Below are 48,258 nucleotides of genomic sequence, written 5' to 3' on the forward strand. Positions count from 1 at the left end.
CCGGTTAATGTCGGCGAAACCTTTTCCGAAGACAAGCAAGCCGCGGCCATCAGAGCCTTATTCAACACCGGATTTTTCAAGGATATATCGCTGGAACGCGATGGCGGCACGCTGGTGGTGAATGTGGTCGAGCGGCCTTCGGTCGCGAAAGTGGTTATCGAAGGCAACAAGGACATCAAAAAAGAAGATTTGACAGAAGCCTTGAAGAAAATCGGCTTGGCGGAAGGCAAGGTTTATAACAAGCAAATCCTGGACAAGGTCGAACAAGAACTGCGCCGGCAATATTTCAGCCACGGTAAATACGGCCTGAAAATTAAAACCGAAGTCTCGGAATTGACGCGTAATCGGGTCGGCATTCATATCGATATTTCCGAGGGCCGGGTTGCCAAAATCAAGCAAATCAATATCGTCGGCAGCAAATCCTTTGCCAACGATCTGTTGCGGAAAGAATTCGAATTAAGCACTACCAACTTCCTGTCTTTTTATTCCAAAGACGACCAATATTCCAAACAAAAGCTGTCCGCGGATTTGGAAAAACTGCGTTCGTATTATCTGGACCGCGGTTATATCAATTTCTCCATCGAATCCACTCAGGTCGATATCACGGCTGATAAAAAGGAAATTTACATCACTATCAACGTCAAGGAAGGCGATGTGTACACCTTGGAAAAGGTCAAACTGTCCGGTGAGTTGATTGTGCCGCCGGAAGAGTTGATCAAATTGGTTAAAGTCGGGCCCGGCGAGATTTTCTCCCGGAAAAACGCCACCGAAACGTCTAAGTCTATTTCTGACCGATTGGGCGACGAAGGCTACACCTTTGCCAACGTGAATATGGTGCCGGAAATTAACGAGCAGCAAAAAACCGTGGCGATGACCTTCTTTGTCGATCCGGGCAAACGTGTGTATGTGCGACGAATTAACGTCAAGGGCAACACCAAGACCCGTGACGAAGTGATTCGCCGGGAAGCTCGGCAGATGGAGTCCAGTTGGGCGGCCAGCAGCAAGATCGAGCGGACCAAGACCCGTTTGGATAGATTGGGTTATTTTGAGGAAGTGGGGGTGGAAACCCCGCCTGTAGTGGGTTCGGCCGATCAGATCGATGTCAATTACACCATCAAGGAAAAAGCCTCCGGTAACTTGCAGGCCGGTGTCGGTTACTCGCAAGTGCAAGGGATTATTTTTAACGCCAACGTGTCGCAAGACAATATCTTCGGTACCGGTAAGCGGCTGGATTTTGCGTTCAACAACAGTAGTATTCTGACGCGTTATAATCTGGGTTTTTCAGATCCTTATTACACGCTGGATGGCGTGGCGATGGGCTACAACCTGGGTTACACTTCTAGAAATGCCTACGCGGCTAACTTGGCGGCTTACAACACAACGATCACGAATGCCGGTGTCAACTTTGGTATTCCGCTGAATGAGTTCGACCGCATTGGTTTCGATATTGATTTAAAGCGCACCGAGATTGAAAATACTAACTTATCGTCGGACACGATTCTAAAATTCTTAGGGTTTCAGAAGGGTGACAACATTTCGGCTATCCGGTCGAAAAGCTTTGATACGCTGTCCACTTCTGTGGGTTGGACTCACGATACTTTAGACAGAGCCACCTTCGCTCATAGCGGTGGTCAGCAAAGGCTGTCCGGATTGATTACCGTACCCGGTAGTGATTTGGAATATTTCAAAGTCGGCTATAAACATCAGCATTATTTTCCCTTGTCCAACGACTTTACCTTCCGCTTGTTGGGTGAGGTAGCGCATGGCGGAAGCTATGGTGGTAGTTCGGGTTTGCCTTTTTTTGAAAACTATTTTGCTGGTGGTACGGGTGACGTACGGGGTTTTATGCAAAATACCCTCGGTGTCATTGACACCAACGACATCAACACCGCCAATACTTACAACCGTCCTATCGGTGGTTCCACAAAAATGATTGGCAAGGCTGAGCTGTTTTTCCCTGTGCCGTTCTTAAGCGATCTGAAATCGGTGCGGATTGGCTCGTTTGTTGACGCTGGTACGCTGGCACCCGGACTTAGTACCGGCGATTTGCGCAAGTATTTCCGGTATTCGGTTGGTTTGTCCGGCGAATGGTTGTCGCCGTTTGGGGCCTTGGCAGTGAGCGTCGCCCAACCACTGAATTCCGAGAGTACCGATAGAACTCAAGCCTTCCAGTTCACCTTCGGCTCGGGATTTTAGTTTAGTTTGAGCCTGTTTTGCCCTATAATCGCCTTTGCGTTCTGTCTTAAACTCAAAAAAAAATTAACCGGAGATGGTTTTGACCATGAAAAATAGAATTTCTTTGTTTCTAATGCTGATGATTTTTGCTGGCGTGAGTCACGCAGAGCTGAAAATCGGTTTTGTCAATGTGGCCAAGGTTTTGGAAAAAGCGCCACAAGCGGCCAAAGCAAAAACTCGCTTGGAAACTGAATTTTCACCAAGAGACAAAGCGCTGGTTTCTCAGCAAAAAGAGATCAAATCGCTGGAAGAAAAGTTGGGCCGCGACACTGCGGTCATGGGCGAAGAAGAGCGTCATAGAATCGAAAAAGACATTCTGGATAAAAAACGCGACGCGGCTCGTGCACAACAAGAGTTCAGCGAAGATTTCAACATGCGTAGAAACGAAGAGTTGGGCAACCTACAAAAACGCATCGTAGAAGCAGTAAGAGCGTTAGCCAAAGAAGAGTCTTTTGATTTGTTGCTGACCGACGGTGTTATTTACGCCAACGATCAAATTGACGTTACCAGTCGCGTTCAGCAAAAACTGGAAAACTTGTCGCAGTAAGATTTTCCCCGATGCTTCCCTGATTGCGGAAGCATGCAGCACCTTAAGTGGGGGAGTTCCTGGTCTAAGCGAACTTCCCGCTTCTCTTCATTTCGCACAGATAACTCATGGCCGGCACACTCGATATTTTACAAATTCAGGAACTCTTGCCACATCGCTATCCTTTCTTGCTGGTAGACAGGGTGCTTGAGTGCGAGCCGGGCGTGCGTTTGCTGGCTGTGAAAAACGTGACATTTAACGAGCCGTTTTTTCAAGGCCACTTTCCAAGTCAGCCCATCATGCCTGGTGTGTTGATCATGGAAGCCCTGGCGCAAGCCACCGCGCTACTGACCTCGCAAAGTAACGACCAATTGGGCAAAGGCACGATTTATTACTTGGCGGGCATCGACAATGCCCGTTTCAAAAAACAAGTCGTTCCCGGCGACCAATTGCGCCTGGAAGTCACTTACATCAAACACAAGCGTCACCTATGGTCGTTCGATTGCCGTGCGGAAGTAGATGGCGAACTGGCCGCCAGTACGCAAATCATGTGTGCGGCTGTGGCCGCAGAGGCTTAAATGATAGATCCCAGAGCGGTTGTGCATATCAATGCCGAATTGGCCGACGATGTTAAAGTGGGGCCATTCTCGGTTATTGGCCCGGATGTGCAGATAGATTCAGGTACCGAGATCGGGCCGCATGTGGTGATTAAAGGCCCTACCGCCATTGGTAAAGATAATACGATCTACCAATTCACCTCGATAGGCGAAGACCCGCAAGATAAAAAGTACGCCGATGAAATCACCCGTCTGGAAATCGGCGACCGCAACGTGATACGCGAATTTTGCACGATGCACCGTGGGACGCAGCAAGATCGAGGGTTGACTTTGATCGGCAGCGATAATTTGTTCATGGCTTATACCCACGTGGCGCACGATTGCGAGATCGGCGATCATGTCATCATGGCGAATGGCGCCTCGATCGCTGGTCATGTGCATCTCGGCGATCACGCTATTTTGGGCGGTTTTACGTTGGTGCATCAGTTTACCCAAATCGGCGAATACAGTTTTTCGGCAATGGGTAGTGCGATCACTCAGGATATTCCGCCGTATGTAATGGTGGGTGGCAGACCGACCCGGCCGCACGGCATCAATTCGGTCGGTATGGAACGTAACGGCGTGCCGCCGGAAGTGATTCGGCAGATTCGTAAAGCCTATAAAATCCTCTATAAAAACAATCTGCGTCTGGAAGACGCCATCGAAGAAATGGAAGATATGGCCGGCGAAAGCAACGAACTTTCCAATATGGTCAGCTTTCTACGTAATGTCACGCGCGGTATCCTCCGATAACACCCCACGCATAGCCGGTATCGACGAAGTTGGCCGCGGCTGCATAGTCGGCCCGGTGGTTGCCGCTGCCGTGATTCTCGATTCTGCCAAACCGATTCCCGGATTGACCGACTCTAAAAAGCTCACCGAAAAGAAACGCAAGCTGCTGGCCGAACAGATCAAGGCCAACGCTTTGTGCTGGGCCGTTGCCCGCGCCGAAGCCAGTGAAATCGACGATATCAACATTCTGCAAGCTACAATGGTGGCGATGCAAAGAGCTGTGTCGCAATTGAACTATCGCCCGGATTGGGTCAAGGTGGACGGCAATCGTTTGCCAAACTTGGATATACCTGGCGAAGCTATCGTGCAAGGCGATTTATTGGTCGAGGAAATTTCCGCCGCTTCGATATTAGCCAAAGTCGCCCGCGATGAGGAAATGCAGACGCTGGATAGGCTGTATCCCGGCTATTCTTTTGCTATCCACAAAGGCTATCCTACCCAGCAGCATTTAGCGGCATTAGCGCAGCTTGGGTTCACCCCGCAGCATCGAAAATCGTTTGCCCCTGTTAAAAAGTATCTTGTTTAAACAGCCATGACGCCGAGTTTCGTTCATCTTCGTATTCATACCGAGTTCTCCCTGGTTGACGGTATCGTCAGGATCAAGCCGTTGGTGAAGAAACTGGCTGAGTATCAAATGCCGGCTGCTGCGATTACCGAACAGAGCAATTTGTTCTCGCTGGTTAAATTCTATAAAGCAGCGCAAGGTGCCGGCATCAAACCCTTGATCGGCGCCGATGTGCTGATTTTCAACCCCGACGAGCCGGCCTCGCCGTTTCGTTTGACCATGTTGGCGCGTAATAAAAAAGGCTACGTCAGGCTGACCGAGCTAATTTCCCGAGGCTACCAGGAAGGGCAGCATCAAGGGATTCCGATGTTGCAGAAAGACTGGATTGCCGAGAATCATGAGGGTTTGATCGTGTTATCGGGAGCGATGGACGGCGATGTCGGTCAGGCTTTGTTGGCGGAAAATGCCGAGCAAGCCAAACGTTGTGCCGAATATTGGCGGGATTTGTTCGAAGACAGTTTTTACCTGGAATTGCAGCGGCTCGGTAAAGTGGACGAGGAGCGTTACATCAAACTAGCAGCGGATTTGGCTGCCGAACTGGATTTGCCGGTGGTTGCCACCAACGACGTGCGTTTTATCAGTAAAAACGATTTCGACGCGCATGAAGTGCGCGTCTGTATTCATCAGGGCCGGGTGCTGGACGATAGTCGCCGGCCAAAAAACTATACCGCTCAGCAATATTTGCGCACTGCCGAGGAAATGGCGGAATTGTTCGCCGACATTCCGGAGGCCTTGGCCAATAGCGTGGAAATCGCCAAACGCTGCAATGTCGAGCTGACGCTGGGCGAAAACTATTTGCCCGATTTTCCTGTCCCCGAAGGCATGACTCTGGACGAGTATTTTAAACAGGCCTCTCGGCAAGGCCTGGAAGAACGCTTGATCCAGTATCCGCCGATAGGCAAGGGCAGCTTCTCGGAAAACCGAAAAGTCTATGACGAACGCTTGGAAGTCGAGCTGAACGTGATCACCCAAATGGGTTTTCCCGGCTATTTCATGATTGTTGCCGACTTTATTCAGTGGGCGAAGAACAATGCGATACCGGTGGGGCCGGGGCGGGGCTCCGGTGCCGGTTCCTTGGTGGCGTACGCATTGAAGATTACCGATCTGGATCCGATCGAATTCGATTTGCTGTTTGAGCGGTTTTTGAACCCGGAGCGGGTGTCGATGCCCGATTTTGATATCGACTTTTGCATGGAACGCCGCGACGAGGTCATTGATTACGTGGCCCGTCACTATGGCCGCGATCACGTGTCACAGATTATCACCTACGGCTCGATGGCGGCCAAGGCGGTGATTCGCGACGTGGGGCGGGTGATGGGTCACGCCTACGGTTTTGTGGACAGGCTGGCAAAATTGATTCCCTTTGAAATTGGCATGACGCTGGATAAGGCCCTGCAAGACAGTGCCGAATTGAAGGCTTTGTACGATACCGAGGAAGAGGTTAAATCCCTGATCGATATGGCGCGTTCGCTGGAAGGTATTTCCCGTAACGCCGGCAAACACGCGGGCGGCGTGGTGATTTCGCCGACCAAGCTTACCGATTTCAGTCCATTGTATTGCGAGCAGGGCGGCGGCAATCTGGTGACGCAGTTCGATAAGGACGATGTCGAAGCGGTTGGCTTGGTCAAATTCGACTTCCTGGGTTTACGGACGTTGACGATTATCGATTGGGCGCTGCAAACCATCAATCGCCAGCGCGCGCAGCGTGGCGAAGAGCCGGTCGATATTTCCCAGATTCCGCGCGACGACCTGCCAAGCTATGAATTGTTAAAAAACGCCCAGACTACGGCCGTGTTTCAGCTGGAGTCGCGCGGCATGAAGGAGTTGATCAAAAAACTGAAACCGGATTGCTTCGACGATATCATCGCCTTGGTGGCCTTATTCCGTCCCGGACCGTTGGAGTCGGGCATGGTCGACGACTACATCAACGTCAAACACGGTGCCAAGGCCGAATATGCCCATCCATTGTTGGAACCCATCCTTAAGCCCACCAATGGCGTTATTCTGTATCAGGAGCAGGTGATGCAGATTGCTCGGGAATTGGCCAGTTACACCTTGGGCGGTGCTGACATGTTGCGGCGGGCGATGGGTAAGAAAAAGCCGGAGGAAATGGCCAAGGAGCGGGAAAAATTCATGTCGGGTGCGGTGGCAAATCAGATTGACGCGGCGATTGCCACTTATGTGTTTGACCTGATGGAGAAGTTTGCCGGCTACGGTTTCAACAAGTCGCATTCGGCGGCTTACGCTTTGGTTGCTTATCAAACCGCCTGGTTGAAGGCACATTTTCCGGCCGCGTTCATGGCGGCGGTGATGTCGTCGGATATGGATAACACCGATAAAGTGGTGGTGTTGATCGATGAATGCCGGGAAATGAAGCTGGAGATCTGCCCGCCGGACATTAATGTTTCAGACTTTCGTTTTACTGTAAACGACCAGGGTCAGATTGTTTACGGTATCGGTGCGATCAAGGGTGTCGGCGAAAATGCAATTGAAGATCTGTTAAAAGAGCGGGCCGCCAACGGAGCGTTTGCGGGTTTGTACGATCTGTGCAAGCGCGTCGATTTACGCAAGGTCAATCGCCGGGTTCTGGAAGCATTGATCAGAGCCGGGGCGCTGGATACTATCGATCCAAATCGCGCGGCGCATCTCGCCGAATTAACCACAGCGCTGCGAGTTGCCGAACAACACGGAAAAATGGCGCTGGCCGGTCAAAACGATCTATTCGGTTTGGCGGTACAAGTCGAAGTGAGCGACGGTGAAGCGGAAGCTTATTCCACCGTGGTCGAGCCTTGGACCGAAAAAGAAAAGCTGGAAGCGGAAAAGCAAACTTTGGGTCTGTTTCTAACAGGTCATCCTATCGCCGAATATCTGCCGGAATTAAAACATATCACCCACGGCTCGCTAGCCAGTCTGGAGGTCGATGCCGGCCGCTCCAGAGGTAAAATGGAAGCGCGTGTTGCCGGCTTGATCGTGGAAATGCGTACCCGGCAAACCAAGCAGGGCAAGATGATGGGTTTTGCAACGCTGGACGACCGTACCGGCCGGCTGGAAGTGGCGGCCTTCAGCAATATTTACGACAAATATCGCAACCTGCTCAGCAAAGACACGATCCTGATTGCCGAAGGCTCATTGGCAATGGACGACTTTACCAACAGTCTGAGGATGACTGCCGAGAAGCTCTACAGCATGGAAGAAGCGCGCGAGTTATATGCCCGCGGAATTACATTAACGATAGACCTGGCCAATGGCGGCCTGCCGCCGGGTTGGCTGGCAAGCCTACAGACCACGCTAACGCCATTCTGCGGCGGCCAATGTCCGATCCAAATCGAGTATCGCACTGCCACCGACAAAGCCATCCTGCAATTGGGTGACGACTGGCGCGTATGTCCGAGCGATGAACTCTTGATCCGCCTGCGGCGCTTGCTGTCTAACGAAACGGTGCTGGTTAGGTACTGACCTGGCGTTTGAGGGCGCTGCATTTCTGTTTGCTGAGGGGATAGGCTGAGTTCGGGAGGGTGTAAGAATTTTTGTGTAAACGGCCATTAGGCAGGAAACTGTCGTTCCTTAGAGGAGAAAAAATGACCGTATCAAAATCCATCCCGACCGAGCTGCTCGATACCTTGCTATCGGATTATCAAAAACCCGAAGACCTGATTGGCGAAAACGGCCTGTTGAAGCAGTTAACCAAGGCGCTGGTCGAGCGCGCGTTGGAAGCCGAAATGACCGAACATCTAGGCCACGCCAAGCATGACCCCATCACCAATTCCAGTGGCAATGCCCGTAATGGCAAGAGCCGAAAAAACCTCAAAGGCGACTTCGGCGAATTACCGATTGAGATTCCGCGTGACCGTCACGGCAGCTTCGAGCCGCAAATCGTCGCCAAACATCAAACGCGCTGGACAGGTTTCGACGACAAGATCATTTCACTGTACGCCCGCGGCCTGACGGTGCGAGAAATCCAGAGTCATCTGGAAGAGCTGTATGGGACTGAGGTTTCGCCTTCGTTGATTTCCTCGGTCACCGACGCGGTAGCCGATGAAGTTAAAGCCTGGCAATCGCGGCCACTGGAACCGGTTTATCCCATTGTTTATCTTGACTGCATTCACGTCAAAGTGCGCGATACCGGTGCCGTGCGGGTCAAAGCCGTCTATCTGGCGATTGGTATCAATCTGAATGGCGAGAAGGAAGTCCTGGGGCTATGGATCGCCCAAACCGAAGGGGCTAAGTTCTACCCAAAGGGCATAAATGGTTACAGGTGGTGACCGAACTGAAAAATCGCGGCGTGCAGGACATTTTCATCGCCTGTGTCGATGGCCTGAAAGGTTTTCCCGAAGCCATTGAAACCGTTTATCCGCAAACCGCCGTTCAGCTTTGCATCGTCCATCTAGTGCGCAACAGCCTGAACTATGTCGGTTGGAAAATGCGCAAACGGATTGCCGATGACCTCAAGCGGATTTATCAATCGGCTACCGTAGCAGAGGCCGAGCAGCAACTGGTTGAGTTCGAGGCACAATGGAACGGCGATTACCCTTCGATTGCCCAGATATGGCGGCGTAATTGGAGCCGGATCATCCCGTTTTTCGACTATCCACCGGAAATACGCCGAATCATCTACACCATTTATGCCCTGTGGGTACCAATGCCATCGAGTCGGTCAATATGAGCCTTAGGAAAATCACTAAAAATCGTGGCTCTTTCCCCAATGACGAGGCATTATCGAAACTGTTTTATCTGGCGCTGATGAATATCAGTAAAAAATGGACCATGCCCTTGCATGACTGGAAAGCCGCTTTAAATCGGTTTAGCATTCAGTTTGACGACCGGATGCCAAACCATTAATAAACACCGTTTACACAAAATTCAGGACACCCTCGAGTTCGGCCAAAAATTGACGTTCAACTCCAACTCATTAGTGTCTGCTTACACATACATTGCGTAAGTAGAACAACGGGCAGTTAGAGAGTTTGTGAGCCGAACCGATCGCAAATATGCGGTGTACTTTGTTTATCGTGTCCTATTGGGTGACTGTGGACGAGATTTTATGCCAGACAGTTCTCCATTAGGCTTGGACTATTTAATCACTGGGTTTTCCAGGACCCGAGTTAATAGTCGTCATGCGCCGCATCGCGCCTGCGCCAATTCTTCCGTTAAGGATATCCGCCCCACAAGGACTACCCGCACTACATTCGAGCATCATGGAATTGAAATCGTAAATACTCGAATGGCCACAATTGCCCTTGGGGTACGGAACTCCTTTGGCGACATAGAAATTTGCCGAATTCCCGCCATACAGGCCGGCGGGACAGACAAACTCTTTCAAGACCATAAACGCGTTATCCAAATATGGAGGAATATCAGGTGGCTTTTTATTCATTTGCGCATATTCTTGTTTAAGCAATCTGGTCCATTCCGCGACATCGTCGAGTGTCGCTTTTCTTAATATATTTTCCTTCAAGGCCTGTTCCAAACCGGCATTCCCCGCTAACGGCGTATTTGGTATTCGAAACGATTCAAGTGGGGTTGCGTTCGAAGTCACCAAGCTCACACCATAAGTCAAAGGGTTGCCAATCGATACTTTGCCTCTCTTGACCCGACTGAAACTCGCTATCGGTCTATTAAAAAGTTGCTGCGCTTGTTTGTCTTCATTCGACCCCGTTTTATTGTTTGTCAAGTCCGTTAATTCGCAAGGGCCTTGTTCATCATAGCTGCTAGCCAATACCGGCGTTCCGGCAGGCAATCCCGAAACTCGTTGTTTGTGATAACCGAAAACGGAAACCGCTAGGATTTTGGTTCCCGCCGTCCAGCCTATATTCCAAATCGTGGCGTTATAAGTGCCCAACATCAATACAACTGGTTTATCGATTGAATTGACGACAACATCTATTTTCCTGGCGGCATTTCCACTTTTTTGTTCTATGACAAAATCAAGTTCTTTACCCTCTCCGCCGCCTGCGGCCGAGACAATAACATTGTCACTTAACTCCAGTTTTCCGAAACTGCAACTGAGCGGTTGCTCGACAGTAAATGGGATGAGAGTGTTACTGATCGAATTGTCTAAAGGCTTTTCTGTTGCACATGCTTGTATCAGCAGTAATGCAGTAGAACTCAGCAATTTACGCATGGTGATCTCCAGTCGCCTAAATAAAAGTTTATCTCACCAATCAGTAGCAATTATTACTCTCCGGACAAAACCTTGATAGCTTTATCGCAAGCAAGCAACCCGTATCCTGTTGAGCTGTCGTAACCCAAGTCTCCCAAATCCAAACTGCTACGCCGTAACACTTCGTAAAGTTCGAGAGGCTGCAAACTCAGACCTTTTTTCGACGCAGCCTCTAGCACCAAGGCGGCCACCGCCGCTGCATGGGGAGCAGCAGCAGAAGTGCCGGTGAAATTAGGTTTGCCGTCTTTTTCCAGATCCGGACGGGTTTTGGAAAAGAAACTGGTATTGATGTTGGTGGGCGCGACAGCATCGACGTGTTTTCGGACGATAGGCTCGGCTAAACGCTGGCCTTGGTTGTCGAACAAAACCGGCAAACCGCCGGGCGAAGAATAGTAACTCGGCACCAGCGGCTTTTTGCCTTGGCCGGCTTCGACGGCGCCGACGCTGAACACACTTGCCGCGTTAGCGTGGCCGAACGCCGACGCGATGGTTTTAGGAGTGTTGCGGTATTCGTCGATACTGGGGTGTTCGCTGGGTAGCGAGCTGCCGCTCAGGATGTATTTCAGCAAGCCGGGCGCGGGACCGGCGACTTTCAAAATGCTCAAGCCGACGGTTTTTCGATGGCAGTTGCCTTTGTTGTCGAATCCAACTACTTCGACGGGGTCTCCGCCCAAATTATCCGTCGAACCACCGATGGCCCAGGCTTGGCTGGCATGCTTGCAGGCCGGGTCGTCGTAAACCACAACGTCCAAATCACTGGTTGAACCCTTGCCTCCGCTAATGGACTTGGCCGGCTCGTCCCACTGCAAACTCAATATAGTAAACGCATCGGCACCGACCGTAATCGTTTGGCAGGTGTCGGTTTTGTTAGGATCAGGATTGAAGTCGTGAGCAACGCCATGCTTTTCACCCAAAGGGTAGCGACCGCTATCGGCAAAAACGGATTGATAGCTGTTAAGGCCGGCGTTGCCTGCCGACGAGAAAACAGCGACGCCGCGCTCAGCTACCAGCCGGTCTATCATTTGTGATTCCGGACCATCCTGAAACATGGGCTCGCTAAAATACACCGCGTCATCGACGATAATCTGCGCGCCGTGGTCGGCCACTCGATTCAAGGCTTGCGTCAAGTCGCCAGGGCTATCGCCCATAGCGTGAAACAACAAATTGGCGCCAGGTGCCAGATCGTGTATTACTTCCAGCATGGCCCGGCCTTCGTCGAGCGTCTTTTCGTCTTTGCAATCAGCTTCTTTTACTACCGTCACTGTTGGTGGTAATTCACCGTTGGCTTGCCCAATTTCCGCGCCGCCCAGACAATTGAAACTGTCGCTTATGACAGCGATGGCGATACCAGCTCCGCTCAAGAGGTCGCTGGTTCTTGCTTGATTGGCGCCCAAGATTGCGTCGCCTTGACTGACAACGAGTTCAGTGTCGACGTCTGCTCTTACATCGTTTGTTAACCAACAGGTTAAGCTGAGGCTAAGGAAAACCGAAACCATTTTATAAACCGAATGGTAAAAACTCATGAAATACGGAAAAAGTTGTTCTATTTTGATAATTGGTCGATTAATATTTTTGCTTCTTGATAGCAAGCCAAATTTCCGTCAGAGGGACGGCGCAAATTGGCTTCATCTGTTAAATTTGGGGGCAGGCCTTTTTGAAGAAAAAACCGTACAATATCGGGTTTACATAACCATCCAGCATAAAGTACCAAATTATTGCCGTTGTTTTCATAATCCAACGGTACGCCTTTCTGAATCGGGGAGTCGCTATTTTTGCCGAAAGATTTTTTCGAGCTTCCCAGCAGGAAAAAATCGGCAAAAACTACGCGACCGCTTATGCCTGCGGCGCCCCGATTCGTCCGCGTCACCTCGTTCCGACCCAACAAGGGGTCGAAACTTAGGCTCTCGCATGACTTAACGCCGTGTCGCGATGCCTTGCAGGTTTTCTCCGCTTCGCTGCGAAAACCCGCCCGGCGCTACGGCTATCGGGGACTAAAAATCTTCACTTCGCTAACGCTCCGTTTCCAAGATTTTCAGCGAAAGAAATTTAACTAACTCCAGTTGCTTAGAATCTGGATCTTGGTACTTCAAATTGTAATCTATGGCCCTAGCTATCAAATAGGGATCATCTAAATTGGCTCCTCTATTTACCAATAATTTGATTATATCCATGTTTATTGGCGCATCAATGCTAAACATCATCGCGGTAGTAGAACGCTCTGAAACTGATTCATTAACGTCAACTCCCGCATTGAGAACAAGTTTCACCAATTCCGGGTTTTTTTTGCGAATAGCAAGATAGAGTGCAGTGTTACCGTAAGAATCTTTAGCATGAACATTAGCTCCATGATCCAGTAAAAATTGAGCTAACTTTACTAGGTTTAAATCCATTGCTATCAGTAAAGGCGTCATCCCTTCAGATACTTCTTCAATATCAGCACCTTTTATTAATGCTTTCGCAGCCTGTTTTATATCGTTATCGAGCACAGCTTTATGTAGTGTTGGCTGCGATAAATAATGGCGAAACGATTCATGATTGTCTATCAAACCCTTATCGGACGGCTTCCAAGTTTTGCCTCCGTCCAGAGACCGTAAAAGTCCACCTCCGAGCCATCCTGCGAACAATACGCTAGGGTCGCGCGGGTCGACGGCCAAACTGGTGGCAAACCAACTCTTTGGTAAACCATCGCCCAATATTTCCCAAGTTTCGCCATAGTCGACGCTTTTCTTGAAATTACTATGCCCGCCTGAATTGGAGTCTTTATAACAAATTGCATAAATAATGTTAGGCGATGAAGGTGCCTCTACCCCATCAACACAAAGCTCGCCTATATTATTAGGCCTATCCGTATTTCTGGTTTTTAGGTCAAAAGATAGATTATTCCTTCGATTCTGATAAACCCACGACAAGCCTTTGTCGATGCTTTTGAATACATCTGAATTTCCGGAAATCGCGTAAATAACATTTTCATTTTCTACTGAAAATTGTATTTCATTTATTTCAGGGCCGACATGGCCTGGCTTGTTTGCTTCTGCGACACAAGTAAACAATAAAAATAGAAGAGAAATATTAGATTTTATAAAGTTTTTTATTTTCATGCGTTTGCTATGCATCTTTTGCGCCGCCAAATCCGAGATTGATTGAATTAAGAAAGTACAGGTGGTGGTATAACAAGCAACTATGTGATGTCGCTATACTTGCTAGACACTATTCAAAGATGAGGCGACTTCTTGGAAATATTCAAAACTCCAAGACGCGTTTATAATGCCTTCGAGTTACAGCGACGGGTAATGATAAAATTGCAGTCATTCAACCAAATATTGCCACAGACTGCAAAGGGTCGATTGTGTTGAAAAAGGCGGATTTTTGAAAGTCAGTGGGAACTGCGTTTTGATTGATTGCCGTGGTTTTGCAGAAGCTGGCAGGTGAGTTTTTTGCTTTCCGGTGCGTAAATACGCCTTATATTGCCGTTATGCGGGTATCAATTGGGTTACTGGTTCATTGATTGCCAACCTCTTCGCCATTCGCCTTAGATTTTGGGCCGTCGCCGCCAGTAGGAACTCATCTTTGGCATTACTGAAGCCTCGTAAACGTAGTTTATCCATCTTCAATATGCGCTTGAGATGGGCAAACAGCATTTCCACCTTCTTGCGTTCCTTGCGTGACTGCTTATAAGCATCGGTTTTGGTAATGGCTCGTGCGACATCACGAGCCGATTCGTGGGGGCTTCGATCGATTTGCCGATTTGCCATGTTAGGACAGCACTGCGCTTTGAGCGGACAGGCTTGGCAATCCAATTGGCTGGCGCGATAGCGATAAGGGTTTTTCTGTTTGCTGCGCCAAGCGGGTTTCAGACACTTACCCGCTGGACAGATATACTGATTATTCTCCGCGTCATAAGTAAAGTCAGAGCGGCCGAAGGTGCCATCGCTGCGTTCTGACTTATCAAATACGGGTACATGCGGTTCTATGTCTTTTTCATCGACTAACCATCCGAGCATGGCAGCTGATCCATAGTTGGTATCGCCCACCAAACGTTCGGGCTTCAGACCAAACGTCTCTTCTACCCGGTCAATCATGGTCCGAGTCGCCTCCACTTCGGCGGCTTTATTGACCGCTGAGGCTTCTACGTCAAGGATGATGCCGGCTTCCAAGTCGATCAAGTAATTGGTTGAATAAGCAAAGAATGCGGGGCCACCGGGTGCGGCCGTCCAGGTAGCCGCCGGATCAGTCAGTGAAAGCGTCCGGGTGGACTCTTTGGGATCATTCGTTTCTTCTAGTGCCGCGAGATATTCACGGACCGGACGTTCTGCTTGAGCGGGATCGCCCCAGTCAATGTCGTCACCATTTTCTACTCGACGTTGCCGTTGGGCATCGGCTTTGATGATGCTGGCGTCGGTGGCAAAACCCTCGCCACGCACCAGGCCTTCTGCCATACATCGTTTCAGGACCGTTTCAAACACTAGCCGAAAAGCCTGGCTTTCCCGAAAACGGCCCAGGCGATTCTTGGAAAAGGTGGAATGATCCGGTACGGGATCGTCTAAATCCAGTTTGCAAAACCAGCGATAAGCCAAGTTGACATGCACTTCTTCACACAGACGACGTTCGGAACGAATGCCGAAACAATAACCGAGGATTAGCATCCGGATCATCAGTTCGGGAGCAATCGATGGTCGGCCGATAGGACTGTAAAACTCCGCCAATTGCTGGCGAAAATCACCCAAGTCAAGAAAATGGTTAATGCCTCGCAGCAGATGCTCTTTGGGAATGTGGTTTTCGAGACTGAAACAGAAAAACAACTGCTCCTGAATCCCGGATTGTTGTCCCATCATGGCGTCACCTCATGATTGAGTGGCTGTTAGCTGTATTTTACTACTTTAGGAACCGTATATTAGGGGACTTTTTCAACAGAATCGGTCGAACTCGACCACTGAAAACAAAATATTCCAAAGCTTTAAGCCGAATAGCTTGTTCGCTTTTTCAGCCTCTGTAGATATGCTGCTCGCTTTGGTTTATACGCCAAAAATCCAAAATCATGCATATCAAAAACTTTCGAATTCACTGGCGAAATTTTGGAATACTCGATTTAAGGTATTTTATAGGCATGCCATGGTTTCGTGTGCATACCTTGCAGATAGGTGGGTGAGGGCGGAGGTATCGAAGGTAGGTTCCAGACATAACGCGTTGTGAACCCTGGCCTGGAATATGCCCAGCAGGGTGTTAAATGTACATCTATGTTTGCGAACGTGCCAACGGGGCAAGAATGTGTGGATCTTTAGCGGCTGAAACTACGCCAACGTGTTGTGTCGCCATTGCGCGTCCATACCGGCGGATGCTTCGATAAATTGACGATTACGCCACGCGGCACCAATATTAGGTGGCAGTCGATTCGACTGGTCTGGACATAAAAAAAGGGAGGCCTAGCTAGGCCTCCCTTGTGTCGTTAAGCTGGAAGCTTATCGTTTAGCGGTCGGTACGTTTGTATTCGACACGGCGGTTGTAGGCACGGCCTTCATCGGTTTCATTGGTATCGACCGGTTTGGACTCTCCGAAGCCAACCGCTGTCAGGCGCTTGCCTTCCACGCCTTGTTTGATCAGCTCGGCTTTGACCGCATTAGCTCTACGCTCCGACAGTTTTTGGTTGTAAGCATCCTTACCGTAACTATCGGTGTGGCCCTGAATCTCAATGGTCAAACCAGGGTTCATTTTCATCACTTCTACGGCGTTTTGGATCAGTGGGCCGTATTTGGCTTTGACGTCAGATTTGTCGAAATCGAATAACAAGCCGCGAAATGCCCAGCAACCGTCTTTATCGACGATGGCACCTTTAGGGGTGTCAGGGCATTTGTCCACACAGTTGCTTACGCCATCTTTGTCGTCGTCTTGTGTCGAACAATCTGCCGCTTTTGGTGTACCCGCTTTCAGGAACAAGTTTTTAACAAAATCGCTCATGCCTTTCGGATTGGAAATGGCATCTGCAGTGGTCGAGAATCCGCAACCGGATGCGTTAGCCAAGTCTTGCAGCACCGTTTGACCTGCGGCATCTTCGTCATTGCCGACCCAAACTGTATAAATGCACAGCTTGTCCCCGTATTGGGATTTAAGCGCTTCGGCAGTTGGTAGGGGCGAGACTTCCTCGATACCATCACTAAAAACGATTAAGGCAATATTGCCGGGAGCAGAGGCGATATCTTTGCCGGAATCGCTTAACGCAGTGGCCAGTGGTGTGCCGCCGCTAGAGCATTCGAGAGAAGTAATCGCACTTTCGAAACCGGCTGGTGTGTAATTCTGCACGGCTTGATTGAGATAAGTCGAGCCCCATGATAGGCATGGACCAAAACCGAAGCTGCGTAGACCGGATGTCAGCGGCATGACCGGAATGGATTTGTTAAACTTGTTGAGCAGATTTTTTTCGACATCCAGCTTGGTGCCACTGTAATCGGTAGAATTTACATAGGTACGGCTCATTGATGACGATGAATCATTAACCACGAAAAAGCTGTTGGTTTTTTGTACCAGTTTTCCGGATTTAACCAGTGCGTTAAGGTCTTCAGGCTGGAAGGCCTGGAAATTATTGCTCGACTGCGTCGCGCAACCGGAAAGCAGCGCTCCGGCCAGAGTGGCCGTGAATAAAAGGTTTCTTTTCATGTTTTAATTCTCCAGGTTGTTATTCTGCATCTACAAGGCCTAGCGTACCGCCTTGGTGTCTTAAGTCTAACATCAATCCCTTATTTTGAAATAGTGCGTTCATCTTATTCAGACGCCGTGAAATAATGCCGCTTTGTTTTTAATCCGTAGGTTTCCTTGGAGAATGTAATGGGAAAAATTTTAATTTTCTGTGCGATGTTTTTACTCGCTAGTGCGGTAAGGGCTGACAGCGTGAAAGAAATGGCTGATCAGGGTAACGCGCAGGCGCAAGCCAAATTGGCGTCGTTGTATTTACTTGGTCGAGAGGGTTTTGAGAAGGATGAGCATAAGGCCGCGGAGTGGATGGAAAAAGCGGCGAACCAAGGTTTGCTGGATGCTCAGGTAGTCATGGGGGCGATGTACGATAGAGGTATGGGTGTCATCAGCGATAGAGACAAGGCTACCGATTGGTATGAAAAAGCCGCTAAGCAAGGGCATGCCACTTCGCTGGCCATACTAGGCAGAAACGACGCAGCTAAGGGCAGCGTGCAATTTAACTATCAGGCGATGCGTTTAAGCGCATCGCGCTCCATTCCCGGCGAATACGCCAAGAAATTTTTAACCACTAAGTAATTAGAGATGAGTATTAGAACCCGCTTTGCCCCAAGTCCCACCGGTTATTTACATGTTGGCGGTGCCAGAACCGCTTTGTTTTCGTGGTTGTATGCGCGCAAACACGGCGGCAGATTTATTTTGCGAATCGAGGATACCGATCTTGAGCGTTCCAGTCAGGAGTCCGTGAATGCAATTCTGGAAGGCATGACTTGGTTAGGCTTGGAATATGACGAGGGCCCTTTCTATCAGACGCATCGTTTTGATCGTTACAAAGAAGTGATTCAGCAATTGCTGGCGCAGGGCGATGCCTATTATTGCTATTGCAGTCGCGAGGAGTTGGAGGTTTTACGCGAGCAGCAAATGGCCAACAAGGAAAAGCCGCGTTACAACGGTAAGTGTCGGCACGGTGTTGAAAATCCGCAAGGTGAGCGGGTGGTGCGATTTAAGAACCCGGAGCAGGGCGAGGTTATCATCGACGATCTGGTGAAAGGTCGTATCGTTGTCGCTAACAAGGAGCTGGATGATCTGATTATTGCCCGTTCCGACGGCACCCCGACCTATAACCTGACGGTGGTAGTCGATGACATGGATATGGGGGTTACTCATGTGATCCGTGGTGACGATCATGTCAATAATACGCCCAGACAGATTAATATTCTGAAAGCCTTGGGTGCGCAATTGCCGGTGTATGCGCACGTGCCGATGATTTTAGGTTCGGACGGTGCGCGCCTGTCCAAACGTCACGGTGCGGTCAGCGTGATGCAGTATCGCAATGACGGGTATTTACCCGAGGCTTTGTTGAACTATCTGGTGCGATTGGGTTGGTCGCATGGTGATCAGGAATTGTTTTCCTTGGAAGAGATGGTGGCGTTGTTCGAGTTGGAAAAAGTCAACGTTTCCGCGTCCACGTTTAACACCGAGAAGTTGTTGTGGTTGAATCACCAGTACATCATGAACAGCGATCCGGCGCATGTTGCCAGACATTTGGCGTGGCATATGGGGGAGCGTGGTATCGATCCGACCACCGGTCCGGGATTGATGGATGTGGTTAAAGCGCAACGCGAACGTTGCAAAACCCTGGTGGATATGGCAGCCGAAAGCGAATACTTTTACAAGGAATTCGACGCTTACGAAGAAAAAGCCGCCAAGAAGAATTTCAAAGCGGGCGTGGACGATGTATTGCAACATTTACTGGCGCAATTTAACGCTATCGGCGATTGGGAAGCGTCAGGTCTTCACCAAGTGGTATTGGATAGTGCCGAGCAATTGCAGCTTAATCTGGGTAAAGTCGCGCAACCCCTGCGCGTAGCGGTTTGTGGCAGTGGTGTATCGCCGGCTATTGATCTGACTTTGGCTCTATTAGGCAGAGAGAAAACCTTGCGCAGAATAGAGCGAGCCATCGGATACATAAAGAATGTAGAAAAGTCCTAGACAAAGTTCTGAATATCCGTATAATACGAGGACTCAACTACGGGGCCATAGCTCAGCTGGGAGAGCGCTTGCATGGCATGCAAGAGGTCAGGAGTTCGATCCTCCTTGGCTCCACCAAATAATAGTTGATTTAGTCCTGAGTCCCCATCGTCTAGTGGCCTAGGACACCGCCCTTTCACGGCGGTAACCGGGGTTCGAACCCCCGTGGGGACGCCAATTTGGCTAAAGTCGGTTAAGCCGGCAATTCGTATTAAAGAAGTAATTCTTAAAAAATAGTCTTAGTCCCCATCGTCTAGTGGCCTAGGACACCGCCCTTTCACGGCGGTAACCGGGGTTCGAACCCCCGTGGGGACGCCATCAATTCTTAAGGTTATAGCTCTGGCACAGCGGCAATAATGCGGTGCTAAGTTTGCTATGCCGTCTGTGTTAATTCAATATCTTAAGTCGAATCTCTATTTCTCTGATATGTAGCGATTAGTTTCTTCTGTGCTGATCGCTTTAGTAAGGCGGTTTGATCTCGCGAAGCGTAAGGGTAAACCTAAATTGCTGATTTAAGTTTGCCCATATGGCGAATTAGAAAGATCTAATTTCACAAATCGATTTGAACTATACGCATGGTTATCTGAAGCCTTAGGTGGACGGATGGCCGGCCTCAATCATTACTTTTAGCTTAGAGCCCGGTTTGATGTCCGCCTTGTTTTTGGGAACGTTATTCCATTTGCGGAGTTCGGTGACGTTGACATTAAATTTCTTCGAAATCTGTGCCAATGTGTCGCCGGCTTTGACCGTGTAGCTGATTTGCTTGATAGACGGCGCGGTTGATGCAACGGTTATACTGCTGCTGGTTTTCTTGATAGTCAGTTTTTGACCGGGTTTCAGAGCCGCTTTTTTGGGTAATTTATTCCAACTCACAATATCGTCTTTATCAACGGAAAAACGTTGCGAGACATCCCATAGGGTATCGCCTTTCTTAACCGTATATTGTTGTTTGCTTGATTGAGCAGGTGTTGGTGTGGATTGTTGCGATACTGCAGCAACAGCCGGTATGGTTGGTTCGCCCTTTTGTGAATGAAAAGAGACCGGGATTAACAGGATTGAGCCTTGGGCAACCGTATCGTCGTCAAGATGATTGACATTGATAATCTCTTCGACGCTGGTGCTGTGTTTGCTGGCTATGCTTTTTAGAGTCTCTTTCTTGCCCACCGTATGGTGTTCCCATTTGATTCTCTCTTGGTGTGGCAATTCAGCCAGTTTTTCTTTAAAAGAATCGGCTTTGCTTACCGGAATCAGCAGATGTTGCGCGCCGTTCGGATCGGTGCTCCAGCGGTTATAGCCAGGATTGAGCTTTAAGAAATCATCTAGCGGGGTTTGTGCCATTTCGGCGGCTTTACCCAAATCGAGCTGGGACTTTACATCGACCAATTCAAAATAAGGTTGGTTGGCGAATTGATGCAGATTGACGTTGTATTTTTCCGGGTTGGCAAAGATCTTGGCGATTGCCAGCAGCCTGGGTACGTAAGCTGAGGTCTCGTTGTTCAAGTCCAGAGACCAGAAGTCGGTAGGCTGTCCGCGCTCGAGGTTTCTATCCACTGCGTTTTTTATATTGCCTTTGCCGGCGTTGTATGAGGCGAGAGCAAGTAACCAGTCGTTATTGAAAGTCTCGCTCAGTTCTTTCAGGAAGGTAGTGGCTGCCTGAGTCGATTGCACCACATCGCGTCGTGCGTCATACCAGCTATTCTGTTTTAACCCGTAAAGACGCCCGGTGGGTGGAATGAACTGCCAAAGACCGGATGCTTGAGCTGGCGACATCGCGTCAGGTCTGAAAGCGCTCTCAACCGCAGGTAACAGGGCCAGTTCTCCGGGGATATTTTTCGCTTCAATTTCGTTGAGGATGAAATATAAATAGGGCTCGGCGCGCTGTTGTACTCTGGTCAGATATTCAGGGTTTTTAAGATACCAGTTTACTTCGCGGTCGATTCTGGCATTATCGATTTCCGGTAAGGCATAAAGAGACAGCATCCTATCCCAGATGGTGGCGTGCTCTTTTGCTTCTACCTGCTTGTTGTGGATTTTTCCGGCATTGCCATTACGGGTAAATACGGAAAACTTGCTAGTTGATGATTGGCTTAGATGGTCTTTTTGCGCATGTTGGCTACAACCGGTTGCTAGCAGAATAGGCAGTAGATAAGACAGATGACGGCCTGATTTTTTGGAAATTGAGCGGGGCATTGTCTGAACTCGCTAAAATAAAAAAATTAGATCCTAGCATGGCTTTCTAAAATAGCCAAAAAAACATACCCTTAGCGGCGGTTAAATGAAGAGACAATTTCTTTTTGCGTTGTACCAAACCCCACGGGGTAAGCTACTGCAAACCATGGAAGCCAACTATCTGCGAAGATCAATAACGGTGAGTTGTAAGCAACAACAACTCCAGATCGGTGGTTTAGGCTGGGAAAATGAGTTTGTCGATTTTTCCTTGTATAGGAATTATCTAATTCTGGACGGCAAGGCCTTGGGTGATGCTGGGGCGTTGAAGGTGACCGCTAAAGCTTTTAACTTGCCTATTCAAACTGAATCGATGGATTTAGTCATACTTCCACACATTTTAGAGTTTGACGCACGGCGATTTCAAACCCTGCGCGAAGTCAATCGCGTGTTAAAGCCGGGCGGCGAATTGGTCATGCTGAATTTCAATCCGTTCAGCATGTCGGTACGTTTCCAGTTTTTATGGGACCGGAAGCTTGCGGAATCTTGGCGGGCGCATTTCATTACCAAAGCGCGGGTTTTGGATTGGTTGAAATTGATGAACTTCGAATTGTTAACGACCGCCGAGTTTGGACTAGACAGCTATACCATCGCTCACGGTAAATTCGAATTTAGCTTTGCGTCTTTGTTTGCTATGGCTTACGGCATTAAAGCGGTGAAGAGGCAATATACATTGATTCCTTTGACCGCGACGCAGCAACGCCGAAGCAATTTGGCTGCGGTTGGATTAGGTTTGAAATCGAATTTACATAGATAGGTTGACTATGTCTGAAGTGATTGTTTACACAGATGGCGCATGCAAGGGCAATCCTGGGCCCGGAGGCTGGGGTGTGCGCTTGGAATATCGAGACAAAGAAAAGGAGCTATGCGGTGGTGAACCTGAAACGACGAACAACCGGATGGAGTTGGTAGCCGCAATACAAGCTTTAGAAACTTTAACTAAGCCTTGCAGCGTCAAATTGCACACTGACTCCAAATATGTTTTGCAAGGCATTACCGAATGGATGGCTAACTGGAAAAAGCGGGCATGGAAAACTGCTGCCAATAAACCGGTCAAAAACGAAGATTTATGGCGACGTTTGGATGCTGCGATCCAGCGGCACAACATCGATTGGATATGGGTGAAAGGGCATGCCGGGGATGTTGGAAACGAGCGTGCCGATCAGTTGGCCAACCTGGGAATCGAACGATTGTCTCGCCGCTAAACTACTTAAAATCAGGGAAACACATGTTAGGTTCGATAGCTGCCGCGTTTGTCGGCATTTGGTTTTACAGCACCGCGGCACGCTCGGGGCGTCCGGCTGTGTCATGGGCGGTGTCGGGTGTGGTGGTGTATTTTTTGGCGGCGCTGCTCTGGACTTTGGCAATTACGCCCGGTGTCAAAGATGCTGCAAGTCACAGCCAGAGCGCTGCGCTGATTTTTATCGTTCGATATGCCTATATCGGTAGCGGTTTTGCTGAATGGTTGGTTGAATAAATCCGTCGACTCTGAATAGCGCGCCAGTGTCAAATTGGTCGGTCTATATCATTCAGTGTGATGACGGCAGCTTATATACCGGTATTAGTACCGATGTTGAGCGACGTTTCCACCAGCATCTGATGCAAAAAGGGGCCAAATATTTCAGAAGCCGTCAACCTCGGCAACTGGTGTTTGTCGAAGCGGGGCATGACCGCGTCTCGGCTTCCAGAAAGGAAGCGTTGATCAAACAAATGAAACGTTCCGAAAAGCTGGAGCTTATCGCAACTTACAGTCGTTAAGTCATTAATTGCAGCTATTTTACGGGAGGGAAAGTTGTTTTGTTAATGCGGATAGATTTGAGAATGATTTGCATTAAATGTTGTAGGGGTTTTATACTCGAGTCTCAAATTCTTGGAGACCGATATGAAGCCATTCAACTCAAAACTTAGCGCCGCGATTTCGGCGATTGTTGTCAGTGCCGGGGTAAACGCTGCGGGAATTCCCGCCGAAAAGCCGCAGACCATGGATGAAATGTGGAAGATCATTCAGGCACAGCAGCAGCAGATTGACAGCATGACTAAAAAGCTGGAAGCGGTCGCGCAAAAAGCGCCCACCGGTGAAGTCAGCAATTTGGAGCGTAAAACCAATGTATTGACGGAGGAAGTGGAAAAGCTGCGTACCGAGTTGGTGGTGCCGGAAAAAGTCGAATACAAAAGCGCATACGGTTTGGGCCCGGCGGCGTCGAAAGTCTATCAATCTAGTAAAGGCTTATCTCTTGGTGGTTATGGTGAAGCCAATTATCAGGCTAGAGTGAACGATCAAGGCGGTCGGGATGACGCTGGTAACGTCAGAAATTCAAATAATGCTGACTTGGAGCGCTTGGTTATTTACGCTGGTTACAAATTTACCGACAGTATTCTCTTTAACAGTGAGATCGAGTTTGAGCATGGAACCACTGGTGAAGGCAGCGAAGAAAGGGGAGAGGTTTCAGTGGAATTCGCTTCGCTGGATTTCTTCATCGATAAGATGGCAAATGTTCGGGCTGGTATGTTGCTCATGCCGATGGGTTTCATCAACCAAATACATGAACCACCTTTTTTCTTCGGTAACAACCGTCCCGAAGTCGAACGCCGTATAATTCCGAGTACCTGGCATGAAAATGGGCTCGGTCTATTTGGTGAGTTGTTGCCAGGATTGACTTATACCACATACGTAGTCAATGGTATGAATGCTAGAGGATTTGCGTCCGATGGTATTAGAGAAGGCCGCCAAGGCGGCAGTCAGGCATTAGCGGAAGATTTGGCCTACGTGGGTCGAGTAGATTACGCGCCAGCGTTTATACCTGGATTAAGTGTCGGTGGATCGGCTTACCTCGGCAAGTCTGGTCAAAATCAGTTTTTCGCCGGCGAGAAAGCTGATGTGATGACAGAGCTGTATGAAGCGCACTTGCAGTGGAAATATCGCGGTCTCGAATTCCGTACGCTGGGTTCCTTTGGTCATGTTGGAAATGCGGCGATATTGTCTGCTGCAAATGGTAATGGAGTCATTGGCTCAGAAAATTACGGCTGGTACAGCGAGGTCGGTTACGACATTCTGCCGCACGTCTTACACGATACCACGCAATATTTGGCGCCATTTTTCCGCTATGAACGCTTGGATACACTCGCCAAAGTGCCAGTGGGGTATGCCGATGATTTCACCAAAGATATCGAAATCTTCCAGATCGGTATGAATTACAAACCAATACCTAATGTAGTTATCAAAGCGGACTACCGTAATTTCAATCAGAAAGCAGGTACATCGCCAGATGACTTCAACCTTGGCGTAGGCTTTATTTTCTGATAACTGTTCTTTGTTGTAGGTGGCTCCATTGGTTTGAAAAATGGGGCCATCCCTCGACTCAAAGGCAGAGTCAATCCCAACTATCGAGTGCTTCGGCTTGGCAAATCGATGACCTGTCTCTATCATAGCTCGCCTATTATTAGTTTATTGGATTTCTCCAAAGTATGCCGTTTTCAAAATATTCCCGGTTCTTCCTGATTCTACTGGCTTTTTGCCTGACGACTCTGAGTGCTTATGCCACTGTGTTCTACAGCAAAGAAGAAGCAATGAAGCTGGCCTTCGGCGACGACGCGACCGTGGAAATGCAATCGTTGTTTCCGACGCCGGAGGAAGTAGCGCAGATCGAACAGCTTGCGAAGGTCAAGCTGGAATCCAATCTGTTCAGCTTTTATGTGGGCAAGAAGCAAGGCGCCGTGATCGGCTATGCCGCCATTGAAGCGCACACGGTTAGAACCAAACCGGAGACCTTGCTGGTGGTATTAACGCCGGATGGCAAATTGCGTAACGTCCATACGCTGGCGTTTCATGAACCGCCGGAATATCAACCGCCGGAACGCTGGATGGCCTTGCTGGCGAATCATTCCATCGAAGAGTTGAGCCTGAATCAAGATATACAAGGGGTGGCCGGGGCGACGCTCAGCACCCGTGCCGCAATTAATAGCGCCCGCAAGGTACTGGCGATTTATCAAGTTCTCATCCAAAACAAGCCACACTGATGCGTTTTTTTGTTACCGGCGAACAGAATCGCCAGCTGCTGATCAATACTTTGATCTTGATGTTCTTGGCCTATGTCGCCTTGTTGTGGATCAGCAATGGTCTGATGTACTTCCATAAAATGAATCTCACACCGGAGTCGGTTGTTTCTTACTATTTGGGCAACGAGCAAGAGTTTAACGAACCGAAAAGCTATCAAAGTCTGCTGGAAGTCAGTCATTTTCATTTGTTTGCAATGGGGATGTTGGTATTGACACTGACGCATCTGATGCTGATGACCTCGTTGCCGACGCTGATGAAAGTCTGGATTAGCGCGATAGTTTATGGTGCGGCGATAGCAGATGAAGCGGCCGGGTGGTTGGTGCGTTATGTCGATCCGGCTTTTGCTTATTTCAAAATAGCCGCGTTTTTATTACTGGAAACATCCTTGTTCCTATTGATCGTCATAGTCAGTTTATCGTTGATTGAATCGCGTCGGCAATTGCGTTAAAACCGTTTTCCTCGTTGTCACTATTTAATTAATCGGCGCACTCTGCCTGTTCACTACTGTCCTATCAACGGGTAGGCCGGTAGCTGTATATATTGTCTAGCGCCGCGCCACTCTTCATCCGAACTCTTTGAATCCAACCCCGGAGCAGAATCATGAACAAACATTTACAACAAGTTAGAGATTTTCACCGGAAATTCGCTATCAAGCAGCCCGACGATGGCGAAATCGGGCATTTGTCCGACATGGATATTGTGATGCGCCAAGCCTTATTGCTGGATTGCGGTAGCGAGACATTTAAAGCCATTGCTAGCGGTGACCTGATCAAAATTTTGGCTGGGCTGGTGGATTTATCATTTAATGCGCTGGCCGCCATCGCGTGCAGGGGCGACGAGGTGGTAAGCGTGCCCGCCAACTGGAGGCAAGACGGTACGGTGTTGTCAGTGATGCGGGTGCTATCCGAGAAAATCAACCTGTGTACTTCCGGCGAGACCGTGCATTATTCGGGCTTATATGCAATCTGCGCGCATTTATCCCAGCGTTTTGTGAATGCCGATTTCGATGAAGCTTTTCAAATCGTGCATCAACAGTTGATGAGTGGGCGCGGCGGCGAGCGTTTGGATTTAAGTCCGGCACTATTCGAATAACTGCGAGTTTCACTATGGCAGAACAACGCTACACGCTGGGCTTCGTCGGCATAGGCCTGATGGGGCAACCGCTAAGCCTGCGGCTTCTGGAGGCGGGTTTTCAGCTCAATGTCTGGAATCGCACTGCTGCCAAATTGGATGTGGTGGCTGGTGCGGGTGCTAAGGTCTGCGGCAGCGTCGGCGAATTGGTAAAAGCCTCCGATGTGGTGATTTTGTGCCTGGCCGACACCATGGCCGTTGAAGCGGTAGTGACGGAACAAATTATCGCCAGCGGCGCTGCCGAGAAATTGTTAATTGATTTGTCCAGCATTCACCCGGAAGCTACCCGGCGCATGGCATCTCAATTACAAACTGCTTGCGGCATGCGCTGGGTGGACGCGCCGGTATCCGGCGGTACGGCCGGCGCAGAGCAGGGTAGTTTGGCGATTATGGCGGGTGGTGCTGAACCGGATATTGAAATTGCCAGAGAAGTATTGCGACCGCTGTATAGCCGTTTGACGCATATGGGGCCAATTGGCAGCGGTCAGACTACTAAAATTTGCAATCAGATGATCGTCAGTTGCAACGTGCTAGTCATCGCGGAAATGATGGCGCTGGCCAACTCTGCCGGCGTCGATGCTGCAAAAATTCCGGAAGCGCTGGCCGGTGGCTTTGCCGATTCCAAGCCACTGCAAATCGTCGGACCGGAAATGGCGGATCAGCGTTTCGAGCCGGTAAAGTGGCGCGTGAAAACTTTATTGAAAGATTTAAATATGGCCGTCGATTTAGCCGGCAAGCAGGGCAGTGCGATACCCATGTCGGGCTTGGCTGCGCAACTAATGCAATTGCACGGCAGTAGCGGCTTTTTGGACCAAGACCCCTCGACACTGATCAAACTGTACGCCCAAGAATAATGCTGCGCTTTACCGCCAATCTGAGTTTATTGTTTACAGAACTGCCTTTGCCGGAACGGTTTCAGGCTGCGAAACAGCAAGGTTTCGATGCGGTGGAAATTCAGTTTCCCTACTCGCTACCCGCCGAACAAATCCGCGATATATTGGATCAACTGGATTTGCAGTTGGTGTTGTTCAATGTCGATGCCGACACTTTGCTGCAGGGTGGCGAGGGGTTGGCGGCGGTTCCGGAAAAACGCGATCAATTTAAAGCCGCGGTAGAGCAGACGCTGACTTATGCCGAACGATTAAAGCCCTACGTTATTAACGTGTTACCAGGTCGTTGTTTGGACCCACAACGCTTGGGCGAATATCAAACTACCTTTTGTGAGAATCTGGCTTATTCCGCAGCCGTTTTCGCTGAGTTGGGTATCAAAACCGTATTCGAGGCGGTCAATAGCTATGACATGCCTGGCTTTATAGTCGACACCAGCGACAAAATGCTGGATGCGCTAAAACAAATCGATCATCCGAACTTATTCATGCAATACGATATTTATCACATGAGCCGGATGGGCGAAGATTGTGCCGGATTTTTGCGCCAACATCTGGACAAGATTGGGCATATTCAATTTGCCGACTGCCCAGGCCGCGCTCAGCCGGGCACCGGCGCCGTGGTTTTCAATACCTTGTTCGATATTATCGCGGCGTCGGACTATCAAGGCTGGGTTGGGGCCGAGTACCGGCCGACCGCTGGCACCGTTGCCAGTTTGCCTTGGTTGAAAACCTACTCGATAAAATAATCGGGCGGTATAATCGCTTGGCCTTACTCACCTGTTGATTGCCATGTCCAAACATAACTTCACGATACATCACGCCAGTTTGATCGTCTCCGATACCGAGCAATCGCTGCTTTTTTACCGCGATGTTTTGGGAATGGAGCAGACTGAACGGCCGAATCTGCCGTTTCCGGGTGCCTGGTTGCAAATCGGCGCGCAGCAAATACATTTGCTGGAATTGGATAATCCCGATCCTACCACCGGCAGGCCGGCGCATGGCGGCCGTGATCGGCATGTGGCGATGCATATCGATTCGGTTGACGCCTTGCGCGAAGATCTGGAGCGGACCGGTACGGCTTATACGGTGAGTATCTCAGGCCGCAAGGCGCTGTTTTGCCGCGACCGTGACGGCAATGCGCTGGAGTTTATCGAACGGCCCTGATTGACTATGTTCGGACGGCTCCTCTATGGCGGACTATTGCTTGGCAGTTTGGCGATGCTGCTGTTTGTGCTCGGTTTCGTCTGTTTGCAGTTTGGTTTGGCTTTGCTGATGGGTTTGTTTTATCTGTTAGCCAGTAAAGTCATGTTGCTGGCTTTGGCTCTATTGGCTTTGCTTGGTCTGATGATGTTATTTAAGGCGGTTTGCCGCGAACTGCGCGGGTATTTCAGCCGCGAATCGGCGGCGGTGCGGCAACTATTGTCTTTACAGGTTCGCCAGCAAGATCTGGCGCGGCGCAAGTCTGCCGAATGCCGACAATTAAGTTATTGGCACAGATTCAAGCGGCAACGCCTGCTGGTAGCCGATAACCGCAAACAGGCCTGGGCCTTATCTGTGGCAATTAGCCATGAATTGCAAGCGGTGCGGGCGCAACTGCCGGCCACTCGATATAAAAATCTGCGTAAATCCTTGCGCACGTATCGTAAACAAGCCGATTCCGCGGCGATGCTGGCTTTACGCCAACAGCTCCATGTCGCCGATTAGTCGCTGGCTGGGTGACGCACTGGCGTTTTTGCGGCGCAGTCGCGACGACAATCTGCAATGGCATTTATCCAGGCACGAAGATGTCGCCGAACTGCGGCAAACCAAGGCGCTGGCGGAACAGGCTTTGGTGGCGCAACTGAAAAAACAGTCGCAGCAATTGGCTCATGAGCTGGCCGTCAACAAAGCCCGCAACAGCAACGAGCTGGCGATGGTGAAAACCCAATGTCAGCAGGATTTAAAAGACTATCAGCAATATCTGCAATCACTGGATAAGCTGAAGGAGTCTTTACGCAGTAGTTACGCCCATCTACCGGAAGCAGTGGCGTTCACTATCCACCATCACGCCAAGCAGTTATTGAATCGAATGTGGGATGCCCAAGACCCGCAGGAAAAAATGAAAATTGAAATGCAATTGTTGCAGTTTATGACAGCGGTACATGAAGACAGCCAGAGGTCTTTGCAAGGCGAGAGCAAAGACGGTTTGCCGCAGCGGGCACTGGCTTTTATCGATGCCGATTTGGCGGACTAGATCGGCTGGAAATAGCCTTCGATGTCTCTGACCATTTTCTTGTTCAGCGCAAACATCACTACGTGATCACCTTCCGCGAATACGGTGTCGTGATGCACCGGAATCACTTCCTTTTCGCGAATTAGCGCGCCTAATATGACGCCGTCCGGTAAGTTGACCTGATCTACCCGCAAGCCAACCACTGAGCTGGAGTTCTTGCTGCGGTGAGCAATCGCTTCGATCGCTTCCGCACTGCCGCCGCACACCGAGCTGACGCCGACTACGTCGCCTTTACGCACGTGTTTGAGGATGCCGCCCAAGGTTTCCAGTTTTGGTTGAATCGCCAGATCGATTTCGGTGCCGTCCAATAATTTCAGGTAGGAATTATTGTTGATCAGGCAGATGGCTTTTTTGGCGCCGAGTTTTTTCGCCAGACCGGCGGCAATCAGGTTGATGCCGTCATTATTGGTAATCGCGCAGAACAAGTCGATGTCTTCGATCATTTCCTCTTGCAGCAGAGATTCGTCGGTGCAGTCGCCATGCAAAATTAAGGTATTACGCAAATCGTTGGAGATCTCTCGGGCGCGTTCGATGTCTTGCTCGATGACTTTGACGTGATAATTTTTTTCCAAGGCAATTGCCAGTCGCTTGCCGACATGGCCGCCGCCGGCCAGCATAATGGTTTTGATCGGCGATTCCAGCTTGTGCAAATCCACCAGGGTTTTACGGACTTTATCGCGCGGGCAGACAAAGAATACTTCGTCGCCGGTGGCAATCACCGCCTCGCCGTTTACCGCGATGGCTTTGCCGTCGCGGAAAATCGCGGCGACCCGGATCATACTGTCGGCCAGTTTTTCTTTCACGGCATGGATGCGTTTACCGGTCAGAAAGCCGGTCGGCACCACGCGAATCGAAAACAGCCTGACCAAGCCGTCGGCAAACTCCGACACATGCAGCGCGCCGGGGTATTTGATCAGATTATGAATGGATTCGGTGACGACCTGCTCAGGGCTGATGACAATATCAATACCGCCCGGCGCAAATAATTCCGGGTGGTTTAGAAAGTCGATGGCGCGCACCCGGGCGATGGTTTTGGGTTTGCTGTACAGGGTGTTAATCACCTGACAGGCCAGCATATTGGTCTCGTCGCGGTCGGTAACGGCAATCACCATGTCGGCGTCCTGAATACCGGCTTGTTCCAGCACGCTGGGATGGGCAGCGTTACCTTCAACAGTGGCTATATCCAGGCGGCCCTTCAATGCGGTGAGCAATTGGGCATTTTTATCGATAACGACAATATCGTTTTCTTCACTGGCCAATGCGCCGGCAACCGAAGAGCCGGTAACGCCGGCACCGAGAATCACTATTTTCATAAGTTTTTAAAGCCAGTAATGATGTCGAATGCTTGTCGCCACAAGGGCCGAAGCCGGCGAATTATACGCTGATCGATAGGCTTGTCCATGTTCCAGCGAGCGCAGACTTTGCTTTGATGGAAATCGCCCAATTGTGGAGTAAGGCTGAGGCTGCAAAGCAAAAATCGCGTTTTAAATGGCCGATAGCGGTATTTAAATAGCCGATTTACAAAAACCGGCTGGTCAATCGTCCTAGCTTGCCGGGCTTGTTTTCTGGTCACAGCTGCCCCATACCGTTTATAATCGCAAACTTTGGTTCACTCTCACTCTGGAAATATCATGCTGGGTAAGCTGGTTAAATTGGTAGTTGGCAGCCGCAACGACAGGCTGGTCAAGAAGAAACGCAAGCTAGTCAAGAAAGTCAACGCGCTGGCCGCCGAATACGAAAAATTATCCGATGCGGCGTTACAAGCCAAGACGCAGGAATTTCGCGACCGCCTGGCCCAAGGCGAAGACTTAGACAATTTACTCCCAGAAGCCTTTGCCGCCGTGCGCGAAGCCTCGACCCGCGTATTTGGCATGCGTCATTTCGACGTGCAGTTGATCGGCGGTATGGTCTTGCATAGCGGCAAGATAGCCGAGATGAAAACCGGTGAGGGTAAAACCCTGATGGCCACTCTGGCCGCCTATTTGAATGCCTTGCCGGGTAAAGGCGTACATGTCGTTACCGTCAATGATTACTTGGCCCGCCGCGACGCGGAATGGATGGGCAAACTATACGGTTTCCTGGGCTTGACCACCGGCGTCATCGTCAGCGATTTGACCCATGAGCAACGCCAGGTTGCCTATGCGGCGGATATTACTTACGGCACCAACAACGAATTTGGTTTCGATTATTTGCGTGACAACATGGCCTTCAGCCTGGAACAAAAAGTCCAGCGCGATCTGAATTTTGCCATCGTCGACGAGGTTGACTCTATTTTGATCGACGAAGCCAGAACGCCGTTGATCATCTCCGGCCAGGCGGAAGGCAGTACCGATATTTACCTGAAGACCAATCAAATCATTCCTTACCTGACCAAACAGGAAAAAGCCGACGATCCGGAGAAGCAGGATCAAATGCCCGGTGATTATGCGGTGGACGAAAAATCCCGGCAGATTCATCTGACCGAAGCCGGTTATGAGCACGTTGAGCGCTTGTTGGCGGAGCACGGCTTGATAGCCGATGGCTCGACCTTATACGAAGCCGCGAATATCCGCTTGATGCACTACCTGAATGCCTCTTTGCGGGCGCATGTGCTGTTCCAGAAGGATGTAGATTATGTGGTGAAGGACGGTCAGGTCATTATCGTCGACGAATTCACCGGCCGGATGATGAGCGGTCGGCGCTGGTCCGAGGGTTTGCATCAAGCGATGGAAGCCAAGGAAAACGTGACCATTCAAAACGAAAACCAAACACTGGCTTCGATTACCTTCCAGAATTATTTCCGGCTTTACAACAAGTTGTCGGGTATGACCGGTACCGCCGATACCGAAGCGTTCGAGTTGAACAAAATCTACGGTCTTGAAGTGGTGGTTATTCCTACCCACAGACCGATGATACGCAAAGACAAAGGCGATTTGGTTTATCTTTCGGCGCGGGAAAAATACAACGCCGTCATCGAAGATATCAAGGATTGCGTGCAGCGCGGCCAGCCGGTCTTGGTCGGTACGACGTCGATCGAAAACTCTGAATTGATTTCTCGGATGCTGCAACAACAAAACATCCGCCATGAAGTCTTGAATGCCAAACAGCACGAGCGCGAAGCGCACATTATCGAAAATGCCGGTATGCCGGGCGCTGTCACCATCGCTACCAATATGGCCGGTCGCGGTACCGACATCGTGCTGGGGGGTAATCTGAATGCCGAACTGGCAGCCTTGGGTCCGGATGCCAGCGAAGCCGATAAAGAGCGAGTACGCGCTGCGTGGCTGGAAAGACATGAAAAAGTGTTGGCGAGCGGTGGTCTGCATGTGATCGGTTCGGAGCGCCACGAATCGCGGCGGATCGACAACCAATTGCGTGGCCGTTCCGGTCGGCAGGGCGATCCGGGTTCGACCCGTTTTTATCTGTCGCTGGAAGACGATTTGATGCGGATTTTCGCGTCCGAGCGCGTCGCCAGTTTGATGCAAAAACTGGGTATGGAAGAAGGTGAAGCTATCGAGCATCCTTGGGTGACGCGTTCCATCGAAAGCGCGCAACGCAAGGTGGAGAATCGTAACTTCGATATTCGCAAAGAAATTCTGGCTTACGATGACGTCGCCAACGATCAACGTAAGGTTATTTACGCGCAGCGCAATGAATTGATGGCTGCCGAAGACATCAACGACATTATCAACGCAATTCGTGCCGACGTACTGAACGACGTCATCACCGAATACATTCCGCCGAAAACCATGGAAGAACAATGGGATGTGCGTGGTTTGGAAACGCATTTGCAGCAAGAGTTTAATCTGCAGATGCCGTTAATGGAAATGCTGGAGAGCGACCGTACACTGAACGAACCGAAATTGCGCCAGTTGATCATCGAAAAAGCCGAACAAGAAAGTCGTGCCCGTGAAGAGGCCGTCGGTGTGCAAGTGCTGCGGCATTTCGAGAAATCGGTCATGTTGCAAGTGCTGGATAATAGCTGGAAAGAACATTTGGCAGCGATGGACCAATTGCGCCAAGGTATTCATTTCAGAGGCTATGCGCAAAAAGATCCCAAGCAGGAGTACAAACGCGAGTCGTTCCAAATGTTTACCGGCCTGTTGACGCATATCAAACAGGAAGTGGTAGGCATACTCGCCAAAGTGCAGGTGGCGCGTGAAGAAGACGTGCAGGCGATCGACGAACAACGCCAAGCACCGCTGGAAATGCATTACGAACACGCGGAAGCTCACTCCATTTTTGAAGAAGAGCCGGCGGCACAAGCAGCTCAGTCTGACTCAGACTCGGAGAGCGCGGAGCAGCCTTTTGTCAGACTCGGCACCAAAGTGGGCCGTAACGACCCATGCCCGTGCGGTTCGGGTAAAAAGTACAAGCAATGCCACGGCAAATTGAACTAATGTTTAACCGCGACGCTTCAAACCGGGTGTCGCGGCTGCCCGACAATTCGATTTAGAGGGCCTTCTGCATCGCTTTCAGCCTTGCACAATCAAGCGGCCCACGGCTTTTAATTTTCACTGTCCTCAAGGGTAAGCACTATGCCGCATAGAGTCTTTAATAAGAGTAATCCCGCCGCCGATATTACCAAGCTCCCCAAGTTGGGCATGGAAAAAAAGCATTTCATCGCCGATTTCAAACACTATTACAGTCATCGTCTCGGGCGCGATCAAAACTGCCGTTCCCCGCATTACGCCTACGAGGCCTTGTCCTTGGCGATCAGCGACCGTCTGGTCGAACGCTGGAAAAAAACCTACAACGTCTATCGGGACTCCGACTGTAAAAAAGCCTTCTATCTGTCGATGGAGTTTTTGATGGGGCGCTCGCTGAGCAACGCTATGTTGAATCTCGGGGTTGACGATATCGTGACGCAAGCACTTTACGATTTGGGTTTGGAAGCCGAGGAACTCATCGAAAGCGAACCGGATGCCGGTTTAGGTAACGGTGGTCTGGGACGCTTGGCCGCGTGTTTCATCGACAGTTGCGCCACCTTGCAATTGCCGGTCACCGGCTACGGTTTGCGTTACGAATACGGTATGTTTTCGCAACAAATCGTCAATGGCGAGCAGGTCGAAAAACCGGATCATTGGTTGCGGATGGGCAATGTTTGGGAAATCGAGCGTCCTGAGTACATGCACCGCATCAAGTTTGGCGGCCACACGCAAACGCACATCGACGAAAAAGGCAACAAGCGCACCAGCTGGCTGGATACCCATGACGTGATTGCCATGCCTTACGACACGCCGGTGCCGGGGTATAAAAACGGCACGGTCAATACCCTGCGTTTGTGGAAAGCCATCGCCACGGAAGAGTTCAATTTACAAGAGTTCAATGCCGGCGATTATGCCGAAGCGGTGGCCGAGAAAAACACCGCCGAAAACATTACGATGGTGTTGTATCCCAACGACGCCAACGAAAACGGCAAAGCCTTGCGCCTGCAACAACAATATCTGTTGGCGTCCGCCAGTTTGCAGGACGTCATCGCTAACTGGGTGGGTCGCCATGGTAATAATTTCAGTAAATTTGCCGAGAAAAACTGCTTCCAGCTCAACGATACCCATCCCAGCATCGCGGTGGCCGAGCTAATGCGCTTACTGATGGATATTCACGGTCTGCCTTGGAAAGAAGCCTGGCACATCACTCGACACACGATGGCCTACACCAACCATACCTTGTTGCCCGAGGCCTTGGAAAAATGGTCGGTCAATCTGATGCAGCATTTGCTGCCGCGCTTGATGGAAATTATTTTTGAAATCAACGCGCACTTCATGGCGGAAGTGTCTGCGCGTTGGCCAGGCGACAATCCACGTATGGCGCGGATGTCCATCATCGAAGAAGGTCATCAAAAACAGGTGCGGATGGCATTTTTGGCCATCGTCGGTAGTTTTTCGGTCAACGGTGTCGCCGAATTGCATTCCAAGTTGTTGCAGGAAGGCTTGTTTAAAGACTTTTTCGAGCTGTGGCCGCAAAAATTTAATAACAAAACTAACGGTGTGACCCCCAGACGCTGGCTGGCCGGCTGTAATCCGGAATTGGCCGAGTTTATTACCGCAACTATCGGTGATGGTTGGATTACCGACCTTTCTCAGCTGTCCAAACTAGCGCCTTACGCCGAAGACGCTGCGTTCAGGCAAAAATGGTACGACTTAAATCGGGCCAGCAAACAGCGTCTTGTCGATTACAAAAAAGAAGAACACGATATTGAAATAAACGTTGATGCGTTATTCGATGTGCAGGTCAAACGCATTCATGAATACAAACGGCAGATTTTGAATGTGCTGCATGTGATCCATCTTTATGATCGAATAAAACGCGGCGATACGCAAAACTGGGTGGATCGTTGCGTCTTGATCGGCGGCAAGGCGGCGCCTGGCTATGTCATGGCGAAAAAAATCATCAAGCTGATTAACAATGTCGGCAATGTCATAAATGAAGATCCGGAAGTAGGTAACAAGCTGAGATTGGTGTTTATGCCCAATTACTGCGTGTCGGCGATGGAGAAAATCTGTCCGGGCGCGGATTTGTCGGAACAAATTTCGACTGCCGGTAAGGAAGCGTCCGGTACCGGTAACATGAAATTTATGATGAACGGCGCGCTGACCATCGGTACGTTGGACGGCGCCAACATCGAAATTCGTGAAGAGGTCGGTGCCGACAATTTCTTCCTGTTCGGCTTGACCGAAACCGAAGTGGAGGCGCTCCGTCCACATTACGATCCGCAATGGTTCATCAATCAGGACAGCGATTTGCAAGGCGTGATGCGCTTGCTGGAATGCGGACATTTCAATCAGTTCGAGCCGGGCATTTTCGACGACATCATTGCCTCGATTAAAAGTCCGCACGATCCGTGGATGACTATCGCTGATTTCCGCAGTTATCTGGAAGCGCAAAAGCGCGTTGAACAAACTTGGCGCGATCAAGAGCGCTGGACCAAAATGAGTATTCTGAATACAGCGGCCAGCGGTAAGTTTTCCACCGATAGAACGATTAGCGAATACAACCGCGAGATTTGGAAACTGTCGCCGGTGGACGTGGAAAAATACTAAAGCAATGCTGGATATTGTCTTGTTCGAGCCGGAAATACCGGCCAATACCGGCAATATCATCCGTTTATGCGCTAATACCGGTGCGCATCTGCATTTAATCCAGCCTCTGGGGTTTGACTTGGACGACAAACGTCTGCGTCGCGCCGGGCTGGATTATCATGAATGGGTGAACATCCGCCAGTACGGTTCCTTGCACGATTACGTCGAAAAAGCCAAGCCGCAGCGTTTATTTGCGTTAACCACCAAAGGCCACACCGGGTACAGCGAGGTGCGTTATAAAGCTGGAGATGCCTTGTTATTCGGTCCGGAAACCCGCGGCTTACCAACCGCATTTTTGAATCAACATCCGGCCGCGTTGCAACTGTATTTGCCGATGCGTAAGGAAAGCCGCAGTCTCAATCTGTCGAATACCGTTGCCATAGTGCTGTACGAAGCCTGGAAGCAATTGAATTTTGTGGATGCGGCTCGTTGACTTAGTGACGGTTCAGCGGGTCGGTTTTCAGCGCCCGCAGCAACGTTTAAATTTCTTGCCGCTGCCGCACGCACAAGGCGCATTCCGGCCGGTTTCCGTGCTTATCGCAACTTTGCCCGCGGCTTTGATGACGCCGTCCAGATAGAGCCAGCGCGAATCCGTCTTAACGAACCGACTGATTTCGTGCATGAAATAGTCTTCGCCGTCCTGTCGGTAAAAAGCCTTAAACTCGACCATGCCTTTGCTGTCGTGCGCACTGCCTTTCTTAGTGTCGACTATAACGAGTTTTTGCCACTGCGCGGTTTCCTTGGAAAAATCGATTGCTGCGGGGCGTTTGCTTGTTTCCCAAGTATTTAATAAATAGTCCACGTTGCGTTGGGCATAAGCGCTGAAACGCGAGCGCATCAAGGCTTCTGCCGTTGGCGGGAAGTGTTCGCCGCTGTGATAGCGGCCGCAGCACTCCGGATAATGCAGGCCGGAGCCGCATAAACAAGTTTCGGTGTTGTCGGTGATTGTCGTCATAGCAGCTGATTTTACCGAAGTAGATAAGCCAAAAGCCAATCTTCGCCGGTGTCATGATGAAATCCCCTGTCGTAGGGCCGGACTCAATGTATGTCGCTTTGGGGGTGTTAGTTTGCTTATTATAAATCTCAGTATTTTGGCATTTTACGATATTAGCATTTTCAGGAGGTCGGATTGAAAGTCGCATTAAATACACAGATTTTTCTCGGTGCCGTGTTTGGTGTCCTAATGGGATTAGGGTTCGCCAAGCTTGGGCCGGAAGCAGCCCTTACAAAACAGGGTATATACTTTTGCGGTCTCTTGAGTAACTTATTCATGGACTTGCTGAAAATGGTATTGGTGCCTTTGGTATTTACCTCTATAGCGGTCGGTGTCGCCAATTTGCGCATGCACAGCCAACTGCACCGGGTTTGGATGTCTACGCTGGGATTTTTCGCAGTGTCCATGGTCTTGGCCATTTTGTTGGGCTTGGGCGCGGCCAATTGGTTCGAGCCGGGTAAGGGCCTGAATCTGGACCTGTTTCAGAATGCCGGTCAGGGTTTTGCCGCCAAGCAGATGACGTTTGCCGAATTCATCGCCAGTTTTTTACACGGCTTGTTTGTCAATCCGTTCGCGGCGCTGGCGCAAGCCAACGTGCTGGCGATCGTGATGTTTGCGTTACTGCTGGGCATAGCTTTGGTAGTTGGCGGGGACCGGTATCGAAACATATTACTTTTAATGCAGGAATGCTTGGAATTGATGTTGCGCTTGGTCGGCTGGATCATGCGGCTGGCGCCGTTCGGCATCATGGCACTACTGGCACAGTTGCTAGCGACGCAGAACATGGCTTTGTTAAGCAGCCTAGCTGAGTTTGTAGCGGTTGTGGTGGGCTCGACATTGCTGCATGGCTTCGTCGTGTTGCCGCTATTGTTATTTCTAGTTACCAAAATCACGCCGTTAAAGTTTTTTCGCGGTTCTCGGGAAGCATTGATGACCGCGTTTGCCACCAGTTCCAGCTCGGCGACCTTGCCGGTCACCTTGCGCTGTGTCGAACAGCATCTGCATGTCAAACCCAGTATTGCCGGGTTTGTGGTGCCGTTGGGTGCAACCGTCAACATGGATGGCACCGCGCTTTACGAAGCGGCTGCCGCGCTATTTGTGGCTAATTTGGCGGGTATTGAGTTGGATTTGGCTCAGCAATTGATCGTGTTTTTTACTACGATGATCGCCGCCATCGGCGCGCCGGGTATTCCCAGCGCCGGCATGGTGACCATGATAATGGTGTTGCAGTCGGTAGGTTTGCCGGCCGAAGCCATTGCCATATTGTTACCCATAGATCGTGTACTCGATACCGTGCGGACCATGGTAAATGTCGAGGGCGATATGGTGGGCAGTTTGGTGGTACAACGCCTCAGCGAACCCTAATCGGCTGCGGCGGATATTCTGAAATGTTCATGAATGTATTACTTGATTGCGGCCGCTTTGCTTGGCTTTATACAGGGCGTTATCGGCGCGGACGATAAAGCTTTCCGGATTGTCGCCCGGTTGCAATCTGGCAACGCCGATCGACAAGGTGATTTTACCCAGTGACTGGTTATCGTTTTTGCGCTGCAAGCGGCTGGTTTCCATCGCGTTGCGAATATTTTCGGATATTTCTACCGCCTTTTCGTGGCTGGTATTGGGCATGATAATCGCCAGTTCCTCGCCGCCGTAACGCGCCACATGATGATGATCTTCAGCGTGTTTCTTCATTAAAGAGGCCACATATTTAATGACATTGTCGCCGATGGTGTGGCCGTAAGTGTCGTTAATGCGTTTGAAATGGTCTATATCCAGCATCGACAGGCAAGCGGTATTGGGTGCGGATTGTTCGATAATTTCCGCCAAGGTCATGTCGAATGCGCGCCGATTCAATAGGCCAGTTAGGCCGTCGGTAGTGGCGATTTGCCTTGCTTGTGTAAGCTCTGCACGTAGTTGTTCCATTTCACGGTTAGCATCGGTCAGCTTGGCCTGCATGGCCTGACTGGTGATTGCCAGGGCTTTTGTTTCCTGAATGATTTCCTGCAAGACGATTTTCAATCCGTCGGACGCGGAGAAATTCTCCAAAATGACAGATTTTTTCTGGAAGCTATCGTTGGTTTGTTCGGCCTTGTTATAAGTTTCGTTGATCGCGCTAGTGGCTTGTTCAATAACTTTGTGCAGTTGTCGGTTGATTTGCTCAAAAGATTCCAAAGACGCATTACAAATATGTGATTTGTAAAGCTCGACGCTGTTGTCATAATCGAAGGCCTGGTTTTCTGCGAGCAACAAGTCAACGGCTTTGTTTAAGGTCGGGTTATCACCGGCTACATAGTCGTACCAAATGGCGTAATTGATGGGATTGGCCGCCACATTATGCCGCACCAGCAGCGGCAGGATTTGTTTTAGATAACCGGCGTTAATGCTCGGTGAGAAATCGTAAATCGGTATGTAAGTGGTGCCTTTACTCATCAGATTTTTGTCGATAAACGTATAAGGGTTTAAGTATTGCTCGCGCCGGGATTATTAACCCTGTCACTGCTTTCGATTGTTCCGTTTCGTTGCGCTTGGTTTAGCGCTTAGTAGAACGTGTCTCCGGTGACTTAGATGTGCCTCGCCAAATTTGGCTTGAAACATAATTGACCATCCAGGCTTTCATCTTTCGTAGTCATAAGCCTACATAAAAGTAACTTAAAACCGGGATTTTTCAATATATCCGGAAAATAAGCTTACACGGACAGCGTTTGCGGTTTGCGTACAGGGGATGGTTTTTTGGGTGGTGAGCATAACTTTGTATAGAAATAGTTTGCTCGTACTGGCTTGCTGTCCGGAGAATGCAAACTTTTGGCAACTGCACGTGTGGCAAGAGTATTTGCATCGCAAAGTTAACAAAACATTTTGCAGCAGCTCGAGTTTTGGATAAAATGCGCGGCCTTTAGTCGGGTGCTTAGCTCAGCTGGGAGAGCATCGCCCTTACAACCCGAAGGTCGTAGGTTCAAATCCTGCCCCCGCTACCAGATAACTGATTGATTTTTAAGGATAAGAATCATAAAGCCATCGGTTTAACACGTTGAAAAAAACCCCACAGGGCACCGTTTAGGGCTCATGTGGATTTTTTCAAAAAGGTTCCAGAGAACCTGTGTTACATCGAGGGCTTTTTTTATGTCCGCAATAAATTCAAAACAAACCCCATCAACATCACGACCAGAACCTGGTGCTGATGTCCAAACGTTCAAACAAACAATCACTCAAATCGATCAAACTTCGCAAGAAGCGTTTGATTTAATCGAATTAATTTCAGACTTGCTTATTTGCGCGTCTGAAAGTACAAAATTTCATACCAACCCACGCCTTTTACGTAACGCGCTCCAGGCAATACACTCAATTGCCGGTGATGCACAGAACACCATCAATTGTTTGGCTGAGGATGTTGGCTGCAATTATTCGGAAAGCAGCCCCTTGGTCTTCGATAGGTTTCCACAGGTCGTGGAGCCGTTAACTAGCCGCGGGGTGGAATGACATGACCAATATTCCTAAAAGTCAACACAACGCGGGTCCGGTCGTTCCTAGTGCAATTTCAGACTATTTCCTATTTGACCGGTTTGCGTATTGTCCTTCATGCGGTGATCCTGAAGGGTTTTTCTTGCCTGCTGAGGTTTATCCGTATTTTCCCGACGGCGGCAGCGTGCAGTGCACGACATGCGGCGCCTACGACCACCCAGTCATTCGACTTTGGACTGTTCATCATCCTGACAATCATTTGTTGGCCTCTCCCGGCTTTCCCACAGAGGGTGAGGCGCGGCGCTTTGGCAACGTTTTTGGCTTGACAGGGTATTGCCTTAAAGATCTGCGCTGCTTTTATGTTGGCGAGGGTGATGACGATCCACGAAAAGGCATACTTTATTCCCTGTCACGGGGCCGAGACGTATATGAGCGATTGCTTGAATCGTTACCGGTAGACTCTGATCCGGAAACATTGCGGCAGCTTGCGCTATCACTCGACCTGAGAGACTACGCTTTGCCGCAATTTTCGGCAGCTTTCAGCGAAGAGAGGCCTGCCTAATGGCCACCATCCGAAAAATTGAACGCCAGTCAGGTGTCGTCTATAAAGCGATCATCACCCAGCGCGGCATTGCAATAAAATCCAAAACCTTCACCCGCAAAGGTGATGCGCAAGCCTGGGTAAAGCGCATCGAGTCAGACCATGAAATGATGGAGGCCTTAGGCTCGCGCGGTGCGGGTTTGCGGTTTGCTGATCTGGTCGACGAATACATGCGGCAATGGCAAGGCAAAGACGCAGTCAACCAAGCCAGGCGGGCCCAGTATTGGCAAACCTGCCTGGGCGATTATAAGTTGGTCGACATCAGCGCGGATATGATTCGCCAACGGCTTAAAGCCTTTGAAGCGGGCAAGGTGCTGCGTGGCGATGGCGCCGGCAAGACCAAAGCAATTAATCGAGACCGTTCGCCGTCTACGGTCAATCGTTATCGTACCGTGCTGTCGGCGATTTTCAGATATGCGATTTTCGAGGGCTATATTGTTGCCAATCCGGTCGCCCGGGTGGCCGCTCGCAAGGTTAACAACCAGATTAATCGATTCCTGGATGAAGGCGAACGGGTGCGGCTGCTGGCGGCGTGTCAAAAATCAGACTGGGATAAGCTGCATTTGTTGGTATTGATGGCGCTGACTTCCGGCATGCGTAAAGCCGAAGTGCTTAACCTCCGCTGGAGTGACATCGACTTCGATAACAACCTGGCCAGGTTGGCAACCAGCAAAAACGGCGAACCCCGCTGGTGTCCGTTGCCGGATTTTGTAGTGGATCATCTACGCCCGCAGCGCCGGGTGGGTGCCGGCTTACTCTTTGCCAGCGAGAACAAGCCCGAACGACCGTTCGAGTTCAAAAAACATTGGGATAAGGCGTTGCGAGAAGCGGGAATCGAAAACTTCCGGTTTCACGATTTACGCCACAGTGCCGCCAGTTTACTGGCGATGGCCGGCGCTTCGTTGTACGAAGTCGGCGAAGTGTTAGGCCATAAATCCACCCAAACCACCAAACGCTACGCGCATCTATCCACCGAGCACAAATCGAAGCTGGTGGAACGCGTCATGACCGCCGCCATTCGGCAAAAATAATTAGGAGAATACCGTGAATACAGAAAACCAAGATCGTGAAACCAACAATCGTAGTAATGCGGGCAACCTGATAGAGCTATTTGATGACATAGTGATTAAAACCGAGCGGGCGCGTTGCATTTTGGAGCTACTGTTTATTCCGTTAGAGAACAGCGAATTATTGCCAGCAATTGGGGTGGTAATCGATGAATTGACGGCTATCGATCGCACCATTAACGCCTGGAACTCAGGCGAGGCCAGTGCGGAACAGTAAGCCGCTTGGAGTTGCTTATCTGTAACTTATAATTCACAATGTACCAGGTTGAAGACTACCAGGCAGCCGATGGCCGGCTGCCCTTCAAGGATTGGCTGTCGGCCTTGGCGGATCGACAGGCGAAAGCCCGCGTATTAACCAGGGTGCAACGCATGGCCGCCGGTAATCTTGGCGACTGCAAGCCCATACAAGACGGCGTATGGGAACTACGCATTGATTACGGTCCCGGCTATCGCGTGTATTACGCGCAGGCCGGGGCCAAGCTGCTGCTGTTACTGATCGGTGGCGACAAGCGCAAACAGCAGGGCGACATCGACAAAGCCGTTGCCTATTGGAAAGACTGGAAGCAGAGAACACACCATGAGTGAAGCATCAAAACCACACGACCAAACGGTTATCGAGCTATTGCGCGAAGATCCCGAGTTTGCCAATGAATACCTGGCCGCGGCGCTAGAAGAGGTGGACCAGCCCGGCGGCCGCGAAGCGTTATTGGCAGCACTACGCCAGATTGCGGAAGCGCAAGGTATGGCGGAAGTTGCCGAGCGGGCGGGTATTAAACGCGAAAGCTTATACCGGGCCTTGTCGCCCAAAGGTAACCCCACCATCAAAACCCTGCTGGCTGTTACTAAGGCGGTCGGGCTGAAACTGTCGGCACATCGGCAGGCGGCAGCATGACCGCCCAATTTAACCCGCCCCATCCGGGCAGTATTTTGAAAGAGGACATCTTGCCCGAACTGGGGATTGGCGTTACCGAGGCAGCATCGCAATTGGGTGTGTCCCGCGTGGCATTGTCGCGGGTCATTCGCTGAAAATCTTGGAAACGGAGCGCCAGCGAAGTGAAGATTTTTAGTCCCCGATAGCCGTAGCGCCGGGCGGGTTTTCGCAGCGAAGCGGAGAAAACCTGCAAGGCATCGCGACACGGCGTTAAGTCATGCGAGAGCCGATGTTTCGACCCCTGGTTGGGTCGGAACGAGGTGACGCGGACGAATCGGGGCGCCGAAGGCATAAGCGGTCGCGTAATTTTTGCCGATTTTTTCCAGCAGGATGCCCGAAAAGATCTTTCGGCAAAAATAGCGACTCCCCGGAACGGCAAGGCCGCGATCAGTGCGGAAATGGCGATTCGATTGGAAGCCTGGACCAGTGGCCCGACTGCCGAAACGTGGGTGCGTATGCAGGCCGAGTATGACTTATGGCAGGCCCGCCAGAAGCCGCGCCCTAATGTCACGCCGGCGCCTCGACCAGAGGCGGCTTAACCTGTTTTACCAAGCCTAGCCCGACGGGGCGAAAAGCGGATTTCTCACCCGCCTGGCTTGGTATCTTTTTTGAGAATCACACTAGAGAGGTGTTGATGTGGTCATAGTTAGTATGACTGAGCGCGAGATCGATAGATGGGTCGCTAGCCAAAATTTGCCGCCTAGGGCGGGGCATTTGTTTCGGTATCCGTTTCTTGGTTTCGAAAATCCTCATTTTCAGGATTTCAAAAAAGCTCACGATATCATTCGTACATTCACTGTTTATGCTGCGCACGAAGGTGGCCACCTTGAAATAATCAATCAGTTTATTGCCTCAAAAAATCACTGTGTCGAGTCGTTGCGAAAGATTTGTGAACTTTTAGAAAGTGACGAACACATGATGATTTTTTGTTTCTGGTTACATAGAGCTTGGATGATTTGGGGAATCGGAAAAGAAAAAAGTGCGTGTGAATTAGGCTTATCACCCCTAGCAAAGGGCTGGTCACAGAGTAAAAAAGCTGATGAGATCAGAGGGCAAATCAAACAAAAAACTGAGGAAATTGTTCGGCTAGTCAATGGTTTGGCTGAAATTGGTGGCGTTCATTGGATTAGTAGCCCTCAATCCTCTATTTATTCTGGATTGCTACAACGCGCAGTCGATATTCAATCAAACTCGCTGCCTGAGCCTATTCGACAGTGGGCAGATTGGGTCGCTTATGACGCATCCGACGGTGTCTTGGCGCAAAAATTCCAGAAATTTAGTGGTGATGTTGGAGCTTTTTATGACACGGATTTTCCAATGCCGACATTTGAAAGTTTGATTCTTGCCTATGGGCAACAAGTTGCTGAAGATTTTGGTCGTAACTCGCCTTATCGGGACGCGTTTAAGGCTTCAAACCGAAAGAAGTTTAACCCTGCGTTTTTTGCCAGGGGTTTTCTCGGATTGCTGAGCCGTATGGTTGATGATGGGCTGTTGCCGGAGAAAATCAAAACTCTCCCCCTGGTTGACTTCGAGAGGCTGTTCAATCCTCCTTTTCCAGTGGTTGAATTTAAGAGATATGTCGATTCGGATTGGCGGAAAGATATAGATACAACTGCTGAAGAATATGAACGCAAGCAGAAAAAGGAAGATAAACGCAAAAATAAGGCAATAAATACCGCAAAATCTCCAGCAAATATCTGATAAATAAGGGGAAAGATAATAGACATATTATCTTTCTTACATCGCTCCAAACCATTCGCATAATGTCCGTAATGCTGCGAAACGCGGCAGAACTTCACACGCTAGAGGCGGCATTGATGCAAACAAATCAAAACCATTTGATTTTCCCTCGCTTGGACCCTGAAACTCCTTGACTGCCTTTGTATTCTTTGATCTGCGCGACAATATGTCCAGGCGCTTTGAGTCGCTTTCAAATTTCAACACCATGAATATTAATGAGGAATAACTATGGAAAAACAACAAGGCAACTTTGCCGGCGCTTGCGCCGGTTTGAATGATGTTTCTCGAGGGGAGATTATTATTCTTGAAAAATTCCAGGAAAAGTACGCTGACAAGTTCACACCCGGTCAATTGACTTGGTTCATGCGTAATCGCGCGCGCAATGGATTGTCAAAGTCCGGCGCGGTGATTTTGTCGGCCAGAAAGTTTTACATCAACGAGCGATTATTTACGAAGTGGTTTGCTAGTCAAAAAGCCTAATTCTCTTTCAGACGACTTATCAACGTGGCCGCGCGGATTGCGGTCGAGTCGGACCGATGGCAAATGAGAATGGGTGATTTTGATGACGAAGTTTAAAAACTGTTACAAAAAGCAGGAACCTATGTGGCAATGCCGGCTATGCGGCGGCACCTGCAAAAAGCGCTTAATGCGTGAGGGCTATTGCGTGACGTGCTTGCGGGGTAACCGGGTGGCATTCGTTACCGAGCATTACAAGAAGGCGCTCAATGCCAGCAATTGAATCCCGATTTGAGTACGCATTGAAGTATGCGGCGCTGGGCTGGCCAGTGTTGCCGTTGCACTGGATTACCGAGCGGGGTATATGCAGCTGCGGCAAAACTGATTGCCGGTCTGCTGGCAAACATCCGCTATTGCAGAAAGGGCTGCTTGATGCCGCTACGGATACAAAGACATTAAATGCCTGGTTTAAAAAATGGCCTAAGGCGAATATCGGTATTCGAACCGGCGCGGCCTCTGGTTTTTTTGTACTCGATGTTGATCCTCGCCATGGTGGCGATGATGCGCTGGAGCAGATGAAGCGTGAACTCGGCCCAATCCCGGATGATGTGGTACAGGTGACCGGTTCAGGTGGTAGTCATATTTGTTTCAAATATGCCGGTCAAGAGTGTGTGTCGACAACCAACTTTTACCCGGGGATCGATCTTCGCGGGGATGGTGGGTTTATTGTTGTCGAACCATCCAATCATGTGACGGGTGGCAAATATTATTGGGATGGTGATTCGCCTTTGGAAGGTGCATCTTTGCCGGATATGCCAAGTAACCTTCTAGCAAAGTTACGCGCTAAAAAGCGGGCGATCCTGCCGCAATCTGAACCAGCGGTCGCAAATCCTTTAGCGGCGGTTGAAGTTAAGAAAATCCGCGCGGCACTGGGGTTTATTCCAGACTTTGACGACAGAGACCAATGGCGCACCATAGGCATGGCGTTACACTCAACCGGGGCAGGTGATCAGGCTTTTGGGTTGTGGGGTGAGTGGTCGCAGCAGTCGGACAAGTTCAACCTGGCTGATCAGCGGCGAGTTTGGAATTCATTCAAGCCGGGTGGCGGGGTAAACCTGGCTACCTTGTTTGGTATTGCCAAAGGCAACGGTTATTCGCCGCCGGAAGTATCTCGACCACCTGAGCCGCCTTTGTCGGTTTATGAGACTGAAGCCACTCAGACAGAAACATCAAAACCAGCGCAGGCAAATAAATCAAAGCGTAAACCCAATGCGGCCCCGCCAGGCAATACTGAGCAATTTCAGCGCTTTGTATTTCTGAAAAATCACAATCGGATATTCGATACCGTGACGCGCAACGAGTTGAGTCGAGACGGTTTCGACGGTGCGTTTCTGCATGTCTTTCCTGATCACAAACCATCGGCTGTTTTTCTAAAAAATCCAGCCACTATCAAGGTTGACGGTCTGATTTATCTGCCTGGCGAAACGGATAACCCGGTTCATCGTGACGGTGCGGTGCTTTGGAATATTTGGCGCGATCCTGGCGTCAGTTTACCTGATGAGGCTACGCGGGAGGACGTGGAGCTGTGGCTTGAGCACCTAAATTATCTGTATCCGAATCGGGAGGAACAGAATCATTTGCTAGATTGGATGGCTTGCACGTTGCAGCGTCCGTCGACCAAGATTAATCATGCGATTTTAACCAAAAATGAGAAATCCCCCGGCTCTGCCGGGGAGACAGCTGAAGTTTGACATTTAGAGGAGTCCATCAGGACACTCGGACGCGTG

At 50.0% G+C, this 48,258-nt stretch carries 47 protein-coding genes, 3 tRNA genes and 1 pseudogene (1 of these 51 only partly in view); 41 read left to right on the plus strand and 10 right to left on the minus strand.

Annotated elements, in window-relative coordinates; translation table 11 throughout:
* The 7 genes and pseudogenes from bamA to G006_RS26735 form a co-directional block, all read left to right on the plus strand.
* Positions 1 to 2,196: the 3' portion of an outer membrane protein assembly factor BamA gene (gene bamA, locus G006_RS0123635; RefSeq protein ID WP_442785767.1), read on the plus strand. It extends 141 nt beyond the left edge of the window; 2,196 of the gene's 2,337 nt are visible here — the last part of the coding sequence; its start codon lies off the left edge, out of view; it ends in the stop codon at positions 2,194 to 2,196.
* Between the two features lie 85 nt (positions 2,197 to 2,281).
* The gene (locus G006_RS0123640; protein WP_020485707.1) at positions 2,282 to 2,782 is read left to right on the plus strand and encodes an OmpH family outer membrane protein; all 501 of its coding nucleotides are present in this window, start codon (positions 2,282 to 2,284) and stop codon (positions 2,780 to 2,782) included.
* A 107-nt stretch (positions 2,783 to 2,889) separates the two neighbouring features.
* Positions 2,890 to 3,339, plus strand: coding sequence for a 3-hydroxyacyl-ACP dehydratase FabZ (gene fabZ / locus G006_RS0123645; RefSeq protein WP_020485708.1), 450 nt, complete (start codon positions 2,890 to 2,892; stop codon positions 3,337 to 3,339).
* Entirely contained in the window at positions 3,340 to 4,110 is a 771-nt protein-coding gene (gene lpxA, locus G006_RS0123650) for an acyl-ACP--UDP-N-acetylglucosamine O-acyltransferase (protein ID WP_020485709.1), read from the plus strand.
* Entirely contained in the window at positions 4,085 to 4,675 is a 591-nt protein-coding gene (rnhB, locus tag G006_RS0123655; RefSeq protein WP_020485710.1) for a ribonuclease HII, read from the plus strand. The genes lpxA and rnhB overlap by 26 nt, the downstream gene beginning before the upstream one ends.
* Before the next feature lie 6 nt (positions 4,676 to 4,681).
* Positions 4,682 to 8,170 (plus strand): DNA polymerase III subunit alpha, encoded by a 3,489-nt coding sequence (dnaE, locus tag G006_RS0123660; protein ID WP_020485711.1) that lies wholly within the window; start codon positions 4,682 to 4,684, stop codon positions 8,168 to 8,170.
* A gap of 122 nt (positions 8,171 to 8,292) precedes the next feature.
* A pseudogene (locus tag G006_RS26735) lies at positions 8,293 to 9,553 on the plus strand (IS256 family transposase).
* 235 nt (positions 9,554 to 9,788) lie between these two features.
* Here the strand turns inward: G006_RS26735 and G006_RS26395 are convergent.
* The 6 genes from G006_RS26395 to G006_RS0123695 all read right to left on the minus strand — a co-directional run bounded on the left by G006_RS26395 (position 9,789) and on the right by G006_RS0123695 (position 17,522).
* Positions 9,789 to 10,835, minus strand: a complete 1,047-nt coding sequence (locus G006_RS26395) for a hypothetical protein (RefSeq protein WP_020485712.1) — start codon at positions 10,833 to 10,835, stop codon at positions 9,789 to 9,791.
* Positions 10,836 to 10,888: 53 nt separating this feature from the next.
* Positions 10,889 to 12,268, minus strand: a complete 1,380-nt coding sequence (locus tag G006_RS26400) for a S8 family peptidase (protein WP_020485713.1) — start codon at positions 12,266 to 12,268, stop codon at positions 10,889 to 10,891.
* A 149-nt stretch (positions 12,269 to 12,417) separates the two neighbouring features.
* Positions 12,418 to 12,741: a hypothetical protein gene (locus tag G006_RS0123680; RefSeq protein ID WP_152429007.1), complete on the minus strand. Its 324-nt coding sequence runs from the start codon at positions 12,739 to 12,741 to the stop codon at positions 12,418 to 12,420.
* 142 nt (positions 12,742 to 12,883) lie between these two features.
* Positions 12,884 to 13,972, minus strand: coding sequence for an ankyrin repeat domain-containing protein (locus G006_RS0123685; protein WP_160167697.1), 1,089 nt, complete (start codon positions 13,970 to 13,972; stop codon positions 12,884 to 12,886).
* 372 nt (positions 13,973 to 14,344) lie between these two features.
* Positions 14,345 to 15,706, minus strand: a complete 1,362-nt coding sequence (locus tag G006_RS0123690; protein WP_026146917.1) for a transposase — start codon at positions 15,704 to 15,706, stop codon at positions 14,345 to 14,347.
* A 631-nt stretch (positions 15,707 to 16,337) separates the two neighbouring features.
* A complete protein-coding gene (locus tag G006_RS0123695) occupies positions 16,338 to 17,522 on the minus strand; it encodes an OmpA family protein (protein ID WP_020485716.1) in 1,185 nt (394 codons plus the stop codon).
* Positions 17,523 to 17,690: 168 nt separating this feature from the next.
* On the opposite strand from G006_RS0123695, the gene G006_RS0123700 reads away from it, so the two are divergent.
* From G006_RS0123700 to G006_RS0123720, 5 genes are all read left to right on the plus strand, one after another.
* The gene (locus G006_RS0123700) at positions 17,691 to 18,134 is read left to right on the plus strand and encodes a tetratricopeptide repeat protein (protein WP_020485717.1); all 444 of its coding nucleotides are present in this window, start codon (positions 17,691 to 17,693) and stop codon (positions 18,132 to 18,134) included.
* 6 nt (positions 18,135 to 18,140) lie between these two features.
* Positions 18,141 to 19,547 carry a glutamate--tRNA ligase gene (gene gltX, locus G006_RS0123705; protein WP_020485718.1) on the plus strand — a complete coding sequence of 469 codons (1,407 nt, stop codon included), beginning with the start codon at positions 18,141 to 18,143 and terminating at the stop codon, positions 19,545 to 19,547.
* 41 nt (positions 19,548 to 19,588) lie between these two features.
* Positions 19,589 to 19,664 (plus strand) — tRNA-Ala (locus G006_RS0123710).
* Between the two features lie 23 nt (positions 19,665 to 19,687).
* Positions 19,688 to 19,763, plus strand: a tRNA-Glu gene (locus tag G006_RS0123715).
* A 65-nt stretch (positions 19,764 to 19,828) separates the two neighbouring features.
* Positions 19,829 to 19,904, plus strand: a tRNA-Glu gene (locus G006_RS0123720).
* A 273-nt stretch (positions 19,905 to 20,177) separates the two neighbouring features.
* Here the strand turns inward: G006_RS0123720 and G006_RS0123725 are convergent.
* Positions 20,178 to 21,776: a lytic transglycosylase gene (locus tag G006_RS0123725; protein WP_020485719.1), complete on the minus strand. Its 1,599-nt coding sequence runs from the start codon at positions 21,774 to 21,776 to the stop codon at positions 20,178 to 20,180.
* Positions 21,777 to 21,861: 85 nt separating this feature from the next.
* Between G006_RS0123725 and G006_RS0123730 the strand changes: the two genes are divergently transcribed.
* The 13 genes from G006_RS0123730 (at position 21,862) to G006_RS0123790 (ending at position 30,123) form a co-directional block, all read left to right on the plus strand.
* Positions 21,862 to 22,569: a class I SAM-dependent methyltransferase gene (locus G006_RS0123730; protein WP_020485720.1), complete on the plus strand. Its 708-nt coding sequence runs from the start codon at positions 21,862 to 21,864 to the stop codon at positions 22,567 to 22,569.
* 7 nt (positions 22,570 to 22,576) lie between these two features.
* Complete coding sequence (gene rnhA / locus G006_RS0123735) at positions 22,577 to 23,017, plus strand: ribonuclease HI (RefSeq protein ID WP_020485721.1); 441 nt, start codon at positions 22,577 to 22,579, stop codon at positions 23,015 to 23,017.
* Positions 23,018 to 23,040: 23 nt separating this feature from the next.
* Positions 23,041 to 23,289 (plus strand): hypothetical protein, encoded by a 249-nt coding sequence (locus tag G006_RS0123740; RefSeq protein WP_020485722.1) that lies wholly within the window; start codon positions 23,041 to 23,043, stop codon positions 23,287 to 23,289.
* Positions 23,290 to 23,315: 26 nt separating this feature from the next.
* Positions 23,316 to 23,570 (plus strand): GIY-YIG nuclease family protein, encoded by a 255-nt coding sequence (locus G006_RS0123745; protein ID WP_026147267.1) that lies wholly within the window; start codon positions 23,316 to 23,318, stop codon positions 23,568 to 23,570.
* 124 nt (positions 23,571 to 23,694) lie between these two features.
* Positions 23,695 to 25,113 (plus strand): hypothetical protein, encoded by a 1,419-nt coding sequence (locus tag G006_RS0123750; RefSeq protein ID WP_020485724.1) that lies wholly within the window; start codon positions 23,695 to 23,697, stop codon positions 25,111 to 25,113.
* A 164-nt stretch (positions 25,114 to 25,277) separates the two neighbouring features.
* A complete protein-coding gene (locus G006_RS0123755) occupies positions 25,278 to 25,829 on the plus strand; it encodes an FMN-binding protein (RefSeq protein ID WP_020485725.1) in 552 nt (183 codons plus the stop codon).
* Positions 25,829 to 26,317: a hypothetical protein gene (locus G006_RS0123760; RefSeq protein WP_020485726.1), complete on the plus strand. Its 489-nt coding sequence runs from the start codon at positions 25,829 to 25,831 to the stop codon at positions 26,315 to 26,317. The genes G006_RS0123755 and G006_RS0123760 overlap by 1 nt, the downstream gene beginning before the upstream one ends.
* A gap of 152 nt (positions 26,318 to 26,469) precedes the next feature.
* Entirely contained in the window at positions 26,470 to 26,961 is a 492-nt protein-coding gene (locus G006_RS0123765) for a nucleoside triphosphate pyrophosphohydrolase family protein (RefSeq protein ID WP_020485727.1), read from the plus strand.
* Positions 26,962 to 26,975: 14 nt separating this feature from the next.
* On the plus strand, positions 26,976 to 27,854 hold the full coding sequence (locus tag G006_RS0123770; RefSeq protein WP_020485728.1) for an NAD(P)-dependent oxidoreductase: 879 nt from the start codon (positions 26,976 to 26,978) through the stop codon (positions 27,852 to 27,854).
* Entirely contained in the window at positions 27,854 to 28,636 is a 783-nt protein-coding gene (locus G006_RS0123775) for a hydroxypyruvate isomerase family protein (RefSeq protein ID WP_020485729.1), read from the plus strand. Before G006_RS0123770 ends, G006_RS0123775 begins: the two co-directional genes overlap by 1 nt.
* A 43-nt stretch (positions 28,637 to 28,679) precedes the next feature.
* Entirely contained in the window at positions 28,680 to 29,054 is a 375-nt protein-coding gene (locus G006_RS0123780) for a VOC family protein (RefSeq protein WP_020485730.1), read from the plus strand.
* A 6-nt stretch (positions 29,055 to 29,060) separates the two neighbouring features.
* Complete coding sequence (locus G006_RS0123785; RefSeq protein WP_020485731.1) at positions 29,061 to 29,594, plus strand: hypothetical protein; 534 nt, start codon at positions 29,061 to 29,063, stop codon at positions 29,592 to 29,594.
* Positions 29,581 to 30,123: a hypothetical protein gene (locus tag G006_RS0123790; protein ID WP_020485732.1), complete on the plus strand. Its 543-nt coding sequence runs from the start codon at positions 29,581 to 29,583 to the stop codon at positions 30,121 to 30,123. The genes G006_RS0123785 and G006_RS0123790 overlap by 14 nt, the downstream gene beginning before the upstream one ends.
* Here G006_RS0123790 and trkA read toward each other — a convergent pair.
* Positions 30,120 to 31,475 carry a Trk system potassium transporter TrkA gene (gene trkA / locus G006_RS0123795; protein ID WP_020485733.1) on the minus strand — a complete coding sequence of 452 codons (1,356 nt, stop codon included), beginning with the start codon at positions 31,473 to 31,475 and terminating at the stop codon, positions 30,120 to 30,122. The genes G006_RS0123790 and trkA overlap by 4 nt on opposite strands.
* A gap of 318 nt (positions 31,476 to 31,793) precedes the next feature.
* On the opposite strand from trkA, the gene secA reads away from it, so the two are divergent.
* The 3 genes from secA to trmL all read left to right on the plus strand — a co-directional run bounded on the left by secA (position 31,794) and on the right by trmL (position 37,656).
* Positions 31,794 to 34,541, plus strand: coding sequence for a preprotein translocase subunit SecA (gene secA / locus G006_RS0123805; RefSeq protein ID WP_020485734.1), 2,748 nt, complete (start codon positions 31,794 to 31,796; stop codon positions 34,539 to 34,541).
* Between the two features lie 138 nt (positions 34,542 to 34,679).
* The gene (locus tag G006_RS0123810; RefSeq protein WP_020485735.1) at positions 34,680 to 37,184 is read left to right on the plus strand and encodes a glycogen/starch/alpha-glucan phosphorylase; all 2,505 of its coding nucleotides are present in this window, start codon (positions 34,680 to 34,682) and stop codon (positions 37,182 to 37,184) included.
* A 4-nt stretch (positions 37,185 to 37,188) separates the two neighbouring features.
* Positions 37,189 to 37,656: a tRNA (uridine(34)/cytosine(34)/5-carboxymethylaminomethyluridine(34)-2'-O)-methyltransferase TrmL gene (gene trmL, locus G006_RS0123815; protein ID WP_020485736.1), complete on the plus strand. Its 468-nt coding sequence runs from the start codon at positions 37,189 to 37,191 to the stop codon at positions 37,654 to 37,656.
* Positions 37,657 to 37,683: 27 nt separating this feature from the next.
* On the opposite strand, the gene G006_RS0123820 is transcribed toward trmL, so the two are convergent.
* A complete protein-coding gene (locus G006_RS0123820; protein WP_020485737.1) occupies positions 37,684 to 38,178 on the minus strand; it encodes a YchJ family protein in 495 nt (164 codons plus the stop codon).
* A 174-nt stretch (positions 38,179 to 38,352) separates the two neighbouring features.
* Here G006_RS0123820 and G006_RS0123825 point away from each other — a divergent pair, with 174 nt between their 5' ends.
* Positions 38,353 to 39,582, plus strand: coding sequence for a dicarboxylate/amino acid:cation symporter (locus tag G006_RS0123825; protein ID WP_026147269.1), 1,230 nt, complete (start codon positions 38,353 to 38,355; stop codon positions 39,580 to 39,582).
* 27 nt (positions 39,583 to 39,609) lie between these two features.
* Here the strand turns inward: G006_RS0123825 and G006_RS0123830 are convergent, their stop codons facing one another.
* Complete coding sequence (locus tag G006_RS0123830; RefSeq protein ID WP_020485739.1) at positions 39,610 to 40,647, minus strand: GGDEF domain-containing protein; 1,038 nt, start codon at positions 40,645 to 40,647, stop codon at positions 39,610 to 39,612.
* A gap of 690 nt (positions 40,648 to 41,337) precedes the next feature.
* Here G006_RS0123830 and G006_RS26405 point away from each other — a divergent pair.
* The 12 genes from G006_RS26405 to G006_RS27410 all read left to right on the plus strand — a co-directional run bounded on the left by G006_RS26405 (position 41,338) and on the right by G006_RS27410 (position 48,222).
* On the plus strand, positions 41,338 to 41,694 hold the full coding sequence (locus G006_RS26405; RefSeq protein ID WP_033193885.1) for a hypothetical protein: 357 nt from the start codon (positions 41,338 to 41,340) through the stop codon (positions 41,692 to 41,694).
* A 1-nt stretch (position 41,695) separates the two neighbouring features.
* Positions 41,696 to 42,238 carry a hypothetical protein gene (locus G006_RS0123840; RefSeq protein ID WP_020481567.1) on the plus strand — a complete coding sequence of 181 codons (543 nt, stop codon included), beginning with the start codon at positions 41,696 to 41,698 and terminating at the stop codon, positions 42,236 to 42,238.
* A complete protein-coding gene (locus tag G006_RS0123845; protein WP_020485740.1) occupies positions 42,238 to 43,308 on the plus strand; it encodes a tyrosine-type recombinase/integrase in 1,071 nt (356 codons plus the stop codon). Before G006_RS0123840 ends, G006_RS0123845 begins: the two co-directional genes overlap by 1 nt.
* A 13-nt stretch (positions 43,309 to 43,321) precedes the next feature.
* Entirely contained in the window at positions 43,322 to 43,561 is a 240-nt protein-coding gene (locus G006_RS0123850) for a hypothetical protein (protein WP_020485741.1), read from the plus strand.
* A gap of 38 nt (positions 43,562 to 43,599) precedes the next feature.
* Positions 43,600 to 43,929, plus strand: a complete 330-nt coding sequence (locus G006_RS0123855) for a type II toxin-antitoxin system RelE/ParE family toxin (protein WP_020485742.1) — start codon at positions 43,600 to 43,602, stop codon at positions 43,927 to 43,929.
* Positions 43,922 to 44,236 (plus strand): addiction module antidote protein, encoded by a 315-nt coding sequence (locus G006_RS0123860; RefSeq protein ID WP_020485743.1) that lies wholly within the window; start codon positions 43,922 to 43,924, stop codon positions 44,234 to 44,236. The genes G006_RS0123855 and G006_RS0123860 overlap by 8 nt, the downstream gene beginning before the upstream one ends.
* A complete protein-coding gene (locus G006_RS26410) occupies positions 44,233 to 44,370 on the plus strand; it encodes a helix-turn-helix transcriptional regulator (RefSeq protein ID WP_020485744.1) in 138 nt (45 codons plus the stop codon). Before G006_RS0123860 ends, G006_RS26410 begins: the two co-directional genes overlap by 4 nt.
* Before the next feature lie 165 nt (positions 44,371 to 44,535).
* The gene (locus G006_RS26415; protein WP_235048909.1) at positions 44,536 to 44,814 is read left to right on the plus strand and encodes a helix-turn-helix transcriptional regulator; all 279 of its coding nucleotides are present in this window, start codon (positions 44,536 to 44,538) and stop codon (positions 44,812 to 44,814) included.
* A gap of 112 nt (positions 44,815 to 44,926) precedes the next feature.
* Positions 44,927 to 45,976: a hypothetical protein gene (locus G006_RS0123870; protein WP_020485746.1), complete on the plus strand. Its 1,050-nt coding sequence runs from the start codon at positions 44,927 to 44,929 to the stop codon at positions 45,974 to 45,976.
* 267 nt (positions 45,977 to 46,243) lie between these two features.
* The gene (locus G006_RS0123875) at positions 46,244 to 46,495 is read left to right on the plus strand and encodes a hypothetical protein (protein WP_020485747.1); all 252 of its coding nucleotides are present in this window, start codon (positions 46,244 to 46,246) and stop codon (positions 46,493 to 46,495) included.
* An 82-nt stretch (positions 46,496 to 46,577) separates the two neighbouring features.
* On the plus strand, positions 46,578 to 46,754 hold the full coding sequence (locus tag G006_RS28710) for a hypothetical protein (RefSeq protein ID WP_020485748.1): 177 nt from the start codon (positions 46,578 to 46,580) through the stop codon (positions 46,752 to 46,754).
* On the plus strand, positions 46,741 to 48,222 hold the full coding sequence (locus tag G006_RS27410) for a bifunctional DNA primase/polymerase (protein ID WP_020485749.1): 1,482 nt from the start codon (positions 46,741 to 46,743) through the stop codon (positions 48,220 to 48,222). The genes G006_RS28710 and G006_RS27410 overlap by 14 nt, the downstream gene beginning before the upstream one ends.
* The last annotated feature ends 36 nt before the right edge of the window (positions 48,223 to 48,258 follow it).

Source organism: Methylomonas sp. MK1 (genome assembly GCF_000365425.1).
GTDB lineage: Bacteria > Pseudomonadota > Gammaproteobacteria > Methylococcales > Methylomonadaceae > Methylomonas.

What these genes read in the sequence shown, in the direction of transcription:
- G006_RS28710 (WP_020485748.1), top strand. Translation starts at nt 46,578, where the DNA reads ATGACGAAGTTTAAAAACTGTTACAAAAAGCAGGAACCTATGTGGCAA.
- G006_RS0123755 (WP_020485725.1), top strand. Translation starts at nt 25,278, where the DNA reads ATGCCGTTTTCAAAATATTCCCGGTTCTTCCTGATTCTACTGGCTTTT.
- rnhA (WP_020485721.1), top strand. Translation starts at nt 22,577, where the DNA reads ATGTCTGAAGTGATTGTTTACACAGATGGCGCATGCAAGGGCAATCCT.
- G006_RS0123685 (WP_160167697.1), bottom strand. Translation starts at nt 13,972, where the DNA reads ATGAAAATAAAAAACTTTATAAAATCTAATATTTCTCTTCTATTTTTA.
- G006_RS0123820 (WP_020485737.1), bottom strand. Translation starts at nt 38,178, where the DNA reads ATGACGACAATCACCGACAACACCGAAACTTGTTTATGCGGCTCCGGC.
- trkA (WP_020485733.1), bottom strand. Translation starts at nt 31,475, where the DNA reads ATGAAAATAGTGATTCTCGGTGCCGGCGTTACCGGCTCTTCGGTTGCC.
- G006_RS0123830 (WP_020485739.1), bottom strand. Translation starts at nt 40,647, where the DNA reads ATGAGTAAAGGCACCACTTACATACCGATTTACGATTTCTCACCGAGC.
- G006_RS0123725 (WP_020485719.1), bottom strand. Translation starts at nt 21,776, where the DNA reads ATGCCCCGCTCAATTTCCAAAAAATCAGGCCGTCATCTGTCTTATCTA.
- G006_RS0123775 (WP_020485729.1), top strand. Translation starts at nt 27,854, where the DNA reads ATGCTGCGCTTTACCGCCAATCTGAGTTTATTGTTTACAGAACTGCCT.
- G006_RS26405 (WP_033193885.1), top strand. Translation starts at nt 41,338, where the DNA reads ATGTCCGCAATAAATTCAAAACAAACCCCATCAACATCACGACCAGAA.
- G006_RS27410 (WP_020485749.1), top strand. Translation starts at nt 46,741, where the DNA reads ATGCCAGCAATTGAATCCCGATTTGAGTACGCATTGAAGTATGCGGCG.
- G006_RS0123790 (WP_020485732.1), top strand. Translation starts at nt 29,581, where the DNA reads ATGTCGCCGATTAGTCGCTGGCTGGGTGACGCACTGGCGTTTTTGCGG.
- G006_RS26395 (WP_020485712.1), bottom strand. Translation starts at nt 10,835, where the DNA reads ATGCGTAAATTGCTGAGTTCTACTGCATTACTGCTGATACAAGCATGT.
- lpxA (WP_020485709.1), top strand. Translation starts at nt 3,340, where the DNA reads ATGATAGATCCCAGAGCGGTTGTGCATATCAATGCCGAATTGGCCGAC.
- rnhB (WP_020485710.1), top strand. Translation starts at nt 4,085, where the DNA reads ATGTCACGCGCGGTATCCTCCGATAACACCCCACGCATAGCCGGTATC.
- G006_RS0123840 (WP_020481567.1), top strand. Translation starts at nt 41,696, where the DNA reads ATGACCAATATTCCTAAAAGTCAACACAACGCGGGTCCGGTCGTTCCT.
- G006_RS0123810 (WP_020485735.1), top strand. Translation starts at nt 34,680, where the DNA reads ATGCCGCATAGAGTCTTTAATAAGAGTAATCCCGCCGCCGATATTACC.
- gltX (WP_020485718.1), top strand. Translation starts at nt 18,141, where the DNA reads ATGAGTATTAGAACCCGCTTTGCCCCAAGTCCCACCGGTTATTTACAT.
- fabZ (WP_020485708.1), top strand. Translation starts at nt 2,890, where the DNA reads ATGGCCGGCACACTCGATATTTTACAAATTCAGGAACTCTTGCCACAT.
- G006_RS0123870 (WP_020485746.1), top strand. Translation starts at nt 44,927, where the DNA reads ATGACTGAGCGCGAGATCGATAGATGGGTCGCTAGCCAAAATTTGCCG.
- G006_RS0123785 (WP_020485731.1), top strand. Translation starts at nt 29,061, where the DNA reads ATGTTCGGACGGCTCCTCTATGGCGGACTATTGCTTGGCAGTTTGGCG.
- G006_RS0123690 (WP_026146917.1), bottom strand. Translation starts at nt 15,706, where the DNA reads ATGATGGGACAACAATCCGGGATTCAGGAGCAGTTGTTTTTCTGTTTC.
- G006_RS0123700 (WP_020485717.1), top strand. Translation starts at nt 17,691, where the DNA reads ATGGGAAAAATTTTAATTTTCTGTGCGATGTTTTTACTCGCTAGTGCG.
- G006_RS0123860 (WP_020485743.1), top strand. Translation starts at nt 43,922, where the DNA reads ATGAGTGAAGCATCAAAACCACACGACCAAACGGTTATCGAGCTATTG.
- trmL (WP_020485736.1), top strand. Translation starts at nt 37,189, where the DNA reads ATGCTGGATATTGTCTTGTTCGAGCCGGAAATACCGGCCAATACCGGC.
- G006_RS0123780 (WP_020485730.1), top strand. Translation starts at nt 28,680, where the DNA reads ATGTCCAAACATAACTTCACGATACATCACGCCAGTTTGATCGTCTCC.
- G006_RS0123760 (WP_020485726.1), top strand. Translation starts at nt 25,829, where the DNA reads ATGCGTTTTTTTGTTACCGGCGAACAGAATCGCCAGCTGCTGATCAAT.
- G006_RS0123740 (WP_020485722.1), top strand. Translation starts at nt 23,041, where the DNA reads ATGTTAGGTTCGATAGCTGCCGCGTTTGTCGGCATTTGGTTTTACAGC.
- G006_RS0123875 (WP_020485747.1), top strand. Translation starts at nt 46,244, where the DNA reads ATGGAAAAACAACAAGGCAACTTTGCCGGCGCTTGCGCCGGTTTGAAT.
- G006_RS0123765 (WP_020485727.1), top strand. Translation starts at nt 26,470, where the DNA reads ATGAACAAACATTTACAACAAGTTAGAGATTTTCACCGGAAATTCGCT.
- G006_RS0123730 (WP_020485720.1), top strand. Translation starts at nt 21,862, where the DNA reads ATGAAGAGACAATTTCTTTTTGCGTTGTACCAAACCCCACGGGGTAAG.
- G006_RS0123695 (WP_020485716.1), bottom strand. Translation starts at nt 17,522, where the DNA reads ATGAAAAGAAACCTTTTATTCACGGCCACTCTGGCCGGAGCGCTGCTT.
- G006_RS0123845 (WP_020485740.1), top strand. Translation starts at nt 42,238, where the DNA reads ATGGCCACCATCCGAAAAATTGAACGCCAGTCAGGTGTCGTCTATAAA.
- G006_RS0123640 (WP_020485707.1), top strand. Translation starts at nt 2,282, where the DNA reads ATGAAAAATAGAATTTCTTTGTTTCTAATGCTGATGATTTTTGCTGGC.
- G006_RS0123750 (WP_020485724.1), top strand. Translation starts at nt 23,695, where the DNA reads ATGAAGCCATTCAACTCAAAACTTAGCGCCGCGATTTCGGCGATTGTT.
- secA (WP_020485734.1), top strand. Translation starts at nt 31,794, where the DNA reads ATGCTGGGTAAGCTGGTTAAATTGGTAGTTGGCAGCCGCAACGACAGG.
- G006_RS0123770 (WP_020485728.1), top strand. Translation starts at nt 26,976, where the DNA reads ATGGCAGAACAACGCTACACGCTGGGCTTCGTCGGCATAGGCCTGATG.
- G006_RS26410 (WP_020485744.1), top strand. Translation starts at nt 44,233, where the DNA reads ATGACCGCCCAATTTAACCCGCCCCATCCGGGCAGTATTTTGAAAGAG.
- dnaE (WP_020485711.1), top strand. Translation starts at nt 4,682, where the DNA reads ATGACGCCGAGTTTCGTTCATCTTCGTATTCATACCGAGTTCTCCCTG.
- G006_RS0123855 (WP_020485742.1), top strand. Translation starts at nt 43,600, where the DNA reads ATGTACCAGGTTGAAGACTACCAGGCAGCCGATGGCCGGCTGCCCTTC.